This is a genomic window from Chryseobacterium sp. FR048, assembly GCF_056844665.1.
This window is the reverse complement of record NZ_JBXDSE010000003.1, coordinates 288358-346028: the sequence shown is the minus strand read 5'-3', so window position 1 is coordinate 346028 and position 57671 is coordinate 288358. Positions and strand designations below refer to the sequence as shown.

54 protein-coding genes (2 of these 54 only partly in view) are annotated in these 57671 nt (G+C 37.5%); 16 read left to right on the top strand and 38 right to left on the bottom strand.

The features are described 5' to 3' along the window. From AC106K_RS10905 to ppk1, 12 genes are all read right to left on the bottom strand, one after another. Positions 1 to 2550: the 5' portion of an efflux RND transporter permease subunit gene (locus tag AC106K_RS10905; protein WP_482445272.1), read on the bottom strand. The gene continues 606 nt to the left of window position 1, outside the view; only the first 2550 of its 3156 coding nucleotides appear in the window; the start codon lies at positions 2548 to 2550; its stop codon lies off the left edge, out of view. Between the two features lie 14 nt (positions 2551 to 2564). Beyond that, the gene (locus tag AC106K_RS10900; RefSeq protein ID WP_482445271.1) at positions 2565 to 3950 is read right to left on the bottom strand and encodes a TolC family protein; all 1386 of its coding nucleotides are present in this window, start codon (positions 3948 to 3950) and stop codon (positions 2565 to 2567) included. A gap of 70 nt (positions 3951 to 4020) precedes the next feature. Continuing rightward, positions 4021 to 4428, bottom strand: a complete 408-nt coding sequence (locus AC106K_RS10895) for an HYC_CC_PP family protein (RefSeq protein ID WP_482445269.1) — start codon at positions 4426 to 4428, stop codon at positions 4021 to 4023. 194 nt (positions 4429 to 4622) lie between these two features. Further along, positions 4623 to 5006 (bottom strand): barstar family protein, encoded by a 384-nt coding sequence (locus tag AC106K_RS10890; protein ID WP_482445268.1) that lies wholly within the window; start codon positions 5004 to 5006, stop codon positions 4623 to 4625. A gap of 345 nt (positions 5007 to 5351) precedes the next feature. Next, a complete protein-coding gene (locus AC106K_RS10885) occupies positions 5352 to 5741 on the bottom strand; it encodes a DUF3060 domain-containing protein (protein ID WP_482445266.1) in 390 nt (129 codons plus the stop codon). Between the two features lie 228 nt (positions 5742 to 5969). Further along, positions 5970 to 9008 (bottom strand): choice-of-anchor I family protein, encoded by a 3039-nt coding sequence (locus AC106K_RS10880; protein WP_482445264.1) that lies wholly within the window; start codon positions 9006 to 9008, stop codon positions 5970 to 5972. Positions 9009 to 9150: 142 nt separating this feature from the next. Continuing rightward, positions 9151 to 9300 (bottom strand): hypothetical protein, encoded by a 150-nt coding sequence (locus tag AC106K_RS10875; protein ID WP_482445262.1) that lies wholly within the window; start codon positions 9298 to 9300, stop codon positions 9151 to 9153. Next, positions 9297 to 9950 carry an NAD-dependent epimerase/dehydratase family protein gene (locus tag AC106K_RS10870; RefSeq protein WP_482445259.1) on the bottom strand — a complete coding sequence of 218 codons (654 nt, stop codon included), beginning with the start codon at positions 9948 to 9950 and terminating at the stop codon, positions 9297 to 9299. The genes AC106K_RS10875 and AC106K_RS10870 overlap by 4 nt, the downstream gene beginning before the upstream one ends. A 439-nt stretch (positions 9951 to 10389) precedes the next feature. Beyond that, the gene (locus tag AC106K_RS10865) at positions 10390 to 11274 is read right to left on the bottom strand and encodes a Ppx/GppA phosphatase family protein (protein ID WP_482445258.1); all 885 of its coding nucleotides are present in this window, start codon (positions 11272 to 11274) and stop codon (positions 10390 to 10392) included. Positions 11275 to 11277: 3 nt separating this feature from the next. Beyond that, entirely contained in the window at positions 11278 to 13098 is a 1821-nt protein-coding gene (locus AC106K_RS10860; protein ID WP_482445256.1) for a hypothetical protein, read from the bottom strand. Positions 13099 to 13106: 8 nt separating this feature from the next. Continuing rightward, complete coding sequence (locus tag AC106K_RS10855) at positions 13107 to 13949, bottom strand: hypothetical protein (protein WP_482445254.1); 843 nt, start codon at positions 13947 to 13949, stop codon at positions 13107 to 13109. 14 nt (positions 13950 to 13963) lie between these two features. Then, positions 13964 to 16036 (bottom strand): polyphosphate kinase 1, encoded by a 2073-nt coding sequence (gene ppk1 / locus AC106K_RS10850; RefSeq protein ID WP_482445252.1) that lies wholly within the window; start codon positions 16034 to 16036, stop codon positions 13964 to 13966. 176 nt (positions 16037 to 16212) lie between these two features. Here ppk1 and AC106K_RS10845 point away from each other — a divergent pair, with 176 nt between their 5' ends. The 3 genes from AC106K_RS10845 to AC106K_RS10835 all read left to right on the top strand — a co-directional run bounded on the left by AC106K_RS10845 (position 16213) and on the right by AC106K_RS10835 (position 19897). Further along, positions 16213 to 16404, top strand: a complete 192-nt coding sequence (locus AC106K_RS10845; RefSeq protein WP_482445250.1) for a hypothetical protein — start codon at positions 16213 to 16215, stop codon at positions 16402 to 16404. Positions 16405 to 16536: 132 nt separating this feature from the next. Beyond that, positions 16537 to 18435, top strand: a complete 1899-nt coding sequence (gene dnaK, locus AC106K_RS10840; protein ID WP_482445248.1) for a molecular chaperone DnaK — start codon at positions 16537 to 16539, stop codon at positions 18433 to 18435. Between the two features lie 226 nt (positions 18436 to 18661). Next, entirely contained in the window at positions 18662 to 19897 is a 1236-nt protein-coding gene (locus AC106K_RS10835) for an erythromycin esterase family protein (protein ID WP_482445247.1), read from the top strand. A gap of 116 nt (positions 19898 to 20013) precedes the next feature. On the opposite strand, the gene AC106K_RS10830 is transcribed toward AC106K_RS10835, so the two are convergent. Continuing rightward, a complete protein-coding gene (locus AC106K_RS10830; protein ID WP_482445245.1) occupies positions 20014 to 20808 on the bottom strand; it encodes a hypothetical protein in 795 nt (264 codons plus the stop codon). Positions 20809 to 21096: 288 nt separating this feature from the next. Here AC106K_RS10830 and AC106K_RS10825 point away from each other — a divergent pair, with 288 nt between their 5' ends. The 4 genes from AC106K_RS10825 (at position 21097) to AC106K_RS10810 (ending at position 24319) form a co-directional block, all read left to right on the top strand. Further along, positions 21097 to 21549, top strand: coding sequence for a DUF1569 domain-containing protein (locus AC106K_RS10825; protein ID WP_482445243.1), 453 nt, complete (start codon positions 21097 to 21099; stop codon positions 21547 to 21549). Positions 21550 to 21833: 284 nt separating this feature from the next. Then, a complete protein-coding gene (locus tag AC106K_RS10820) occupies positions 21834 to 22385 on the top strand; it encodes a hypothetical protein (protein WP_482445241.1) in 552 nt (183 codons plus the stop codon). Positions 22386 to 22619: 234 nt separating this feature from the next. Further along, positions 22620 to 23087, top strand: a complete 468-nt coding sequence (locus AC106K_RS10815; protein ID WP_482445239.1) for a hypothetical protein — start codon at positions 22620 to 22622, stop codon at positions 23085 to 23087. A gap of 74 nt (positions 23088 to 23161) precedes the next feature. After that, positions 23162 to 24319: a cytochrome-c peroxidase gene (locus tag AC106K_RS10810; RefSeq protein WP_482445237.1), complete on the top strand. Its 1158-nt coding sequence runs from the start codon at positions 23162 to 23164 to the stop codon at positions 24317 to 24319. Between the two features lie 70 nt (positions 24320 to 24389). On the opposite strand, the gene AC106K_RS10805 is transcribed toward AC106K_RS10810, so the two are convergent. The 3 genes from AC106K_RS10805 to AC106K_RS10795 all read right to left on the bottom strand — a co-directional run bounded on the left by AC106K_RS10805 (position 24390) and on the right by AC106K_RS10795 (position 26157). Beyond that, entirely contained in the window at positions 24390 to 24743 is a 354-nt protein-coding gene (locus AC106K_RS10805) for a dimethylsulfonioproprionate lyase family protein (protein ID WP_482445235.1), read from the bottom strand. Between the two features lie 10 nt (positions 24744 to 24753). After that, the gene (locus AC106K_RS10800; protein WP_482445233.1) at positions 24754 to 25179 is read right to left on the bottom strand and encodes a MauE/DoxX family redox-associated membrane protein; all 426 of its coding nucleotides are present in this window, start codon (positions 25177 to 25179) and stop codon (positions 24754 to 24756) included. A 189-nt stretch (positions 25180 to 25368) separates the two neighbouring features. Continuing rightward, positions 25369 to 26157, bottom strand: a complete 789-nt coding sequence (locus AC106K_RS10795; RefSeq protein ID WP_482445232.1) for a helix-turn-helix domain-containing protein — start codon at positions 26155 to 26157, stop codon at positions 25369 to 25371. A gap of 111 nt (positions 26158 to 26268) precedes the next feature. Between AC106K_RS10795 and AC106K_RS10790 the strand changes: the two genes are divergently transcribed. Beyond that, on the top strand, positions 26269 to 26781 hold the full coding sequence (locus tag AC106K_RS10790) for a thioredoxin family protein (protein ID WP_047097297.1): 513 nt from the start codon (positions 26269 to 26271) through the stop codon (positions 26779 to 26781). 477 nt (positions 26782 to 27258) lie between these two features. Here the strand turns inward: AC106K_RS10790 and AC106K_RS10785 are convergent, their stop codons facing one another. The 4 genes from AC106K_RS10785 to AC106K_RS10770 all read right to left on the bottom strand — a co-directional run bounded on the left by AC106K_RS10785 (position 27259) and on the right by AC106K_RS10770 (position 28452). Then, positions 27259 to 27654 (bottom strand): DUF7674 family protein, encoded by a 396-nt coding sequence (locus AC106K_RS10785; protein WP_482445230.1) that lies wholly within the window; start codon positions 27652 to 27654, stop codon positions 27259 to 27261. A gap of 51 nt (positions 27655 to 27705) precedes the next feature. Continuing rightward, positions 27706 to 27837, bottom strand: coding sequence for a hypothetical protein (locus tag AC106K_RS10780; protein ID WP_260446644.1), 132 nt, complete (start codon positions 27835 to 27837; stop codon positions 27706 to 27708). 82 nt (positions 27838 to 27919) lie between these two features. After that, a complete protein-coding gene (locus tag AC106K_RS10775) occupies positions 27920 to 28276 on the bottom strand; it encodes a DUF7674 family protein (protein ID WP_482445228.1) in 357 nt (118 codons plus the stop codon). An 11-nt stretch (positions 28277 to 28287) separates the two neighbouring features. Next, positions 28288 to 28452 carry a hypothetical protein gene (locus tag AC106K_RS10770; protein WP_482445226.1) on the bottom strand — a complete coding sequence of 55 codons (165 nt, stop codon included), beginning with the start codon at positions 28450 to 28452 and terminating at the stop codon, positions 28288 to 28290. A 353-nt stretch (positions 28453 to 28805) separates the two neighbouring features. Here AC106K_RS10770 and AC106K_RS10765 point away from each other — a divergent pair, with 353 nt between their 5' ends. From AC106K_RS10765 to AC106K_RS10755, 3 genes are all read left to right on the top strand, one after another. Continuing rightward, positions 28806 to 29819 carry a nucleoid-associated protein gene (locus tag AC106K_RS10765; RefSeq protein WP_482445224.1) on the top strand — a complete coding sequence of 338 codons (1014 nt, stop codon included), beginning with the start codon at positions 28806 to 28808 and terminating at the stop codon, positions 29817 to 29819. Between the two features lie 62 nt (positions 29820 to 29881). Beyond that, positions 29882 to 30844, top strand: coding sequence for a hypothetical protein (locus tag AC106K_RS10760; RefSeq protein ID WP_482445222.1), 963 nt, complete (start codon positions 29882 to 29884; stop codon positions 30842 to 30844). 99 nt (positions 30845 to 30943) lie between these two features. After that, entirely contained in the window at positions 30944 to 31717 is a 774-nt protein-coding gene (locus tag AC106K_RS10755) for a cyclase family protein (RefSeq protein WP_482445221.1), read from the top strand. Positions 31718 to 32038: 321 nt separating this feature from the next. Here AC106K_RS10755 and AC106K_RS10750 read toward each other — a convergent pair whose 3' ends face one another. The 6 genes from AC106K_RS10750 to AC106K_RS10725 form a co-directional block, all read right to left on the bottom strand. Then, positions 32039 to 32788, bottom strand: a complete 750-nt coding sequence (locus tag AC106K_RS10750) for a succinate dehydrogenase/fumarate reductase iron-sulfur subunit (RefSeq protein ID WP_482445219.1) — start codon at positions 32786 to 32788, stop codon at positions 32039 to 32041. Positions 32789 to 32802: 14 nt separating this feature from the next. Continuing rightward, on the bottom strand, positions 32803 to 34719 hold the full coding sequence (locus tag AC106K_RS10745) for a fumarate reductase/succinate dehydrogenase flavoprotein subunit (RefSeq protein ID WP_482445218.1): 1917 nt from the start codon (positions 34717 to 34719) through the stop codon (positions 32803 to 32805). Between the two features lie 12 nt (positions 34720 to 34731). Then, on the bottom strand, positions 34732 to 35388 hold the full coding sequence (locus AC106K_RS10740; protein WP_482445216.1) for a succinate dehydrogenase cytochrome b subunit: 657 nt from the start codon (positions 35386 to 35388) through the stop codon (positions 34732 to 34734). 16 nt (positions 35389 to 35404) lie between these two features. Next, complete coding sequence (locus tag AC106K_RS10735) at positions 35405 to 36835, bottom strand: anion permease (RefSeq protein ID WP_047097305.1); 1431 nt, start codon at positions 36833 to 36835, stop codon at positions 35405 to 35407. A 19-nt stretch (positions 36836 to 36854) separates the two neighbouring features. Continuing rightward, on the bottom strand, positions 36855 to 38021 hold the full coding sequence (locus AC106K_RS10730; protein ID WP_482445214.1) for a porin: 1167 nt from the start codon (positions 38019 to 38021) through the stop codon (positions 36855 to 36857). A 204-nt stretch (positions 38022 to 38225) separates the two neighbouring features. Then, the gene (locus AC106K_RS10725; RefSeq protein ID WP_482445212.1) at positions 38226 to 39275 is read right to left on the bottom strand and encodes a linear amide C-N hydrolase; all 1050 of its coding nucleotides are present in this window, start codon (positions 39273 to 39275) and stop codon (positions 38226 to 38228) included. A 380-nt stretch (positions 39276 to 39655) separates the two neighbouring features. Here AC106K_RS10725 and AC106K_RS10720 point away from each other — a divergent pair, with 380 nt between their 5' ends. The 3 genes from AC106K_RS10720 (at position 39656) to AC106K_RS10710 (ending at position 43471) form a co-directional block, all read left to right on the top strand. Next, positions 39656 to 41854 carry an ATP-binding protein gene (locus AC106K_RS10720; protein WP_482445210.1) on the top strand — a complete coding sequence of 733 codons (2199 nt, stop codon included), beginning with the start codon at positions 39656 to 39658 and terminating at the stop codon, positions 41852 to 41854. Positions 41855 to 41874: 20 nt separating this feature from the next. Further along, positions 41875 to 42426, top strand: coding sequence for a biliverdin-producing heme oxygenase (locus AC106K_RS10715; RefSeq protein ID WP_482445209.1), 552 nt, complete (start codon positions 41875 to 41877; stop codon positions 42424 to 42426). A gap of 118 nt (positions 42427 to 42544) precedes the next feature. Beyond that, on the top strand, positions 42545 to 43471 hold the full coding sequence (locus AC106K_RS10710; protein ID WP_047097309.1) for a malate dehydrogenase: 927 nt from the start codon (positions 42545 to 42547) through the stop codon (positions 43469 to 43471). Positions 43472 to 43592: 121 nt separating this feature from the next. On the opposite strand, the gene AC106K_RS10705 is transcribed toward AC106K_RS10710, so the two are convergent. The 3 genes from AC106K_RS10705 to AC106K_RS10695 all read right to left on the bottom strand — a co-directional run bounded on the left by AC106K_RS10705 (position 43593) and on the right by AC106K_RS10695 (position 47453). Beyond that, positions 43593 to 45479: a S8 family peptidase gene (locus AC106K_RS10705; protein WP_482445207.1), complete on the bottom strand. Its 1887-nt coding sequence runs from the start codon at positions 45477 to 45479 to the stop codon at positions 43593 to 43595. Beyond that, positions 45479 to 46276 carry a hypothetical protein gene (locus AC106K_RS10700; RefSeq protein ID WP_482445205.1) on the bottom strand — a complete coding sequence of 266 codons (798 nt, stop codon included), beginning with the start codon at positions 46274 to 46276 and terminating at the stop codon, positions 45479 to 45481. Before AC106K_RS10700 ends, AC106K_RS10705 begins: the two co-directional genes overlap by 1 nt. Before the next feature lie 259 nt (positions 46277 to 46535). Next, on the bottom strand, positions 46536 to 47453 hold the full coding sequence (locus tag AC106K_RS10695) for an alpha/beta fold hydrolase (protein ID WP_482445203.1): 918 nt from the start codon (positions 47451 to 47453) through the stop codon (positions 46536 to 46538). Between the two features lie 563 nt (positions 47454 to 48016). Between AC106K_RS10695 and AC106K_RS10690 the strand changes: the two genes are divergently transcribed. Beyond that, positions 48017 to 48292, top strand: a complete 276-nt coding sequence (locus AC106K_RS10690) for a hypothetical protein (RefSeq protein WP_482445202.1) — start codon at positions 48017 to 48019, stop codon at positions 48290 to 48292. A gap of 359 nt (positions 48293 to 48651) precedes the next feature. Here the strand turns inward: AC106K_RS10690 and AC106K_RS10685 are convergent, their stop codons facing one another. The 7 genes from AC106K_RS10685 to AC106K_RS10655 all read right to left on the bottom strand — a co-directional run bounded on the left by AC106K_RS10685 (position 48652) and on the right by AC106K_RS10655 (position 53789). After that, positions 48652 to 49374 carry a YwqG family protein gene (locus AC106K_RS10685; protein WP_482445201.1) on the bottom strand — a complete coding sequence of 241 codons (723 nt, stop codon included), beginning with the start codon at positions 49372 to 49374 and terminating at the stop codon, positions 48652 to 48654. A 75-nt stretch (positions 49375 to 49449) separates the two neighbouring features. Next, entirely contained in the window at positions 49450 to 49995 is a 546-nt protein-coding gene (locus AC106K_RS10680; protein ID WP_482445199.1) for a putative glycolipid-binding domain-containing protein, read from the bottom strand. Between the two features lie 35 nt (positions 49996 to 50030). Continuing rightward, complete coding sequence (locus AC106K_RS10675) at positions 50031 to 50603, bottom strand: Crp/Fnr family transcriptional regulator (protein WP_482445197.1); 573 nt, start codon at positions 50601 to 50603, stop codon at positions 50031 to 50033. A gap of 524 nt (positions 50604 to 51127) precedes the next feature. Further along, positions 51128 to 51922: a GLPGLI family protein gene (locus AC106K_RS10670; protein WP_482445195.1), complete on the bottom strand. Its 795-nt coding sequence runs from the start codon at positions 51920 to 51922 to the stop codon at positions 51128 to 51130. A gap of 115 nt (positions 51923 to 52037) precedes the next feature. Beyond that, a complete protein-coding gene (locus tag AC106K_RS10665; protein WP_482445193.1) occupies positions 52038 to 52574 on the bottom strand; it encodes a GNAT family N-acetyltransferase in 537 nt (178 codons plus the stop codon). Positions 52575 to 52591: 17 nt separating this feature from the next. Beyond that, entirely contained in the window at positions 52592 to 52984 is a 393-nt protein-coding gene (locus AC106K_RS10660) for a VOC family protein (RefSeq protein WP_482445191.1), read from the bottom strand. A 16-nt stretch (positions 52985 to 53000) separates the two neighbouring features. Next, complete coding sequence (locus AC106K_RS10655; protein ID WP_482445189.1) at positions 53001 to 53789, bottom strand: hypothetical protein; 789 nt, start codon at positions 53787 to 53789, stop codon at positions 53001 to 53003. A gap of 105 nt (positions 53790 to 53894) precedes the next feature. On the opposite strand from AC106K_RS10655, the gene pafA reads away from it, so the two are divergent. Beyond that, positions 53895 to 55541, top strand: a complete 1647-nt coding sequence (pafA, locus tag AC106K_RS10650) for an alkaline phosphatase PafA (protein WP_482445187.1) — start codon at positions 53895 to 53897, stop codon at positions 55539 to 55541. A gap of 63 nt (positions 55542 to 55604) precedes the next feature. Here the strand turns inward: pafA and AC106K_RS10645 are convergent, their stop codons facing one another. After that, on the bottom strand, positions 55605 to 56738 hold the full coding sequence (locus tag AC106K_RS10645) for a tetratricopeptide repeat protein (RefSeq protein WP_482445185.1): 1134 nt from the start codon (positions 56736 to 56738) through the stop codon (positions 55605 to 55607). Beyond that, positions 56735 to 57671, bottom strand: the 3' portion of a protein-coding gene (locus tag AC106K_RS10640) for a helix-turn-helix domain-containing protein (RefSeq protein ID WP_482445183.1). The gene runs 671 nt beyond the window's last position; only the last 937 of its 1608 coding nucleotides appear in the window; the start codon falls outside the window, past its right edge; the stop codon is at positions 56735 to 56737. Before AC106K_RS10640 ends, AC106K_RS10645 begins: the two co-directional genes overlap by 4 nt.

Here is a 57671-nt window from a genome sequence, read left to right as displayed (position 1 = left end):
TCCTTTGGGAAGTTCACCCAGTGATTCGATTGCTTTTTTTACATCTTTTGAAGCCTGTTCCAGATCGGTTTTATGGATATTTGCTGTTACAGTTGTATAGCCCATTGTTCCCAGATTGTAGCTTTCTCCCAATTCCTTTGTGGGAGTAATGGTAGCAACATCTCCTAAAACAGGTCGGTCAGAATTTTTAGATAACGGAAGATTGGCCAGTTCCTCTTTAGTGTTCAGAATGTTTTGCGGGGTCTGAACCTGTACATCGTAAGCAATTCCCATCATTCCTCCTACCCAGAAGTTTTTATTGGTATATCGGGTAGAAGCGGTAGCGGTTACCAGGGATTTTGCAATATCCTGTGCATCCAGACCTAATTGAGCGGCACGGGTTCTGTCTATATTAATCTGCAGGGCAGGATAGTTCATCGACTGAGGAATCTGCTGATCACGCATATATTCTATTTCTTTCAGCTGGGTCAGAAGTTTCTCAGCATACATACGGTTCATTTTTTTCATCATTCCGGAGATTCTGATCTCTACAGGGTTGTTGGCTCCTTGGCTTAGGATTTTTTCCGTCAGTTCAATAGGTTCAAAAGAAATCTGAAGATCCGGCATTTTTTCTTTGTAATACTTTCGCAGCTCATCTTTGAACTCGTCAGAGTTTCCGTTAAATTCTTTTAATGCAACCTGCATCAGTGCTTCATGTGGCCCTGCATTATACAGATAAATAGGGCTTACTGCAAAGGTGGACGGATGCTGCCCGATAAATACAGAAGAAATGGCGATGTTGTCTTTACCAACCTTATGCTTCAGATGCTCCAGGAATTTTTTCACTTTGATCTCCGTAACTTCAATCCGGGTTCCTTCAGCAGCTTTTATACGTACCTGAAACTGACGTGAGTTGGAAGAAGGAAGTACATCTTTTCCGGTGAACTGATACAATCCGGCTCCAACGCATATAATAGCAGCAAGGCTTAGACTCACGATTATTTTCCTACGCTTCATCAACGAGGATAAGAAAGCCGTAAAACGGTCCCGGAATCCCGAAAACCAGTCTGGTTTATGATTCTCACAGGTTTTAGGATCATGTTTCATCATCCAGTTGGCCATCACCGGAACAAAAGTCTGGGACAGGATAAAAGAGACAATCATTGAGAAACCGATGGCCATAGCCAACGGCATAAATAATGATCCCGGAATTCCACTCATCATAAAAGCCGGAGCAAATACCGCCAGAATACAAAGCATGATCAATAGTTTAGGAAAAGCAATTTCCTGACAGGCATCCCAGATGGCTTGTGCACGGGTTTTGCCCATTGCAAAATGCTGGTGTATATTTTCGATGGTCACTGTACTTTCATCAACAAGGATTCCAATGGCTAAGGCAAGCCCTGATAAAGACATAATATTGATTGACTGTCCGAATAATTTCAGGAATAATACGCCGGAAATAATGGAAATGGGGATCGTCATGATAACGATCAGCGCAGCACGGCGGTCATTTAAAAATAACATCACCATCAATCCGGTAAGAAGAGCACCGAGAATACCTTCTATGACTAAGCTTTTTAAAGCATTTGAGATATAAACTGACTGGTCAAATTCATAGGAAATCTTTACATCATCAGGCATATTTCTCTGGATTTTCGGTAAAGATTCTTTCAGTTTATTCACAACTTCCAGGGTAGATGCATTGCTGGCTTTGGCGATGTTGATATAAACAGATCGTTTCCCGTCTATCAGGGCATATCCTGTGGCAATATCGGCTCCATCCTTTACCGTGGCTACATCCCGGATGTAAACATTATCTGCCGTTCCTTTAAAAAGAGGAATATCCCCCAGTTCTTCTATCTTTTTTACCGTATTGTTGGTGGGGGTAAGATAATTGGTCTCTCCAATATACACATTTCCTGAAGGTGAAGTGATATTGTTACGGCTTATAGCTTCTACAACCTGCTCCGGAGACAAATGATGTGCACGGAGTTTCAGAGGATCTACATTCACTTCAATGGTACGGGGACTTCCTCCGAATGGTGGAGCAGTGGTAAGCCCGGGAATAGCGATCAAAAAAGGACGTGCATTGAAATTGGCAATATCCTGAAGTTCATTATTGGTTTTGGTATTACTGCGGAAAACTAACTGCCCAACCGGTTGTGAAGAAGAATCAAATCTGATAATAAACGGTGGTGGAGCTCCCGGCGGTAAAAAGACCTGTGAACGGGTAGAAAGAGCATTGATCTGGGCAATGGCTTCCCCCATATTGGTGCCTTCATAGAAATTCACTTTCATCAGGGTCAGTCCCTGGGTATTTTTAGACTCAATACTTTTGATTCCGTTGGTAAATAAAAGCATATTCACGTACATTTTCGTAAAATATCCTTCCATCTGCTGGGGTGTATAACCATTGAAAGAGTGGGCGACATAGACTACCGGAAGATTCATTTCCGGAAGAATATCTACTTTGACGTCCTTCGCTGCCTTGATTCCAAAGAACAGCAGACCCAATACCAATACCATTACAGATATTGGTCTGCGCAGTGCAAACTTTATAATATTCATATTTTAATTTTGGGTTAGTGGGTAATGGCTTTGGTGATCACTGAGATGTCGCCTTTTGAAGCAGCGATAAGTATAACGGCCTGCCAGGAATTGTTCTGGGCAATTTCATAATTGATTTCCGCACGGTTCAGGAGATAAAGAGCCTGAGTGAAGTCTACAATAGTGGTCAATCCGTTTTCATACAATGCTTTTTGCTGATGAAAGGCATCCGTGGCGGCCTGCATCTGTATTTTAGATTCAGTTACTTTGGCCAGAGCATTTTTGTATTTTGATTCGGAAAGACTTTGCTGATTGCTCAGTTCCTTTTGCAGCTGTTGATAATCGAAATCTAAAGCTTTTGTGATCAGTTTCTGTTCATTCACCTTAAAGCCGGTTCTGTAAAAATCAGTGAGGTTCCAGCTGATATTGAGCCCAACGATATAATTCATTCTGTCAACACCCACGCCCTTCAGATAAGACTGTGAAAAGGCAGTGTTATCCTGAACGTAATTCCAGTCAAAACCGGATCCACGTCCCTGAAATACCCCAAAAAGAGAAACTGATGGCAGCTTCAATGTATTAAGATGGATTTCCTGCTTTCTGCTTTTATTCATTTTCTGTGCAATAAAAACGGTGCTTGGATGATGGTCAATAGATGAGGTTTCCTGTACCAGATAAGGACTGTTCTTACTGAAATAATGATCGAGTTCATAGTCTGTAAAGTCTTCTACCAGGAGATCTGCTAGCTTTTTATTATATTCCAGTACATGATCATTGGCATTGATGGTTGCCGTCTGTGCACTGGACATTTCAGCCTTGGCAAGAGAGGCGTCTACTTCGGGAATTAATCCGCTTGTTGCTCTTGCATTGGCAATGGTGTATATAACTTCTGAACGTTTGTAATTTTCGCGCTGAACGCTTTCCAGACGCTGGCTTACAAGAAGATTGAAATAGGCTGCCGCAGTCTTTATCTGGTGCTGAAAAATCTCCTGATAAAGATCTGCTTTCTGAACCTCCATATCGGCAACCTCTATATTCTCTTTGGAGGTAAGCTTTCCGAAGGTGTAGACATTCCAGTTAATATTGGCAAGGTACAGACTTCCGAATGCTGCATTCCAGTTCTGTTCTGCCAGAGGCATTGAGGTAGAAGCCACTCCTAAACCTCCTTGGCTGTACATAGGACCATTCTGTGCATTGATGGTTCCGAAACTCTGCTGAGCCATTAAGGTAACTTCCGGAAGATAATATGTTTTTTGATGCTGAAGCCTTTCCTGTGAGGCTTTGATGTAAATTTCCTTTTTTTTGATGGACTGGTAGTTTTTTTCTGCTCTCAGTAATACGTCCTCTAAGCTGGTCAATTGAGCAAAGGACAGGGCAGGGCACCCCAGCCATAAGATGAGTGCTCTGAATGATAAATTCATAGAATATATTTAGAATTAATATTGAAAAATAGTGGTCCCAAAAGGGATCATGATTTGATTCAACAAAATTCTAAATTCTATAAACGCAGTGAAGGATAAAAAGGGAAGGATAGTTGAGATGGTATTTTGAAGGATCAAAATAAAAAGAGTGATTTTCAGAAGCAAATTCAGGAGCGTTGTCGAATACCGTTCCCAGATTATAATACGGAATGGAAGCTGACAGAAATTTTACCGGAGAAATTTTGTAGGAATGAGGAAGATTGTCTTCTTTACAGATCTTTTTGATCTCAAGTTTGCAACAGCCTTTGTGGTTTTTCTCTTTATTGGCACTGCATTTTGGGCAGTCCAGCTCTGAAAGATTTTTCAGTCCTACATGAATCTCACTTGCATTTCCTTTACAGACGTGTTTACTGGTAGTGAATCCTGAGGAAACTACTATATAAAGGAGAAGAAACAGTATGTGAAAAACCCTTTTCATTTCGTGGGATAAAATTAGATTGAATCTCGCTCACGGTGTTATAGAATTATGGCAGAAGTTTATATTTAAAAGGATTCTTTGGTTTAAGTTAAAAGAGAAAGCCGGAAGAGAGATGTTATTATTGATGGGGCTGATCATATTACTGAGTTTTGCAAAACATTATAAAGCGTCTTTAATACAATGAAAAATACAGATCAGTTTAAAATAACTTTGACCTTGCAATCTTCAAATATTTCAATAATTTCTTTGAATTTAGATTTGAATAGTTTTTTACTTCTCTGATGGTTAATCCAGGTAAATTCAGAAATAGATTTCACGCCAAATTCTCCTCTTAGACAATCATACAATGCATATAAATTACGTCCGAAATATCCTCCCGGACCATGAATTTCTTCACCCAGGGTGCAGAGAAAACCATCCAGATTATGAAATTCATTTCCATCAATCTGAATCTTGATATTTTCCTTTACAGGTTCAGTTCTTCCGGGATGTAAGGCATTTACAAGCCATCCCTGCAATTCATCTTTTCTGAAGTTTTTCCAGATATTCTTTTCGGTAATTTCATTGTTGGCTTTCATATTCAAAGCCTTTTGATACCCTTTCGGATGAGTCCATACAAAACCAGTCAGAATGATATTCTTTTTGGACTTGTTTATTTTAATGTTCTGATGAAAGTGCTGCCAATAATGGTGTTTTGCTGATCAAGTTGATAAATGAAACCGTTGTTTTCATACATTTTAGTTGAACTTTCTATAGCAGAAATCAGGCTGGGAATGTTATGAACATTCGCCAGCCTGAGTTTTTTATAGGCAATAGGATAGGACCCTTCAATGTTGTTTACCTGATCTATTAAAGTGATAATTTCAGGCTCATTACCTGTATCCAGTCCAAATCCGAACAGAGAATCTATGGTTAATTTTAAATTATTGTTTCACTACTTTATTTCCTACTCCGGTAAGAGAAGCGTTTGGTTTTCCGGATTTTGTTCCTGAAGTTCTGTAGTATACGGTGTTGCCGCCTCCTTCTATGGTAACGTTGTCTACTTTATCAATGTATACTTTGTTGCCAGTGCCTGATACGGCGATTTTTCTTGCACTTCCTTTTACTGTTACGGTGTTATCACCTCCCGAAACTTCTAATGTTCCGCCGTTAAGGGTATAATTGAGTTTGTGCCCAATACCGTCTACCTGTATTGTTTTTCCGTCAGTTTGCTCTACACCTTTTGTAGATTCTGTCTTTCTGGATTGAGAAAATGCAGTGCCTGTTCCGGCTAACAGAAGGGCAAGAATGCCTATCGTCTTAATATTTTTCATTGTGAATTTGGTTTTTGTTGGGGTAAATATAGAGATAAAATAAATTAAGTTTGGTAAACGAAAAGTTAAATCATCTTAAATGTTGAGTTTTACACCCTAATATTTTCAATAATCTCCCGGATGATTGGTGCTTTCTTTTTATTTCTAATAAGATGGGTGAAGTTATTTTTATAACAAAAAAGCCCCGGATATTTTCCGGAGCTAAAAAAATTAAATGATAAAATAATCTTACTTTACAATCACCCTCTTGATGTGTCCTTCTGAGGTTTTTACAAGATAAACTCCTGCAGAAAGATTAGAAGTATTGATTGTTAAAGCATTTTTCTCTTTTCCAATCAGCTTTCCGGACATGTCATACAATTCATAATCCTGCTTTCTGTTGAAATAAAGCGTATTTCCTTTATGAACAGGATTTGGGAATACATTGAAGGTTGCTGTTTCAGATTTTGTTTCAACAGTCCCCAACGTAGCCGGCATTGCCACTTCATACATAGAAAGAGTTCCGCTGATCTCATTGGCGATGATGACATAGCCTTTATTGGTCGTTGTATTTTCAGGAGCAATGTAGATGATTCCTTCAGGGCCATTGTCTCCGCCATATGCTGAAGTAGAACGGGAATGTTTGTAATCGGTGAAAGTAGGATTATTAGGATCTGTGATATTATACACCATAACCCCTCCGGTTCTTTCCAATGTAATGAAAGCGTACGTCTGTCCGTTGATGCTTCCCAGAGCTACCCCTTCAGGTTCCGGGCCTTTTGCACGGCTTCTGTTTTTAACGGTATTGGATTCGTTATCAACGTTGAATAATAAAGGATGATTCGCTGCAATATACCTTTCAAACTGATCTCCACTGTCATAGACGATTTGTTGGGTATCTGCATTGAAAATGGAGAAAGAGCGGGCGCCTAACGCTGCCATTTCCTCAAAATCTGAATCACCGTCTGTATTTCCTGTCGCGGTTGATACTCTGAATCTTCCCAGGTTGTGAGAAGCCTTTAGAACAGCCGAATTAGGGAAAATAGCCGGATCTAAAATATAAGTATTGGCTCCTACAGTCGTTCTTTCGCTATATCCTGAAAGATCTTTTTCATCACCTTCATTAGCGGTGACAATATATTGGGTGTTTCCGACTTTGTAATTCTGTACAGCATCCGGAACATAATAAGCTTTTACCGGCCAGTTGGCAATTAAAACTTCGCCGTTATTGTCTGAAGCATCAAATCCATTCCCTGGAAGACTCATGTCTTTTTTACCCAATCCCCAGATGCCTGTAATAGTTTTGGTAGCAAGATTAACCTCAGCGATTGCGTTATTTTCCTGAAGCGTTACCCATGCTTTCTGGCTGTCGGCACTGATGGTCACATATTCTGGTTCCAGATCTTGAGAAAGTGTGTTATTGGTTCTTACCTTTCGTAATCCTGTCGCAGTTAATGCAGCAACCTGATTATCAAAATTATTGAAATTAAGAGTTGTAACATTGGTCTGTGTAAGATTTCCAATTCCTCCTGATATATCGATGATACTGATGGTCCCTTCAGGATCTATGGTATAGGCATCATTAGGCTCACCTTCATTGGCGGTAACCACTTTTGTTCCGTCAGGAGAGAAGGTGATCATATCCGGTAAAGCTCCCACGGTGACTTGTTTCAGGAAATTTCCGTTGATGTCGAAGAATACTACAGATCCATTTTGCTGAGGGTTGGTGTTTGGAGAGGCTGCTGCAATGATTCCATTTTTCACAGCAATGCTCGTAATCCCTCCATAAGGGGCCATATCTACTGTTTTGACAACAGAAGGGGTGGTAGGTGTACTAAAATCAATAATATCAAAAACATCCGTAATGGAACTGATCGTGAATAAACGCTGTGTTGAAGGATCGTGAACTACAATTTCGGTAGAGCTGTTATTCGTTCCCGAAGGATCAAAACTTCCGATGTAATTCAGCTGAATCTGTTGGGAAGGAACAGGAGCCTGTTTATCATTGTCTACAATATAAACCGTTGCCGAATTGTCCCCGGAAACCGTTGCTCCGGATGGATTTTCAAGGCTCACCACGAAATATTCAGCCTGTTGTTCTTCCAGGGTGTCATCAATAATAGGAATGTTCACCGTGTAGCTGGTCGTGGAAGGGGTAATATTGATGGTCTGATTGGCCAATGTAAAGTCGCTGCTGTTTGCTGTACTGAATGGAGCAGGTTTTACAACAAGATCAACTGTGGCTGTTGAAGGATTGGTGATATTGATTTTCAATGCCAGGGTCCCTGCATTTTCATTGACCTTTATAAAGTTTTTCTCTAAAGCGATGGTGGTTCCTACGGTAGTGAAAGTTGTGGATGTAATGGCAGATACTCCATTATCACTGAAGTCTTCTACGGTATTGGGCTTAAGTGCCACATAATACATCTGACCAGGAATTAAACTGGAAGATGGGATTACCGTAATCGTATTATTGCTGAAAGTCGTGGTGAAGGGAACCGGAGTCCCTGTAGCATTTCCAAGGCGGAATTCTATAAGGTTCTGTGCATTAGAATCGTTGATTGCAGAATTGTCTGTCAGTCTTACGTTTTCGTTAAAGGCTATGGTAGGCTTTACAGAAGTTAAGGTATTACTGGTGTTGTTGACAGGCTGGTAAGTGACCGTCGGTGGAGTAGTATCTGCTCCTCCCGAAGGTGTGGCATCTACCGTGAAATTATCAAAGCGGTTATTACCTCCTGTTCCTCCTCCGGTAGCAGTGAACTCAACTTTTAATTTAAAATTCGGATTATTGGAAGCCCCCTGAACAGCCGAAAAATCAAAAGTAATTAGCTGTGGATTAGTATCTTGAGGATTCACTGTCTGATACTGCACAAAAGTGGTTCCGTCTGTTGAGTAGGACCATATCTGGGTTCCGGCACCCTGTGCGGATCTTCGGGTAGAAAACTTTACCATGACATTCTGGTATCCGGTTGTAGGAAGATTGAATTGTAAGCTGCCTCCAATCGGGTTGTTGAACCTCAGGTGAGTGCCGGATGGATCACTATTTCTGGCGTTAAGATTATCAATATTAAAGTTCTGTCCGGTACCGTTGGCAAAGTCAATCACACTTGTACCTCCGGCTATCGAGGCAAGAGAGCCATTGACCAGGGTAGAAGAAGGTGTGGTGATAGAAGTTTCGGAAGTATTGTTGTTAAAATTCCAGTAATGAATAAGTGTCTGCCCGAAAAGCCCGCTCTGAAAAAAGAATGCGGCAATGACAGACCCTTTTAATAGGTAGTTGTTGATCATTTTGTATTTCAATTAGATAAATACAAAAATGAACTTTATGTTTTGCAACTATTTTAATGGAATTTTAAGAAATGTTTAAAAAATAGGTTTGTTTCTGATAAAAGATGAAATAATTGTTGAGCAAAATGATGTTTAGAGTTCTTTATTTTCCAGACTTGCCGGAAAAGTTTAAGATGATATTGTCTGATTTCCCTTCTATCGGATGTTTCTGCATATAAAAATATCCTGAAATGGCCGTCAGAAGCAAGAGTACAAAAATAACCAAAACTATCCTTTTTAACATGTCTCTCATATCGCTAAATTTTTAATATCTCTGATTTCTAAAGTTGCTGTAGGATATCCTTTGTGTGTGACATTGATCATTGCTCTTCCTACTTCGTGTAAAGTTAATGATTTTGTCGGTAAAAAAACAGGAAAAAACCAAATAAAAGGTTTGAAAAACCATTTTACATTCAATTGGCCGTCAACAGGTTTCATAAATCCGGGTCTGAAATTGTAGGCTCCTTTGAAGTTCATCTTTTTCAATGTATTTTCTGTTCTGCCTTTTACTCTTGCCCACATCAGCTTCCCGCTCTCTGTACTGTCTGTACTTGCTCCTGAAACATAATTGAAAACCATTTCCGGATTTTGATGAAGAACAGCTTCTGCAAAATGGATCGTGGTATCGTAGGTAATTTTGGTATAATCTTCTTCGTTCATCCCTACACTACTGATTCCGGCGCAGAAAAAGCAGGCATCATATCCTTTCAGATTTTCATCATTACGATCGATTGACAAAAAGTCAGACACCAGATATTCTTTCAGCTTTGGATGCTTTTTTCCTGACGGTTTTCTGCTTATACTAAGGATTTCTGAAACATTGGGATTTTCAAGGCATTCCATTAAAACACCTTCGCCTACCATCCCTGTAGCGCCTGTAAGAATTATTTTGATTGGGTTCATTGTTTTGCTATTGATAGTTGCATGACGGATGAAGTAGGGGAATTACTTTAAAAAAGATACAAGATACAAGATACAAGATACAAGATCTTGTTGCTAAATTTCAATATTGGCTTGGCTGGATCAATAGGGGCGGGCTTTAGCCCGCCTGCCAAAAAAATAAAAAAACTTCCATTGGCTTTAGCCGAAACTTAGCAGCGAAAAAATTGAAAACTCCGGAGATTTTAGATATATCCCAGGATTTCCTGTTTGAGTTACAGTATTTGCAATGGCAAATAGTAATAAAGGGGGAATATACTAGCCCTGATTGCAGCGGCATCCTTTTTCTGTTTGGGATTTTAAACGATGAAGGCGAAAAAGATACAGCGGAAAGCAGGTAATAGCTCCTAAAAAAGAAAACCGGACAAAAGCTGTCCGGTTTCCTGAATATTGTCTTTTACAACTATTTTTTGTGTTGTAACTGGCTGTAAATATTTTGAATCAATCCGTCTGCCACGGAGATCTTCGGCACAAAGATGCGGTTAATATCCGACCATGACATGATGTTGTTGAAAATATTAAGGGCATGTACCAATACGTCGGCTCTATCTTCTCTGAGGCTGTATTTCGTCATTCTCTCTTCTACAGAAAGGTCATTGAATTCTTTATAGACTTTCTTAAGGTGAGACAGGGACATAGGTTTGCCGTCTTTGGTTTTGCTCATTGAGAATACCTTGTTGATGTTTCCTCCGGAGCCGATGGCTACAATTGGCTTTTTGCTGTTAATATTTTTTCTGATCTCTTCTTTCATTTCCTTCCAGTTGTCCGTAGTCACCAGATTGTTGAGAAGACGGATGGTCCCGATATTGAATGATCTTTCGTATATCATTTTACCGTTTTCGTAGAAGGTAAGCTCGGTAGAACCTCCTCCCACATCGATGTACAGATAGGCAAAATCTTTGTCGAGTCCTTCTGCTACATGGTTTTCATAGATCAGGGTTGCTTCTTCGTCTCCTGAAATGATTTCGATATTGATTCCAGATGTTTCTTTTACCTGGCTGATGATCTCATTTCCATTGGCTGCATCACGCATAGCACTGGTGGCACAGGCTCTGTAATGGTCTACGTTATAGATCTTCATCAGGTCGCTGAAAATCTTCATAGAATCGATGACCATTTTTTCTCTTTCCAGACCTATTTTCCCGATGGTGAATACATCCATTCCTAATCTCAGAGGGATTCTCAGGAGGTTCAGTTTGATGAATTCCGGTTTTTTATTGTTGATCTTTACTTCATTGATAAGAAGTCTCGCGGCATTACTTCCTATGTCTATTGCTGCTATCTTCATATTTTAACGCTCTTTTATAGGTTGTTTGTATAAAGGTAAATCTTTACCTAAAAAATTTCCAAAATTATCAAAAAAATAGAAATCAGCAGCTCGGTCTCTGAGATTTACCATAATATAAAAATAATTTTTCCTTCTGAAAATTCTGCTGTTTTTCTGATTTTCTCCGTAATCATAGAATGGTTTCCCATCCTTATCTACAAATGTATTATTAAGGCGATAAAGATAATCATTTATGCGTTTAATTATTGTATTGTTCTTATCTAAAATGACCTCACCTTTGTAGTTGATGAGGAATTCATGAGCAGGGTTTTTGGGATTTTGAAAGACTAAGTTTCCGTTTGAATCTATTTCTCTTCTGTCATCTGTAAATCTCAGATTGGGAAGCTTTTTCATCACTTTCAGTTTTTCATTGATGATCAGAATTTCTCCAGGTTTTTGTGATGCAAAAGCATAGCCTTTGTAGAAATTGCTGAGCTGTTGGAACTGAGTTTGTTTTATTTTTCCCTGATTGTCTGCCGTAAAAAATAAATTACTGGCTGTGAATGTATATGTTTTTGATTCAAAAGGTGTCCCGACAAATTTTAATGGTACTGGAACACCCTTAAGAATTATTTCGCCGTCTTTAGAAATGATTTTGTATTGATTTTGGCTTTTGTCGAATACCAACATCTGGTTTCCATGGAAATCTATTGCTCTGGCATCTGTTTTTAAGATTTCTGCACCATTTTCTATGATCCCACTGATGGTTTTTCCATCTTCTTTTTTTTCGAAGTAAAAAGTGTCTTCGTTGTTGGCAAAGGAGGGTGTCAAAAGCGAATAAGATGTACTGATTATATTACCTTTTGTGTTGGCAAAAGCGTACTCCTTATTTTTTTGTATGATATTTACTGGTGGGACATTTTCAGGGTCATAATTGCTTTCCGGATAATTGATATTAATGTTGTAGTAATCACCGTTTACACGATAAATTTCTCCCAAACCATTCAAAATATCAAAAATGGTATAATCTATTTTTCTGTCGCAGGTATGGTTATCACCACTTCTTTGGGTATGCTGGCAGATCTCAAAGAATTCTCCGTTTGTTGTTTTAATATTATCAAAGCTGGCAAACATTTTACCCTGTAAGTTTTTGAAAAAAATTCTTGGATGCTGATAGGCAATATAGACGTCGTCAGCAAAAAAATTGTCGTCATACCTATAATAAATATCATCAGATGACAGGATTAATTCTCCATTGAGCCTGTGAAATGAGCTCTTATTTCCGGCACTGGTATAATATATATTTTTTCCCTCAAGTATTTTGGCATAATAAAAAGGACCATCCAGTTTCCCGGATCTTAAATTCTTTACATAATGATGATTCTGTTTTTGTTCCAAAATGAGCAAAGAATCTCTGTAATATTTTACATGGCCCTCAAAAGCCTCTGTCTTTTTATTGTTCTGATAATCGATAATATATGTTTTGTTATCTGCAGAAACTGCACATGTCCCTTTCTGACAGATCAGATAATCATACATAGCAGGAACTAGAATTTTTCCCTGGCTGGATTTAAGCCCGTATTTACTGCCAAGAAAAATATTTGAGTTTTTGTAAACTTTACTTTGGCGAAAGACAGAAATGCTATCTTTAAGGTTAAGTTCATAATCAAAAATCTTTTCGATATGGTCAGGGTTCAAAACCCAATGTCCGGAAGCGTCCACTGTGCCATATTTTTTACTTATAGCCGTACGGTTCACAAAGAATTTTTCTTCTTCCATATGCTTCTCACTCTGTGCAGAAAACATAGTGGAAAAAATAATCCCCCAAAAGATATATATTTTCATGTAAACTTTCATCCGCCTGGTAATTCTTGTCTTATTTGTATGAGTTTCCCTGTTTTAGCATCTATGACACCTTTTACAGATCTGTATTCAAAGGACCATGCAGGCTGTTTCCAGTAATACAAAATCTTGCTGACCCTTATATCTGTTTTTATAAATAAGCTGATCAATTCAGGATTATCTTTATAGGTATTGGATAAAAAGCTCAGAGCTTCTTTTTGGGCAATACTTTCAATTTGTTTTTGTGGAATTGGAAAGTCTTTTATCCAATCGACCTTGTTTGTCAGTTTTCCTAAACTGTCATATTCCAGAACGACCCCAATATTCCGAACATTATCAAATACAGTACTGGTTTTTTTCAGCTGATGATTTAGGTAGTAATAATTTTCAGTTCTCAGTTTTGAATGATGATCCTGAATACGTTCCGTATAATCGCTGTCACCAAAGATGAATTGAATTGATTTTCTATCTTTGGTTTCAATAAAAAGCTGAGGTGGTTCATTATCAATTAGATAAAATATATTACCATTATTTTTTATTTTTAAAATTGATTGAGGTAAGAGAAATTCATCATTGAGCATCTGAAGATTTTCTTTGGTAATTTCTTCAGCTTTTTTACCATTATCGATCCAGTATTGTCTTTTTATCTGATCTTTGATCACTAAAAGGCTATCTAGTTTTTGTGTAGAATAATAGGTGTTTTTTAAATAAAGCAACTGATCCTTTTTCTCTGCAGCAGTTTTCAAATACTCATTCTTCATGTTTTTATAGTCCTCAATAGAAAAAGGAGAAACAGCTTTTTGCTGAGCAGTGACAAAAACAGTCGGAATCAGAAAAAGGAACAGAGTTTTCATGATTTAAAAAAACATCATTTTTTATTGGTTTTAGCTTTTAAATATTTATAGGTTTCTATCTGTGAGCGGCATTCTTTTTTGTCATTCTTTATATATTCATTGCTCAGTCTTTTGTCTAATATCCTTGCTTTTACATTATCTCTGAGCTGAATGTCAAGAATGTCTTTCAGTTCTTTTTTAAGGTTCTTATCGGTAATTTTAGCTGCGGCTTCTATTCTGTAATCAAGGTTTCTCGTCATCCAGTCGGCGGAAGAAATATATAGGTCTTCTGCTCCTTTATTGTAAAAATACATGACTCTGGCATGTTCCAGATATTCGTCTACAATACTGATGGCCTTAATTTTCTCTTTGAATTCTTTTTGATTGACAGCACAATAGATTCCTCTTACAATCAGTCTGATGGTTACGCCTGCTGTAGCAGCACTATATAATTTTTCAATTAATAATCTGTCACTTAATGAATTCACTTTAACGATGATTTCAGCTTTTCTTCCAGCCTTAGCTTCTTCGATTTCTTTATCGATATGGTGAACGATTTTTTCACGCATAAACTGAGGACAAACTAATAAATTTTTACAGGTTTTCAAAACCGGAAGATAATCATCCTTCGGCTTCTTCAGGACATTGAATACTTTATTAATATCTGCCATAATGCCACGGTCAGAAGTCAGAAGCAAATGATCTCCATAAATTCTTGCCGTCTTTTCATTAAAATTCCCGGTACTCACAAAACCATACTGAATTGTCTTGTTATGGGCTCTTTTTTTGATTACACAAAGCTTGGCGTGTACTTTTTTGTTGGGAAGGCCTACAAGTACCGTGATTCCTTCCGGTTCAAGCATATTTTTCCATTCCAGGTTAGATTCTTCATCAAATCTTGCCTGAAGTTCCAGCATGACGGTGACTTCTTTTCCGTTTCTGGCTGCATAGATCAGTGCATTGATGATCTTTGAGTTGCTTGCCATACGGTAAGCAGTGATTTGTATCGACTTTACATCCGGATCCATAGCTGCTTCACGCAGAAGGTCAATCACCGGATTGTACTTATGATAAGGGAAGGTAAGGAGTACGTCTTCCTTCATAATCACATCGGTAACTCTTTCTCCATGTTCAAAAGCCTGATGGGTAAATGAGGTTCTTTCTACAGGTCTGTCATACGTTTCAAAAACATCAGGAAAGTCCATAAAGTGCTTGAAATTATGAATTTTTCCTCCCGGGATGATGCTGTCTTTTTTGGTTAAATTCAGCTTTCTGATAAGAAGTTCCAGAAGAGCCTTATCCATATCTTTATCAAATACGAAACGGGTGGGCTTTCCTTTTCTTCTGTTTTTAAGCCCTTTTTCTATCTTTTCTGCGAAGTTGGTTCTGATGTCATTATCCAGATCCAGTTCGGCATCTTTGGTTACTTTAAAAGCATTGGCCGCAAATTCGTCATACCCGAAGTAAGAGAAAATATGCGGAAGGTTGAAGGTAATCACATCTTCCAGCAGCATTACATTTTTTTCTTCCGGATCTTCTGTAGGCAGCAATACAAATCTTCCTACAAATCGGGATGGAATTTCAATAATGGCATAATTGCTGGAATACTGCCAGTCTTTCTTTCTCATAGCCACTCCCAGATAGAGACTTTTATCTCTCAGGTAAGGCATCGGAGTATTTTCATGAAGAAGGATCGGGATCACGTTAGATTCCACAACCTCGTCAAAATATTGTCTTACAAATTCTTTCTGTTTTGCGGTCAGGTTTTTTGAATTTTTGATGAAAACCTTGTGGTCAGCCATTTCCGCCTGTATTTTTTTCCAGGTTTTATCAAAGTTCAGCTGCTGTCTCATCACAACTTCATTGATTCGCTGAAGAATCTTGGAAGGTGGTTGGTAAAAAGATTCCGCAATGACTTTTTCTTTAAAGTCCATGGCACGTTTTAATCCGGCAACACGTACTCTGAAAAATTCATCCAGATTGTTGGAGAAAATTCCGAGGAAACGTATTCTTAAATGTAAAGGAACTTTTTCGTCCATAGCCTCCTGTAAAACTCTTTCATTAAAGGCAAGCCATGTAATATCTCGTGGATTAAAGTGTAATGACATTCTAAATGTGTATATTTTATCAAAAATAATAATTCGTACTGTTTCCGGCTCTATTTCTTAGATTAAACTTTAATTAATTTTTAAAAGATAGTGAATTAAATCAATTTAAGTATATTAATTGCGTTGATAATCAGTGGTTTTTTGCATGTTTGATACAGCCAAAATCCTTTCACAGCATGGAGAATACTTTACGTAATACATCATTGATGATGATCTGTAAAAGTGGTGTGGTCACGCAGGAGTCTGTAATCATACTGGAAGCACGACAAAGCAGATTGGGAGATAGATATAATTTTTCCGATACCCGTCAAAAGTATGATCATACGGTATATTCTGATAAAGCAGGTATGAAAAAATTTCCATATTAATACTGCAAAACTCCGAGTAAATCGAGGTTTTTATTTTTATTGTGTCATTTTGTCATAATTTGTTGAATGGTACAGATATTGAGAAATTGAGAGTGTAAATTAAATTAAAAATTAGAAAAAATATAAAATATTATGAGTAAAATAATTGGAATTGACTTAGGAACAACCAACTCTTGTGTTGCTGTGATGGAGGGTAAAGACCCTGTTGTAATTCCTAACGCAGAAGGTAAAAGAACGACTCCTTCTATTGTAGCATTTACAGAAGACGGAGAGAGAAAAGTAGGTGATCCTGCAAAAAGACAGGCTGTAACGAATCCAACAAAAACGGTTTACTCTATCAAAAGATTTATCGGAACTCACTTTAAAGATGATGCTTCTGAAATCACAAGAGTACCTTATAAAGTAGTTGCTGGACCAAACGATACAGTAAAAGTAAAAATCGACGATAGAGAATATACGCCACAGGAAATTTCTGCAATGACTCTTCAGAAAATGAAGAAAACTGCTGAAGATTATCTTGGACAGGAAGTAACAAGAGCGGTAATCACTGTTCCTGCATACTTCAACGATGCACAAAGACAAGCTACTAAAGAAGCTGGTGAAATTGCTGGTCTTAAAGTAGAAAGAATTATCAACGAGCCTACAGCTGCAGCGTTAGCTTACGGTCTTGATAAGAACCATAAAGATCAGAAAATTGCAGTATATGACCTTGGTGGTGGTACTTTCGATATTTCTATCCTTGATTTAGGAGATGGTGTATTCGAAGTATTATCTACAAACGGTGATACTCACTTAGGAGGTGATGACTTCGATGATGTGATCATCAACTGGATGGCTGACGAATTCAAAGCTGAAGAAGGTGTAGATTTAAAATCAGATGCTATCGCTCTTCAGAGATTGAAAGAAGCTGCTGAAAAAGCAAAAATCGAGTTATCTTCTTCTCCACAGACTGAGATCAACTTACCTTATATCACAGCTACAGCTACAGGTCCTAAGCACTTAGTGAAGACTTTAACTAAAGCTAAATTCGAGCAATTATCTGCTGATCTTGTAAGAAGATCTATGGAGCCGGTTGCTAAAGCATTAAAAGATGCTGGTTTATCAACTTCTGATATTGACGAAGTAATCTTGGTAGGTGGTTCTACAAGAATCCCGATCATCCAGGAAGAAGTAGAAAAATTCTTCGGTAAAAAACCATCTAAAGGAGTAAACCCGGATGAGGTTGTAGCTATTGGTGCAGCAATCCAGGGAGGTGTATTAACAGGAGACGTAAAAGACGTATTACTTCTTGACGTTACCCCACTTTCTTTAGGTATCGAAACGATGGGTTCTGTATTCACTAAATTGATTGAAGCGAACACTACGATCCCAACTAAAAAATCTGAAGTATTCTCTACAGCTTCTGACAACCAGCCAGCGGTAAGCATCAGAGTAGGACAAGGTGAAAGATCTATGTTCAACGATAACAAAGAAATCGGTAGATTCGACCTTACAGATATTCCACCAGCGCCAAGAGGAGTTCCTCAGATCGAAGTAACTTTCGACATCGACGCAAACGGTATCTTAAGTGTATCTGCTAAAGATAAAGGAACTGGTAAAGAGCAGTCTATCAAAATCCAGGCTTCTTCAGGTCTTTCTGACGAAGAAATCGAAAGAATGAAGAAAGAAGCTCAGGAAAACTCTGCAGCTGATGCTAAGAGAAAAGAAGAAGTTGAAATCTTCAACAAAGCTGACGGATTGATCTTCCAGACTGAAAAGCAATTGAAAGAATTCGGTGAGAAACTTTCTGCTGACAAAAAAGCAGCGATTGAAGCAGCTCACGCAGAATTAAAAACTGCTTTCGAAGCTAAAAATGCTGATGATGTAAAAGCTAAAACTGAAGCTTTAGATGCAGCATGGATGGCAGCTTCTGAAGAATTGTATGCAGCAGGTCAACAGCCAGGTGCTGATGCAAGTGCAGGTGCTCAGAATCCTGGTGGAAACGCTGGAGCTGAAGATGTACAGGATGCAGACTTCGAAGAAGTAAAATAATTATTGATTAATAATCATTAATACAATATAGAAAACCGCCTTAGATAGCTATCTAGGGCGGTTTTTGTTTTTTGATATTCGCAGATTCTAGTTTTTGCTGTTTTTAATTTGCTGTTTGCATCGGCATAATGAGCAAGCTAAGAGAGTATGCGGATTGATATGATCAAAAAAGTTATCTACATTTGTACTATAAACAACAAATCAAATATTTAATTATAAGCTGCAGATGAAATTAAAATTATCTTTTATTTTGATTGTATTTTTTATAACGATCAATGCGCAATCAAAACATGACTTAAATTCTGAAGAGAAAGAATATATTTCAAAATTTATATATCCAATAAAAACTCTCAATCCTGAAGAAAAAGATAATAGTGATTTACAAATCTTAAACAAACTCATCGGAAATTCTTCAATAGTAGGATTAGGGGAGGCTACTCACGGTTCTAGTGAAGTGTATCAAATGAAATATAGAATAAGTGAGTATTTGATAGCTAACAAACAATTCAATGTCTTTTCTTTAGAAGCCAATATGCCGGAAAGCTTTTTAATGAATCAATATATTCAGGAAGGAAAAGGAGCTCCTAAAGACATTCTGAAGGGAATGTATTTTTGGCTGTGGCAAACCGAAGAAACTTTAATGTTTGTTGAATGGTTAAAAAAATACAATGAAGAGCATCAATCAAAAGTTTTTTTTGAAGGTTTCGATATGCAATATGCAAAAGGCGCAATAGAGCAAATAAGAAAAAAATATCAAGAAAATAACTGGCCAGAGCAAGATATTAATGATCTGGAAAGCGCTTTAAAAGAAAATAACAGAGGATTTAGAACCTATTCTCAAAAAGGTCAGAAAATTGTATCTGAGTATCTGTTTTTAATAAAACAAAAATGTGACTCCATAAAAAATCCGGAAGAAAAATCGCGCTTCCTACGAAATGTAGATATTATCAGACAATATATCCAACTCAGTTTTATTAGGAGAGACAAATTCATGGCAGAGAATGTTAAATGGTTAAAAGAAAACTATTTGAATTCTAAAGTAATTGTCTCGGCTCATAATTATCACATTGCAAAATTAAATTCTGATAGAATGGGATATTGGATCAATGAAATGGATAATAAAGACTATGTAAATTTTGGATTTGCCTTTTACGAGGGTACTTATTCTGCAAGTATTGATGGAAAACTCGGTACCTATAATTCAGAAAAAGCAGGCCCAGGAACATTAGAATATAAACTTAACTCACTCAAAATTCCAATTTTTATTTTAGATCTAAAAGCAATCAGAAAGGATGGCAACAAACTTGGGAATTGGATATTGAAAGATATTTTATTTCGCAAAACAGGATCAGGGACAAATAAAAAAGAATTTATAAAAACTAATGTTGTGAACTCTTTCGATTATTTGATATTCATCAATAAATCAACAAATTCAAAACTATTGAATGGTAACTCAAAATAAAGAAATTACCATACTATAAAACTAACATTTCGTTTATAAACAAATCCGGCGGTAAACAAAGTTTACCGCCGGATTTGTTTTTAGGAACGTATACTTTTTCTGCAAAAATTGTAAACTTAATTGGAAACCTGTTGGTATACTGCTTCTACTTTATAAAAATCAGTTCTGCCGGCACACCCATTACATACCTGTAATAAAAAATACATTTTATCTCCTGCATTAGCCCGAAGAATTGCATTACCGGCAAGGTAGACCATCTGAGAAACAGAACCGTTATATGAATATTTAGCAATGTTATTAAGGATGATACTCTCTACCACAGTACCTGAAGAATCTTCCCTCGTTGCAAATAGTGTTAAACCATTATTAGAACTGTTATTAACGAGTTGGTAGCCGGTGGTAATAGACAGTTGATAGGTTCCCGTACTCGCTACACTGTATTTATCAGTAGTAAGATTATAATTTCCATCGTTGAAATTAGCTACGTTGGTCGGGGCAACAAATGCTGGTGTAGCATCATTAACCAATACTGCCGGAGCTGATCCAAATGAAGCAGAGGCAACCACTTTGGGAATGAAGCTGTTGTTGGAAATATAGGTGTTAAATTTTATCCAGGCAGTACCGTTAAAATAATAATAGCCTACATCGTCTACATTTATAGTGCTTCCTGTCAGAGTTCCTGTAGTAATATTATTAATATAAATCATTGTAGATATGGGAATAGAGGTCATACTCTGAGCTCTTTGCCTATCGACTCTGGGGATTAATAATCCGTCAACATTATCAGTGGTTCCTGTTGGGGCTTTAGCCATAATGTCTAGTGTGGAAGCCGGATTATTTGTATTGATACCGGTCTGTGCAACTAAGAAAACTGGAAGCATACACATTCCCAATAATAGATTGCTTTTCATGAGTTATCTTTTTATCCAAAACTAGCTGTTTTATGGAACCGATAGACAAAAATGAATTGAAACTTGGCCTAGCAAAATGTAGAAAAAGTTGTAGTCTATTTTCTAATTTATTTATGTTTTACATTACCTGTAGCCACTTTTTCCAATGACAATATTCTCTTTAAGAGACTCAATCTCTTGAAAATTAATACGTAATTAAAAAAGAAATAACAGAAAAATAAACATCCCATAATATCTTTGCAGACGAAGGGAGTGCAGATTGATTTTTAGTATTGTAACCATATCATCATGAAAAAAAATCTTTTAAACCGGGAAACTGCAGATTTCATTATTGCAAGAGTTCAGAATTTATCAGAGATCCATCAGCCTCAATGGGGAACGATGACGGCCAGCGAAATGCTTCTTCACTGCAATTCATGCAACAGACAAATTTTGGAAGAAAGCAGAGGGCAGGAAAAAACAAGCATAAAGCAATATGCATTGAGGATCCTGGCTCTTTACATTGCTTCCGATTTTAAAAAGAATATTCAGGGAGAACCGAGACACGAAACAAAGGGCAAAACAGAGGACTCAGATTTTGAAAAATATAGAAAAGAATTCATTCGTTTGATTGATCAATTTCCTTCTAATCCCCGCATTTTAACCCTTTCACATCCTGCTTTTGGAAATATTTCAACCCAAGAATGGGGAATAGCCGCATACAAACATATGGATCATCACCTGCGACAGTTTGGGGTATAAGCTCTAGACTTTGTCAGCCTTGGGATGATATTGAATGATATAAAATAGTTTCGGCGGTAAACGAAGTTTACCGCCGAAACTATTTTCCAACCTACCTTAGAGTGGGTAATAATTCGTTCAGATTTAAATTTTCTTTAACGCCCATGAAAACTGTCTTCCGTTTCCAATAAAGTCCGAAATGAAATTCTGCTCTAAATTCTGAATCCAATAGCAGGATTGTATCATTTTGCTGTATATTTATGCCTCAATTTTATCACGGGAACCCCATAATCATTACAAAATATATGAAAAAGATCATCGGTATACTATGCTTGGCAGGAGTGTTGACAGGGTGTAACAAGTCAGAAGATAAAGCACATGCAAAAGATGAACAGAAAAATGAGACGTCTTTATCTAAAGAAAATAAATCCGGATCTCAGGAATCAGCATCCTCCAAAGACAGGATTTCAAAGGAAGAAGCCGTAAAATTGGCCATGAAACAATTTGATGATTACTTACCTAAAATCCTCAAGACCTACGATGGAGTGATTGACCTTCAGGACCCTCATGTAGGAGACTTTACAGGAGATGGAATAGAAGATGTGGCGATATATTGGGATATTGCACCCGAAGGAGGAAATGCAATCATAGGGCAGGGGTTGTCGCTGTACAAAAATGACGGACATAAAGTAAAGGTGATTGCAGGCTATGAACCGGATTATCTGTTTGCTTTTGATACCATCAAAAATGGAAAAATCATTGTTGAAAAACTGGAATATACTGAAGAGGATGGAAGATGTTGCCCTTCGATAAAGACTAAACATGCTTTAACCATCAAAGGAAACAAAGCTTATTAGCCGATGAGAAAAGAATCTGTACATTTCAAATCAGCCGCTTAGAGGAGAGAAAAATTTATTTTAGCCAGGTAGGCTCATTGATAAGATCAGTACGATAAAACTACCTTCCGGAAAAGGTGACCGTCTAAAAATTAAAATAAATAATAAAAAGGAATTTTGTATCTTTCTTATTGATTATCAATAAGAAAATTTAATGTAATGTTTTCTTTTCAATACTAAAAACCATCCTATTAAATGAAACACCTGTCGCTATTATTTACGTTATGTATTCACTTTGCTCTGTATGGACAAAAAACACCTGAATCGAAAGAGGAAATAAAAATGCAGTCCGAAGAATTTACCCGGAACCTGATCACACTCATTGAGAAAAGAGATGTTGAAGCTTTGAAAAAGCTGACCACTCCAAAATTATACTGCTATGTGTGTTTTGATGCCGCACCGGAAAAACCACCGATTGTTGATCAAAAGACTTTTTATGCCAGATATTTAATCCCTGTTTTTAATAAAGATCTCTTGGAAAGACTGAAACGGAACGAAATAAAATTTTCCGTTGATAAAGCAGGGGGCAGGGATTATATTGTACTCTACACCATTGAGAGGCCTAATGAGCTTGGGGATGGACATGAAGGAGTGCAGTTTATCTTCTGGCTGAAAGAAGAAAAAGAGGGTCTGAAACTTTCAGGTATTGAAACAGTACCTTAGTGACAGCCCTGATAAAAGTCGGTTTTACATTTCAATCACTTTTATCTTTCAAATACTTATGACCTAAAAAATAAATGAAAGACAGATATATTGCTATACTGGCAATGGCCGGGATAATATGTTTACTGAGCTATACTTCTAATGATCCTAGAGGATATACTGTAGAAGAATTGCGCACCTTATATAGCAGTGGAGACCAATCAAAGTGGCCGGCACCTCATTTATTCGATGAAGCAAAAGAAGGTTTTCAGGATATTGGAGTTTTGCCTGAAATGAAGTTCCCTGAAGATAATCCCTATTCCGAAGATAAAATGGAGCTGGGAAAAATGCTGTTTTTTGATCCCAGACTTTCCAAAAGCGGCCAGATTTCATGTGCCAGCTGCCACAATGCTGAAGCCGGATGGTCTGACGGAAAGAGTGTTTCTTTAGGACATGATGGGCAGGCAGGAACCAGAAATGCACCTACCTTACTGAATATTGGATATGCTAAGACTTTCTTTTGGGATGGCCGTGCAGCAACACTGGAAGAGCAGGTAAAAATTCCAATAGAAAATCCGGTGGAAATGAACCTTCATATGTCACTCGCAGCAAAGAACATTAGAGCAATCAAAGAATATAAACCATTTTTTGTGAAAGCTTTCGGAAACGGAGAGGTCACAGAAGATCAGATTTCGAAAGCCATTGCAGTATTCGAACGTTCCCTGATAAGTCCACCATCGAAATTTGACCAATTTATTTCAGGAAATAAAAATGCATTATCAGATGCTGAAGTCAACGGACTTCACCTGTTCCGAACCAGAGCGAATTGTATCAATTGTCATAATACAGCCTATTTTTCTGATCAGAAATTTCATAATCTGGGAATCACTTACTATGGAACAAAATATGAAGACTTGGGCAGATACCTGGTAACCCATAAAAATGAAGATGTAGGGAAATTCAAAACGCCAACACTGCGGGAGGTTGCTCAGAATAAACCTTATATGCACAATGGGCTTTTTCCTGAACTGACCAATGTTGTCATGATGTACAATGCCGGAATGATGAATGAAACCCCAAAAGGAGATCAGCTCAATGATCCTAAATTCCCCCATAAATCAGGAATGATTACTAAGCTTAACCTGACTGATGACGAAGTTTTTGATATTGTAGCTTTCCTAAAAAGCCTGAACACCGATACTCACAAAATGCGCCCGCCGGAATTACCGGGATACCCAAGCCAGGCTAAATGATCAGCTTTTGGAATAAAACCGCAGTAAGAATCGATCAGACTGCGGCTTAAAAATATTGACTAAGTTATTTCTAAAGAATCTCCACCTCTTCCGGGATAACGAATAGAATCAGACAGCCGCTCTCAGACTTTACAGCATGTTTAAAGCCTGGTGGAGTGTACAAATAATCTCCTTTCTCCAAATGGGCTCCTGCAATAGTCGCCTTTCCTTCCATGATAAACAGTTCTTCACCTGCAGGATGATTATGATAAGGATAACTTGCACCAGGTTCAAATTTTAAAAGAATTGTGGTGGAACGCTTTTGTTCAGGATCAAATTTTAATGATTTTACAAAAATACCTTCATAGTGAATTCCTTTCTCAATTAAAGGCTGCCATTCTTTTTGCTCTGTTTTTACGATATAATCGTGGATGTTGGTGTTCATGATAAATATTTTAATTGTTTGTATGTAAAAGTTGTTCTAAAGTCCATCGGTAATCAGAAAAAGTACTCAATAAAAATGCTCCCGCGCTGAATACGAAAACCGAATAATCCAACGGTTCTTTAATTCCAAAAGAAATACTCATGGCAATGGCAAATAAAAACGTGAGTACCGAGGAACACCATGCCGTTCTTCTCACCTGGTATCCTATAAGAAGTAAAATTCCGGCAGAACATTCGGCAAAGGTTGATGCCACCGCAATAGAAGAAGCCCATGAATGGGGTAAGAACGAATTGGTTTCTGACGTATACCGCACAAAGTTTTTCCAGCCGGAAGAATGGGTGCCCCAAAGATTCAGCCTGCTGGCTACTGCAGATAAAAATCCGGCTGCTAATGCTATTCTTAATACAAAAACAGCTATATCCTGTTGAACTTTCATACCGATCATTTTTTAGATTGATTGACAGGACAAAGTTCAGCGAAAGCAGGCTCTTAAAGAATAGACAATTTCAGGAAAAGCATGTAATATTGACTCTGTGGAAAGTTTAAATTCTGATTAGCTAATAAAATTAAAATCGGAGATCTGTTTGCTTTTGGTGGAAGTAAGTTATTCGGGACTAATTTATAATCAGATTTTCACCGTTTTCTGGTAATCTTTCGGAGACTGAGCCGTATGTTTTTTAAAGAAATTGGAAAAATAAAAAGGATCATTGAAGCCCAGTCGGTAGGCAATTTCTTTTACCGTCAGTTTCTCATAAAGCAAGAGCCTTTTTGCTTCCGAAACGGTAAGGCTGTAGATCACATTCTGAGCTGTTTTATTCGTATGCAGTTTCGAAACTTCATTCAGTTTAGCTTCAGTAGTCCCAAGAAGATCCGCAAACTGGGAGACCTGATAGGTTTTGTCAAAATGATCCCGCACACTTTCAAGGAATCTTAAAAATAAAGCATCAGGTTTCCAGATTTCATCACCGTTTGCAATTTTGCTGCGGTTGATTTCTACTAACAGAAGCTCAACAAGAGAATGAGTAGAGATCAGATATTGGTAAGGTTTTTCCTGAATTTCCTTTTCAATCCGGTTCAGGGTCTGTGTAAAAAAATCAGGATGCTGAACCGTAATCATTTCGTTCATTCCGAAATGGCAAAATAATCCGTTATGGAAGATCAGCTCAATATCACTGTCACTTTTACAGAAAAAATCGAGCGTAAAATCAAGAGCGGTAAGTTTTCCTTCAACAGATCTTAACTGATGAAACTGTCCTGAAGTAATCGTCACAGTCTGTCCGGCTTTCAGGCTGAAAATATTTTCATCGATCAGAATTTCAGCACTTCCGCTGCTGCACCAGAATAAAGTGTATCTGATAATCCGTCTGGGAGCAGAATGAAGGGGCAGATCAGAATATTGTGTTATTTCAATCATTTCTTTTGATTATGAAAAGTTGAGGATATTCAATATTTAAAAGTAATTAAAATTAATGAATGATTTTAGGGTAAAATACCTACATTCGTATAAAATTAAAGTAAAATTTAAATGAAATATTCTAAAATTATTGTCGTTGTTGCCCTGTTGCTGTTTCAGCTAAGCATAGCACAGGAAAAAGCAGATGTTGTATTAAATAAAGCCTTTACAGAAGCTAAAACAGGGAAGAAAAATGTTTTGCTCGTATTTCATGCATCATGGTGCAAATGGTGTAAAATGATGGAGAAAAATATGGATCTCCCTGAAACCAAACCTATTTTTAATAAAAGATTCGTCACAGCGTATATCGACGTTCAGGAGAGAGGAGAAAAGAAAAGCCTTGAAAACCCTGGGGGACAGGAGTTGATGAATAAATATAAAGGAGAGAACGCCGGACTTCCTTTCTGGTTGGTTTTAAATCCAAAAGGAGAGGTCATTGCTGATTCTTTTGATGATCAGGGACAAAACCTTGGTTCACCGGCTACCCAGGAAGAAGTCACCGCTTTTATCGCCAAATTGGGCAAATCTTCAAAACTGAGTAAAGAAGAAAGCGAAACCATTCAGAAAGTATTTATGAAAAAGTAATTTTTTATAACGATCCAATACAAAATCTCAAAAGTGAATTCATTTTTGAGATTTTTTTATAAATATAGCAAAGACTATGATCTTAAAATTTTGGAAAAATAATTGAATACCAGTTTGATTATTCTGATTTTTATAAAAACAAAAGAAGGAATCAATGAGTTCTTTCTAAACCATAGCATATAATCATAAAGCTTCATAGCGACAAAGTCGCCCTTCTTAGCTCACTAAAATAAGACACTGTTTTAATATAAACTTTGCGTTGAAAAATCATCCTCATAGCTTTTACTTCTAATTTCAGAAAACCTGCTTGTTACAACGTGAGGAAGCCAAAAAAAGGCAAATTAGCTTATTTGCCAATTTGCCCTTTTACTTTTTAATAGTTTTCCGGCTTTTTCAGCCTTACAATATTCAATGATTTTTCCAAGGCTGACATTGTGAGTGAGCCTTTTTTGCTTTTTGGAAAGTTTATACGATAAACTATTTTCCAAAATACATCTGATCCTGCTTCTGCTGCTCATTATAAATGATCTGGAAGCTTACAGGCATATATTGGTAAAGGAGTTTCCAATGTTGAATCTTCGCATGCTTTTTAAAGCTTTCGAAAGATCTTACAAAAATGTTTTCAATCATGGTTCTTACATAGGAATTCCCTTTTTTATAGATCAGATCCATCAGTTTGATGTGATGGGCAATAATACTGATCTTCGATTCCTGAAGCAGATTCTTCAGATAATTGACCGTAGCCTGCATGATCCCGGCGAAATTGTCCTGTACAGACAACTGTGTGATCTCATGGCGAAGTGGCGGATAGAAAAATTTCAAATATTCAACAGCTATTTTTTGATTAATAGTTTGCATTTGGACTTTCTTCATAATTAAGAATTTTTCAAACACTTAGTATCGCAGCGAAATGTATACCAAAATTTAAAGACAGGCCGCAAAAATAAATACCCCTACGATCACAGCGATGTGAGTGAGTAATATCTCTGTATTGTGTCTGTTAGTCGTGGTTTTCCAGGTTTTCCAGTCTGAAATTTTTCTGATTTTATTTTTCATAATCTATTGATTGTGAGTTATTTTAATTTTTGTTTAATTTAAACACTTTGTAATGAAACACATAAAAAATGTAACAAAAGCTTTATAAGCCATGGCTGTAAATTTGTCTTGAATACACCTTCTGAAGGTCTGGTGAAATGTGACTGAAGATCATTTTTCTGTCATCCGTGCTGCAAAAAGCTGTAAAATTGTCCAGAGAATAGATAAAAGTAGTCTCAATTGCATTTTTTAAGACAGAATCTCCGTCATTGTAAATTTTGTCCATCTTCTGTAAACTTCTGAACAACAGATTTCTGTCATTCTGTCTGATCATATTTTTGATGCGTTCTGTGAATGTCCGGATAATGCTGTATGAGTTTTGAATTTTGATTTCTTTTACTTCATTTCCAAAATCGGGAACCACTTCTGTGATTTCCTGTACGGCTTGCAAATAGTTCATATTATTTCGGTTTAATTGGGATTGTGCTCAAGGAGTTTTATAATGGCTCCAAAGATGAAAACGGTTAAAAAGGCGATGAAAAGCATGTGATAAGGTTTCAGCCAGGTAGGCGTTTTAGGGCCTCTGCTTTTTAGTCGTCGCAACTTATCAATTCTGTTTAATGTTTTTAAGTCCATATTTCTATGTTTTCAAATGATGATGCCAATGATGTTCCGTTGAATATGGAATTTGTTTAATATGTTGAAATATAGATTGTTGTTGTTTTTGTGCCTGGTTTTTAAAACAAAAAAGCATGTCAAAATGATAAGGTTTTTATCACTTTGGAAATGAAAGGCAAAAATTCTTACCATCACTCTATCACAAAAGAACGAAGAATTCGCTTCCCTTGGAGGAGTGGCAAAAATTCTTTGAATTTTTGACGGGGTGGTAAAAACTTTGCCTTTATAAAATCTATCTCACTTCATGACATTTTTTAAGTTTCGCAGAAAGAATAAGAATGAATATCTTTGCAGTCCAAATATTCAGAAAGATGTTTTCAAAAATAATAGTACACAGAGTCGGAAATAAAATCAACGGAGATTCCTTAACGCTTTCCCAGGAGGAACTGAAGCTGGAAGAAGGAATGGCAGAATTGCTTGAGGATTACTTCTTAGGATCATTCAAATCAGAAGAAACCTTTCATTTTTACAGTGATACCTATCTGGTGAACAATCCGGTTTACAGTGCGGTATCTGAAATTTTTGATGATAAATCCAAATTCATCTGGGAATCTGAAAATATCGCCAAGCATCTTTTCGAAGCGGCTGAAAACCCTAGAGTTCAGAGTGGGGAATTGTTTATAGTCCTTTTCGAAGATGAAAGTGACCGCCCTGATAGAGTAGACAAGATCGGGATCTTTAAAACTGAAAAAAGAGAATCTTTCCTGAAAATAAACCCTACGGAAGAGACATTTGATATTGAAAAAGATCAGGGGATCGGATTATCTAAAATTGATAAGGCTGCTTTGATCTACAATAATAATAAAGAAACAGGATACGTACTTTCCGTAGTGGATAATAACAAGAACGGAGACATGTATTACTGGTTTGAAGATTTCTTAAAAGTAAAGCAGCGTGATGACGAATATTTTCACACTCAGGAAGCTTTGATGGTATACAAAGACTATATCACGAAGCAGCTTCCACAGGAATTTGAGGTATCCAAAGCTGACCAGGCGGATTTCCTTAATAAATCGATCAACTTCTTCAAGGAAAAAGAAGAATTCAAACTGGATGAATTTGCGAATGAAGTATTGGGAGACGAGCATGTAATCGAAAGTTTTGTGAACTTTAAAACCGATTACGAACAGGACATGCAGGTGAATATTGCAGAAGAATTCCCGATCAATGAAGCGGCAGTAAAAAAGACCCAGAGACACTTTAAAAGCATCATCAAACTCGATAAAAACTTCCATATCTACATCCACGGAGACAGACAGAAACTGGAAATGGGAGAGGATGATAAAGGAAAATATTACAGATTATATTTTGATAAAGAGGTATAAAAAATAACATCCGGATTACCTCATAATGTCATAACTTTATTGCAGATTACAAAATAGAAGCTATGAAATTTATGATCATTTTCTGGGGAATCTTCATCTTTTTTTTCTGCATACCTTTTCCGATTTTTATTTATTTGATAAGTGAGGAAACAGCCACAGAACCGAGAAATTCATTAGCCGTAAGCTATGGGTATCTCGGTTTTTCATTGTTGATATGGCTGTACATCATAGCTTTCTTTGCGGACAGGCTTTTTATCAAGACTTTTAAAGAAAAAAGGACTATTCACGCTATACTCAGAAACGGCATTCCAAGGGAAGCAAAGATCATTCGCTACCAGTTTCTGAAATACATTCCGAAAACCAATATGAACATCATTCAGATTGTTCTTTCGTTTCCTAATCTTAAGAATACTCTGATTGAGCATGAAATGATGTTCCATGACTCCAAACCACTGGAAAAGAGGTTTGATGTTGGAAACAATGTAAAAGTCCTGTTGAACCCTAAAGCATCACAGGAACCTTACTTTATTCTGAGCGATCAGAAAGTAGGATTCAATGCTTCAGGAATGGTTTTAAGAATTATATTTATGGTCTTACTGATTGTTTATATCATTGGGCTGTATGTTTATTTTTATAGGCGGGAATCCTTTGATTTTGGCTGGAGGTTTATGACATTTATGCATCCGATTATTTTCAGCGGAGTGATGATGCTGATTTATATGCTGGTATTTCACCTGATCGTAGGAAAGTTTTTTAAAAACAAAAAGGAAGATCGCATTCTGTTTGCCGGAAGAAGAGCTGAGGCTAATATTCTCAGTGTAAGGGAGACTGGAGTCATCGTTAATGATCAGCCGGAAATCATGTTTCAGATCAGTTTCAAAGACTTCAAAGGAAACGAGCATATTGCAGTCTATAAGAAAATTGTAAGTCTTTTAAACCTATCTTCAGTACCTAAGCAAGGGAGTATAGAAATCATGTATGATGACAACGACCCGAAGAATATTATCATTCTGAAAGCATTTTAAAATAAAAAAGACAGAACTATAGATCAACGAATGAACCGTTTTGTCCATCTCTCCTCGGTCTTTTCACTATCTTTACTTCCGTAGTCCAATTCTGATATTATGAAAACAACAATTATTGACCTGTCCAAACCCATTCAATACAATGCAGGAGATCCGTGGTTCATGAGGGTGAAGATCAAACATAAATCCCATAAAAAATCCCATTGGCTGATTCGTCTGGCATTGAACCTTCCGTTCAGACTTTTTCCTAAAAACTGGACCGGATGGGCAGATGATACCATAAAAAACATGGGACTTCACGCAACCACACACATTGATGCACCATGGCATTATGGCCCCGTTGTAGAAGGGAAACCTGCCAAAACGATTGATCAGATCCCGCTGGAATGGTGCTATGGAGACGGTATTGTGATAGACTGCAGCCATAAAGAGGATTTTGTAGCAATTACTGTAGATGATCTGAAAAAAGATCTCGATAAAAACGGAATTACAATCCGGGAAGGAAATATTGTTTTAATCAGAACTGATCGTGATAAACTGATGGGAACTGCAGACTTTGTAGAAAAAGGAACCGGAATGAGCAAAGAAGCAACCGAATGGCTGATTGATCAGGGCGTAAAAGTAATGGGAATAGACCAATGGGGCTGGGATCTTCCTTTAAAATATATGGCGAAAAAAGCCAAAGAACTGAATGATCCCGAATATTTCTGGGAAGGTCACCGCGTAGAAATAGAAAAAGAATATTTACATATCGAGCAGCTTACCAATCTCCAGGCATTGCCACCTTCAGGTTTTAAAGTCTGTGTATTTCCGTTAAAGATCGTTGGTGGTTCTGCAGCCCCGGCCAGGGTGGTGGCGATGATGGGGGAGTAGAGAGGGGAAAGGCGAAAGGGTAAAAGGGCAAAATTGCGGAAAGGTAAAAAGGCTAAGGAAGCAGAGAGAGCAAAGAAGGCAAAGAAAGCGAAGAGGGCTGAGTAGTAAATTAGGCTAAAGAAGCGAATGTTTGAAGGTAGCAGGGAAAGTGGAAAGCTCAAATTTTGTATTGATGATCTAAAAAATGTGAAGTTTTTATTTATATTATCTTCTTAAAAAAGAGCGGACTTGTAAGTAGACAAGCCCGCTCTTTTTATACACGATCATTCTTTGCTTTCTAGGCTTCCTCAGCCTTCTTAGCTCTCTCTGCTTCCTCAGCAATTATTTCTTCCTAAAAAACAACGCTCTATTATATTCAAAATTCATTCTTGCAATATTCAGGACAGAAATTCCTTGCGGACATTCTACCTCGCAGGCTTCCGTATTGGAGCAGTGGCCGAACAATTCGGTGTCCATTTGATAAACCATATCGAGAACACGTTTGCTTCTTTCTTCCTTACCTTGCGGAAGTAATGCCATGTGTGCAATTTTTGCAGAGGTAAATAAAGCCGCACTCCCGTTTTTACAGGTGGCAACGCAAGCACCACATCCAATGCAGGCTGCAGAATCAAAAGCTTCCTCAGCAGTCTGATGGGTAACTGGAATAGCCGTAGCATCAGGAGCCTGGCCCGTATTGACCGAAACAAAACCTCCTGAAGAGATAATTCTGTCAAAGGCGGAACGGTCTACTTTTAAGTCCTTTTTAACGGGAAAAGCTTCTGCCCGGAAGGGTTCTATGAGAATTGTTTCTCCATCTTTAAAAGATCTTAAGTGAAGCTGGCAGGTTGTCGTATTTTTTAAAGGACCATGTGCAATACCGTTGATCATCATTCCACATTGTCCGCAGATCCCTTCACGACAGTCGTGATCGAATTCTACAGGTTCATCGCCTTCGGTGATCAGCTTTTCATTTAAAGTATCCAGCATTTCTAAGAAAGACATATGGGAATTCAGTTCTTTCAGGTCGTAGCTGACCAGCTTCCCTTCGCTGTCTTTATCTTTCTGTCTCCATATCTTAAGGTGTAAATCCATAATTTTTCTGTTTTTTATTTGTAACTTCTTACCGTTGGCTGAATTTCTTCAAAGATCAGAGGTTCCCTGATCAGTTCAGGTTCTCCATTTTCACCGGTCCATGCCCATGCGGAGATGAATTGGTATTCAGCATCATTTCTCATTGCTTCTCCATCCGGAGTCTGGAATTCTTCCCGGAAGTGAGCACCACAGGATTCGTTACGGGTTAAGGCATCATAGCACATCAGTTCCCCGATTTCGAAATAATCGGCAACACGGCCTGCTTTTTCCAGTTCAGCATTCATTTTATCTCCCTGCCCGGAAACCCTTACGTCTCTGTAGAACTCCTCTTTCAGCTTCCTGATTTCCTGGATCGCATACTTTAATCCTTCTTCATTTCTTGCAAGGCCGCAATAGTCATAAAGCAGTTTTCCCAATGTCTTATGAAAATGATCTACGGTTTTGGTTCCTTTGATATTCATTAAATCCTGAATCTGTTTTTTAACAGCATTTTCCGCCTGTTCAAATTCGGGAGTATCCGATGAAATTTTTCCGGTATGAATTTCATCTGCGAGATAATTGGCAATGGTATAAGGCGCAATGAAATATCCGTCTACAGAAGCTTGTAAAAGAGAGTTGGCTCCCAATCTGTTGGCTCCATGATCTGCAAAATTAGCTTCACCCAAAGCAAATAGCCCCGGAACGGTAGTCATCAGTTCATAATCCACCCAAAGTCCACCCATCGAGAAGTGGGCAGAAGGCGAGATCATCATCGGTTCTTTATACGCATCATAGCCGGTAATCTTGAGATACATATCGAATAGGTTTCCATACTTCTCTTTGATCTTTTCTTTTCCCTGTTCTTTTATCGCTTTGGAAAAATCAAGATAGACAGCATTTTTCAAAGGCCCGATTCCGAATCCGGCATCAATTCTTTCCTTTGCGGCGCGGGAAGAAATATCTCTTGGTGCGAGGTTTCCGAAAGCAGGGTATCTTCTTTCCAGATAATAATCTCTTTCATTTTCCGGAATATCATTCGGTGCCCGGTTTTCATTCTGTTGTAAAGGAACCCAGATTCGTCCGTCATTACGCAACGATTCAGACATCAAAGTAAGTTTAGACTGATAATCTCCGGATTGTGGGAGAGAAGTAGGGTGTACCTGAATCCAGCTTGGAGAAGCCATTAAAGCTCCTTTTTTATGGGCTCTCCAGATTGCAGAGCCATTACATCCCATGGCCAACGTGGAAAGATAATAGATTTTTCCATAGCCACCTGTTGCCAGTATGACAGCATGTGCTGCATGTCTTTCAATTTCTCCTGTGTCTAAATTCCTTACGATAATTCCTCTGGCTTTGCCATCAACAGTGACCAAATCAAGCATTTCATGTTTTGAAAACAATTGTACAGAACCCTTTCCGACCTGTCTCATTAAAGCCTGGTAAGCACCAAGAAGCAACTGTTGTCCTGTCTGTCCTCTGGCATAAAACGTCCGGCTCACCTGAACACCTCCGAATGAACGGTTATTAAGATACCCTCCATATTCACGTCCAAACGGAACTCCCTGTGCCACGGCCTGATCGATGAGGTTCAGAGAACATTCTGCCATACGGTAAACATTGGCTTCACGAGCTCTGAAGTCACCACCTTTTAAGGTATCTACAAACATTCTGTAAACGCTGTCACCATCATTTTTATAATTTTTCGCAGCATTTACTCCTCCCTGTGCTGCAACGGAGTGTGCTCTTCTCGGACTGTCCTGGAAGCAAAACGCCTTTACATTATAACCCATTTCTCCTAGAGAGGCCGCAATAGAGCTTCCTGCCAGACCCGTTCCTACAACGATCACATCCAGCTTTTTGCGGTTGGCCGGATTGACGAGTTTAGCTTTCTTTTTATATTGAGCCCATTTGTGTTCCAATGGACCTTGTGGTATTTTTGAATCTAAAATCATGATAGTTCTGTTTTAATGATAGGTGAAGAATACATAAATCGGCATCAGGGCAAAGCCTAAACTGATAATGATGGAATAGGCAGTTCCGATGATTTTAAACCATTTAACGAACTTAGGATGGTATAGACCAAGTGTTCTTACTGCACTGTACAGTCCGTGGATCAGGTGATAGCATAATGCAATCATAGAAAGTACATAGATCACAACGTACCACCATTCTTTGAATACCGTTACCACCAGAATGTACAGGTCTTTATTTCCGTTTTCATCCAACGGTGGATTCCCGAATTTGTAGATATACCAGAAATTTTGAAAATGAATCACCAGAAAGATCAGAACCAGTGTTCCGAGGATTCCCATATTTCTTGAAGCCCATTTGCTGGCTCTTCCACGTCCGTCAGACTGGTAGCCGCCACCTGATTTTTTATTTTTTAAAGTAATGATAAGCCCATCTACAGCATGCAGAATGATACTTGCGTACAGAACATAAGAAACTATTTTGATGATGATATTTCCTGATAAAAAATGCGAGTAGGCATTAAACTGCAGGTGAGCCTGCTCCTGGGGAAGAAAAAGCTGAAGATTTCCGAGAAAATGAATCAACAGGAAGAATCCTAAAAAGAGTCCTGTGAGACACATCAGCATTTTTCTTGACAATGTTGACAACATATATTTGATTTAATAATTAATAATATCCTAAAACTTTCATCCACAATCCTCCTACGACCATGTAGATGATCAGCAGAACAATTCCTATTTCAAGACCTCTTAGCCACCAGACCTTCAGGTCTACATAACCACTTCCGAAGAATACCGGAGCCGGACCGTGCCCGTAATGAGTAAGTACTCCATAAATGGAACCCATGAAACCTAGCATCATTGCCAATAGCATTGGAGGAATTCCTAAAGAAACCCCAACACCCAGAAGAGCTGCATACATAGCCGCAACGTGAGCCGTAGCACTGGCAAAAATATAGTGGCTGAAGAAATAGACTACAATGATAACCGGAAAGGCTACCTGCCAGCTAAGACCTCCTATCTGTACTTTGATAAGATTACTGAACCAGCCAATGAAACCTAATTCATTCAAAGAACTTGCCATCATGACCAACACAGCAAACCAAACAATGGTATCCCATGCTCCTTTTTCACCTTTTACATCTTCCCAGGTTAATACTGAGGTGAGTAGCAATAATGTTAATCCGATAAATGCAGTAGTTGTAGCATCAATAGAAAGTGCTCCACCAAAGATCCAAAGGAATAAAAGAATGAAGAAAGCTAAAAGCATCAGCCATTCGTTTCTGGAAATGGGTCCCATTTCTTTTAATTTCTGAGCTGCCATTTTCGGAGCATCACCGGTTTTTTTCAGTTCAGGCGGATAAAGTTTGTACAATACCAATGGGACAATAAAGAAAGCTACAACACCAGGTAAAAATCCGGCAGCTGCCCATGACATCCAGGTAATATCAATTCCAAGATTGGCAGCGAATTTCTGACACATCGGGTTACTCGCAGTCCCGGTAAGGAACATGGAAGAAGCGATAAGGTTCATATAATAACTGTTCAATGTTAGGAATGAACCTAGTTTTCTATGGGTTTCAGGTTTCTCAGGAACAGAATCGAAACTGATGGCCATAGATTTCATGATAGGGTAGATAATCCCACCACCTCTTGCAGTATTACTCGGAATAGCCGGGGCCAGACACACATCGGCAAGTCCCAGTCCATAGGCAAGTCCTAGTGAACTTTTACCAAAAACTCTGATGAATAAAAAAGCAATACGGTTTCCCAATCCTGTTTTGATAAATCCTCTGGCAATAAAGAAGGAAATCCCGATCAGCCAGATTACTTTATCTCCAAAACCGGAAAGAGCTTTGGTTATTGATTTTCCGGCATCACCGGGAGCAACTACCTGTGTAAGCGCTGTAAAACCAATAGCCATCATACACATGGTCCCCATGGGTGCCGCTTTAAGAATAATTCCTAAAATAGTTGCCGCAAAAATGGCAAACAGATGCCAGGCATTCTCGGCTACTCCCTCCGGAGCAGGAATGAACCATATGATCAACGCAACAACAAAGGTGATCGCTACGTTTTTAATATTTATTTCTTTCATGATAATAACTATTTAAAGGTTAGAACCTACTCTGTACCTGGACAATGAATAGATTGTTGTTGTATTGTGATGTGTTTTCTACCTGATGTTTGTAGCGGTCAAACTGTACACCCAGCTGAATTCTCGCTCCGTAATTTTTCAGAAACTCCAGTCCGAACATCGGAGTGATCGTCTGTCTTGGGTTAGATGCCATTCTGAAATTGGTATCGAGATATTCATATCGGCAGGATAGTTCGAAGGCGCTGAGGTTTTTGTGGTTGATCTCATATCTTACGTTTGGAAGAAAATAAACGCCACGTACCAGGTATTGGTCAGGATTATCCGGTCGTAATTCAGGAGCAATAGAGTTGTAAAGTACATGGTTGGTCGCCTGTTTGGCTTCCAGTTGCATATCGAGACTCCATCTTGGATCAAATTTGATCAGTGAGCTGAGGTCTACTCCCAAGGCATATACTTTTTTGCTGAATACTTCCCCGATTCCCCCGTTTAAACCGACATTGAAATTGTATTTTTTAGATAATCCGAAAACAAGGCGGGTAGAATACTGTTTTCCGTTGTCGTTATCATTGATCTGATTTTTCCCGTTTCCGTTCACTAACGAAACTGCATATTGAAAAGGAATTTCGCCAAGCTGAAGTTGCCCTGTGGCAGACATTCCGATCTGGAAGCTTGTCCAGCCCAGTTTCCCGAATTCTGTATACTGATTGGACCAGTCTAAAGATTTAATAATATCAATAGGGTAAGTCTCTTCAATACCGAACCATGGTCTGAACTGTCCTACGGTAATGGCTAATTTTGGATTGAAAGTATACTTCAGATAAGCATTTTCAAGAACTCTGCTTTTCGGGTCGTTTTTAAAATCGGCAAGGTTGGCCAAAACAACAACTTCTGTACGTTTACTGATCTGTGCCCGTACCTGAACCCTCATGTACTTGAGCATGAAATTATTATCTGTGCCGGAGCCATCAGTATGATGAAGCCCGTTGACATCTACATCTTTGGACATCCCTACCAGGTAACGTGCCTGAAAAAGGCCTTTAATCTGCAGTTGCGGATACTTTACATTGTCTTCCTGCTGTTGAGGGGGTTGGGCTTTGAGAGAATCCTGGATCTGTGCATTGGCTGATAACCCGCAGGCCAGCATACAGAGGACCAGGCTTTTCTTTTTGATTGAAAAAAAGGCCATATCTTTTTGTTTGTTTTTTGTTTTTGAATTACTTAAGGTATTGAGACTTTTAACCATCCGTCAAATTTTTGATTTGACATCCCTCCGGAAGAGGGGAATGTTTATGTATTCAATTTCAATGATCATTCAGTGTACTCAATCTGTTCATGTGCAGAATGCAGATGATATGAATTAAGTTGTACGGTCTGTATCGTTGAAAAATATTTAGTTCAATCCTAAGAATGTGAACGGTGCGGATTCTTTAAAATCTGCGTTTGATTTACCGTTATAGGTGCGGTTGTTACTCAGATCCAGTTTCATGACCTTTCCTTTAGGGCTCAGATCAAAATCTTTAAGATCAACCCAGAATGTATTGGGGGTAAAAACTGTTTCAAAATAATAAACAAGGTTTTTCTGGTCTGAAACAGAACGCCATCTTGTGGAAGAAATATTAGGTTCTGTTGCCGAAGAGATGCCATAAGGTACAGAGCAGTTTCTGATCACGCTGAACACACTGGCTACAGCAGTACGGGTATCGGCAGTCTGAGGAATCGCATTGATATAGTAGGATGCTCTTACAAAACGGTCTGCAGCGCGGTTGGTTCCCGGAAGCATAACAGTTCCCGGAATACCTTTCCAGTAATTGTTAAGGGCGAGCTGTTCTTCGAAGATAGGAGAGTTGGTCATCACTGTATAAGAAGGGTCGTGGTGGATCACCAGTTTGCCATTGATATATTCAAATACGGCATTATCTCCTGAAGCATCAGAAATAGAAAGGTGAATGGTGGTGAATCTCTCTGTTCCCGGAATATAATCGCTTACCACAACGAAAGGTTCTTTTCTGGAAAACTCCACAGCTTCTTTTACTGTTGCAAAATTATCAAGATAATACTGTGCCCATAACGAGATGGCAAGTCCTTTTTTACTTCCTTTAGGGTCGAATTTCGGATATTGAGATTCGCCCAGCCAAAGCAGATTGGCAACCAGTCCTTTTTCGTTCATTCCATCTGCTGAAGCAATGTCCCATGAAGAGCTGATAAGGCTGCCATACTTAGAGGTCCATTTTACAGATTTTGGTCCGGTTTGGCCGGTCCGGTCTATTCCTTTCGGGAATACCCAGAGGTTGGCGGGGATTTCATCACGCCAGTCCATAGAACGGGCTGTGAGGATATTATTCTGTGGACCTTTGTACACGACTCTTGTACATGCTTCTGACGGATTCCATAATCCTACGGATAGAATCAAAGAAAATAAAATTAATGGGAACTTTTTCATAATAGTATTATTTGAATTTAAAATTTGTATTGAAATTATTGTGAATAATTCAATGGAATTCTTCTCATATTCATTATTTGGTGATATAAATTTAGCGAAATTTGTTTAGATAACATAATTATTTTAACTGATAATATGCAATTCATGTTATGAATCATGGTTGAAGTAGGAAGTATTTGATTATCGGATTTTTTTTTGTAAATTTTAGAAATATCCTATCAAAAAGAGCTAAAAAAAGAAAATTATTTAATACGATTTTCTGCTCACCAGTCTTTATAGCATTCAGTTCGTACCCCGTGATAACAGTTTTAAAATAAGTACCATAAAATAGAATGCTGTTCAAAAAAACGTTATCTTTGGTTAATAGACTGAAGAGATATATGAATTTTGTAGAATGTCATGAAGAACCTATCCATATTCCAGGCTCTATACAAAGTTTTGGTTATTTGATTGGCATAGATGAGGAGTCTCGCACCATTACTTTTTTTAGCAGGAATATTTCGGATATATTTAAAATTGAAAGTTCAGATGAATTGTTCGGGAAGAAACTTACCGACTTTCCACAGAGTTTTCAAAGTATTATCGATTCGGAGATCTACACTTCTCTGGACCGGTTTACCAGACGTAAAAACGAAACGTATTTTGATAAAATCTTTATTGATAATAAAGAGTATCATTTTTCTGTGTTCAGCAGCGAATCCTATATTTTCCTGGAATTTGAAGCCGTGGTGATCAATCCGGACAAAAGGATTTCTAACAAATATGATAATTTTTATATCATTGATAACGGGCAGGAACTTTGGAATCATCTTCTGGAAACGCTTTCGAAGGTGGTGAACTACGACCGGATGATGGTGTATAAATTTATGATGGATGGTTCCGGAAAAGTTATTGCTGAACGCAAAAATGAGGATATGGAAAGTTTCCTGGGCCTTCACTATCCTGAATCTGATATTCCGAAACAGGCCCGCGAGCTTTATCTTAAAAAAAGAAAAAGAATCTTCAGTAATGTTTATGCCGATGATGTACCGATTATAAGTAAAAAGAAGGAAAATATTGATCTTACCTTCTCCGCATCCAGAGGAATGTCACCTATTCATGGGCAGTATCTTAAAAATTCAGGAGTTGCTTCAAGTTTCAGTGTTTCTATTATTATTGATGATCATCTTTGGGGGCTGGTTACCTGCCAGAATGTAGAACCCAAGCATATTGACCTTGAGGACAGGGTACAGGCAGGAATTTTTACCACCCTGGCTGCGAATGCTTATTCTTCATTTAAATCAAAAAGTGAACTGAATTATCGTCTGGAACTTAATGAGAAATTATCTCAACTGAAAACAGAGTTTTTAAAACACAATCATTTATTTGATTCTCTTATTGAAAGTAAAACGGAAATTAAAAATTTACCGGAAGCTGACGGTTTGGCTATTGTTTCTGATGAAGGGATTGTAACCGCCGAAAACACCCCTGATTCTGAAAGTATTAGCCGAATTGCTGCATGGGCCCTGAATAATACAAAAGATCCTGTGTATGTCAGCCGGAGTTTTCTGAAGGATTATGGAGAAGTGCTGAATCTGTCTGATAAAGCAGCCGGAATCATGATTTACTTTATTGAAAGGGATAAAAATGAAATGCTGATCTGGTTCCGGAAGGAATTTGATGAACATATCAACTGGGCGGGTAATCCGGAAAAAAAAGTGGGGATATTTTCTCAAAACGGAGAAGAAAAGCAGATCGTCTCCCCAAGAACTTCCTTCCATATTTTTACAGAAAACATTAAAGGACATTCTAAAAGATGGAATTCCAGAAACATCAGCGCTGTGCATGCTGTACGGGATCTGATTTTAGAAACTTCACATAAAAATTACAATGCAATCAAAGGGCTTAATGATGAGCTTAAAAAAGTAAACGAAGAACTGGACAGTTTTTCTTACACTATTTCACATGACCTGGGAACTCCTTTGACGGTGATGAAACTGAATGCACAAATGCTTTTGGGGAATCTTAACGGTGACTCCGAGAAAAGTAAAACCAAGATTAAGACCATCATTGAAGAAATTGATAATATGGCTGAAATGATGCAGGATGTATTGCAGCTCAGCCGCGCCAAACATAGTGAAGTACAGCTTGAAAGCCTGAAAACGGCGCATACCATTCAGAAAATCTCTGAAAATGCAAGAATGACCTATGGTAGCCCGGCCAGTGAAATCATCATCAGGGAATGTCCGGATGTACTGGCAGACAAAACAATGCTGCATCAGGTATTTTTAAATATCATTAATAATGCTGTGAAATATTCTTCTCACAAGGATCTTCCAAAAGTGGAAATTGAAGGAACAGAAGACGGACAAACTATTATTTACCGTATCTCAGATAACGGCATCGGTATTCCGGAAGAGGAGAAGCATAAGATGTTTAAGATCTTCAACAGGATGGATAATGCCAAGAAATTCAAAGGGAATGGAGTGGGATTGTCTATTGTGCACCGTATCATGAAAAGGATAGGTGGAAATGTAGATTATGAGAGCAATAAAGATGGTACTTCTTTCATTTTAACGTTCAAAAAGCCTTACATTTGAGAAACTTTTAAAACGTTATTATGGTATCAGAATATCTTAAGCAAAACACGGCAGACTATCACGATGCAGCAGAAAAACTTTTTAATTCTGAAAAGATTTTCAATAAAACTTTCACTTTAGAAGATTATAAAAAAATCATTCATACCAATTATCTGATGCTTCTTCACAGTGAAGATCAAATTTTCAGCAGCCTTTCTGAGAAGTATGCAGAAAAACTTCAGCTTGATGAGAGAAAGAAACTTTCCCTTATTGAAAAGGACCTGAAAAGTCTTTCTATAGAAAACCAGACTGCTTCTCATCATCTTGAGTTTGACAACGAACATGAAGCATTGGGAGCAATGTACGTGATCGAAGGATCTACCCTTGGTGGAAATGTCATTGCGAAACAGCTTTCCAAAACGGAGGGATTTGATGAGGTAACCTTTAATTTTTTCGGATGTTATCAGGAGAATACGGGACCAATGTGGAAGAACTTTAAGGAGGTTCTGGATACTGAAGTATCTGAAGAAAACTACAACGAGGTGCTTTCCGGAGCGAAAAAACTGTATACGTTTTTACTGAACGTCAACTAATTTCTTTTAATCCTAATTAAATTTCTGAAAAATTGCGCATTTTTTCAGGAATTGTTAAATTTGGGGAGTTTCAAATTTAAACTTAACTAACAAAAATAATTTTAAAAAAAGTAACAATATGAAAGTAACTGTAGTAGGTGCAGGCGCTGTAGGAGCAAGCTGTGCAGAATACATCGCAATGAAGAACTTCTGTTCAGAAGTAGTTTTGGTAGACATTAAAGAAGGGTTTGCTGAAGGAAAAGCAATGGATTTGATGCAGACGGCATCTCTTAACGGATTTGATACAAAAATTACCGGAACAACAGGAGATTACAGCAAAACTGCAGGTTCTCATGTAGCCGTAATCACTTCAGGAATTCCAAGAAAACCTGGAATGACAAGAGAAGAATTGATCGGTATCAACGCTGGTATTGTAAAAGAAGTTACTGAAAACTTAGTAAAACATTCTCCAGAAGTAATCATCATCGTGGTTTCTAACCCAATGGATACTATGGCTTACCTGGTACACAAAACTTCAGGTCTTCCTAAGCACAAGATCATCGGAATGGGTGGTGCACTAGACTCTGCAAGATTCAAATACAGATTGGCTGAAGCATTAGAAGCTCCAATTTCTGATGTTGACGGTATGGTAATCGCTGCTCACAGTGATACAGGTATGCTTCCATTATTGAGCAAAGCGACAAGAAACGGTGTTCCTGTAACTGAATTCTTAAGCGATGAGCAACAGAAATATGTAATCGAAGAAACTAAAGTAGGAGGGGCTACCCTTACAAAATTATTAGGAACTTCAGCTTGGTATGCTCCAGGTGCTGCTGTTTCTGTAATGGTTCAGGCAATTGCATGCGACCAGAAGAAAATGATCCCTTGTTCTCTGATGCTTGAAGGTGAGTACGGTCAGAACGACATCTGCCTAGGGGTTCCTGCAATCATTGGAGCTAACGGAGTAGAGCAGATCGTAAACGTAACATTAACAGCTGAAGAGCAATTGAAATTCGCTGAAGCTGCTAATGCAGTAAGAGAGGTGAATGGAGATTTGAAATTCTAATTCATTGAATTTATATAAGTAAAAACAGCATCCTGAGGATGCTGTTTTTTTGTTGGTTTCGGGGGCGGCCGAAGGCCGCCCCCGAAACTGTTTTAATTATAAAAATTATCACTACATAATTTTACTCCTTCACAATTTTCTTATTATAGTGGGAGTTGTCAAGGGTAATATCAATAAAATAGACTCCTTTCACTAGCGATGAAACATCTACGGAAATCGGGGTATTCGAAGAGGTAACATTCGTTTGAAGAATCTGTCTTTGATTCAGGTCTAAAATTTTAATAATTCCCTTTTTAAATTCTTTATCTGTTTTAATGAATACAACATCCTTGGCTGGTACAGGATAAACATTTATATCATTATTTACAGATTGAGAAATTTTTGAAGTCTCATTATTGGCCTTTGACACTTTATCATTGACAGACTTGGATACTGGAGAGAATGTAGAACAGGTATTTGTATTTTCTACATGCAGAAAATGACTTTTTCCTGTTCCGGGTTCTAATACTGTTCCGGCATCCAAAGTAATTCCTTTTTTAGCTTTAAAATTGACATTAGCATTTTGGGTAAAACTCTCATTTCTGATCTTGATGAATTCAGGAGCGTTGAGAAGTTCAAAATCCCAGCGATTAAATTTTTTGTCCTCAATGATGATTTCACCACCATTTTGAGAATTCATTTGCCATGCCATCTTATTGGCTTTTCCAGCATCTAATCTGCCGGCTCCTAATAGACCTGCAAAAATTTGATTAGGAGGAAGATGATCAATATTAGCAGAAGTCAGTTTTATAATGGTTTCAGCCTCTGCAGGAGATAAGCAGTTATTGGATGAAAATAATAAAGACAGAGTTCCTGAAACTAACGGAGCAGCAAGGGAGGTTCCAATCCATGCCATTCCTATACAATCATCACAATCGGGATAAGGGAGTCCAAGCATATCATAAGCAGGAGCTACAATATCAACATCTTCATTATTTTGAAGACGATTTTTCTGAATGGCATAGTCAGTATAATGAACATCTTTAACGTTGGTTGTGGTAGCTGAATTGAGATCATTAAGGTGACCTACACCACTCACAGCGATAACGTTTTTGTATGATGCAGGAAATACCTGAGCATAAGTATTTCCACAGGTACTATTTCCGGCTGCTGCAACGAGAACGGTTCCGCTATTGTATATTTCATTGACTGCATCCTGTTCCGATTGCGTAAAGCTGCATGTAGAGTACCAGCTCATATTGATAATTCTGGCTCCGTTTTGAGACAGTTGTTTCAGCCAGTTCCAGCTGCCATAGCCCATACGGTCGGTTACTAATAATTTATTATTGAAACCTATAGAAGACGATCCAAAATTATTATCCGTATTGGAACCTGCCAGACCTGAAACGGCAGTACCATGCAAATTATTACCTACAGTTTGTCCGGGGAGTGTTGAGATTTTGTTTTGAAATTCTCTATGTGTTAATCTGAATCCATCATCTGAAATTCCCACGATGATTCCGTCACCTTTGGAATAGTCCCATGCCTCCCGGGCATTGATCAGATCCAAATGGGTATGTCCGATAGGGTCTGGTACTAAATAATAGTCATTCGGGGTATAGGTATATACAAGAGGAGAAGCCTTTTTAAACTGCGGGAAAATTTTACTTTCTGCGCCAGGTTGATTCAATAAAAAGTCTCCATCACGGATATCTATTTTCTCAGATTTTACAATACCTCTTTGGTGAGTAGACATAAAATCATTATAATCTTTTTCCGTTTTAAATTCTATTAACGATGTGTTTTTTAGCTTTTGAGAAGTAAATTCAGAAAAAGCTTCTTCATATTGTACAACTTCTAATTTACGATCGTTAAAAGATAAAACCTTTGCCCGTTTATTCTCTTCAACAGCCACTTGAGGCTTATTGGAAGGATCTTTAAATTCTACATAATATAAAAACCTGGTTTGTTGTGAAAAACAAAATGTATTCAAAAATAAAAATCCCAAAAAGTAACTTTTTGTTTTCATTATTTTGAATTTTGCAGGGTTTCTACTTTTTTGTTGAGATCAATAACATGAAGGGTAAGTTCTTCTATTTTTTTCAGTAAAAGAATATTCATTTCTTTCAATTCGATGCCTTCTTTAATGGCTTCTGCAGTTGTGGGAACTTCCGGAAGATGTTTATTTTCTTTAATATAATTTTCCAGGGTCTTCAGGTCCATAAGTTTATAATTGTCCTCAAAAACATAATCTGCCCAGCCATTTTCAGCAGCCACTTCTACTTTTACTTTTTCTGTTTTTATCCCCTGTCGAACAAATAGTTTATAATTGCTGCAGTCTGCACATCCTGTTTGTTCAAGATTATTCCAGTTTACCCCAATTAAAACCTTACCATTAGCTCTCACGGAAAAAACAGGATGTGACCAGTTTCCTGGATTGGGTGGTGCAGATAACGTTAGAATACCCACATCATTAGGCTGATAGTTATTATAACTTAGCCACATTAAGTCGGTATCTTTGTTGTTATTTTGGCCGGCACTGAAAAAATGATACCCGTCCAATGCCGACTCATTGGAAACAAATGTAGCATTTCCTAAAAAATTAAGGTTTCGTTTCGGATCAGGAGCTGTTCCTATTCCGATCCTTCCCAGAGAATTGATCTGAATTCTTTCTTTATTTGCTGTTTTTATTACCAGATCCTTGTCGTCTGAAGTACCTAGAAAATTCACAGTGGGATCAGTCCCTGCATTTCCTGCCAGATTCCATGTTTGTGCGTTTGAAAAAGCCGCTATGACAATAGCCGCCAGAGTGATTGTTTTTTTCATGTTGAAATTAGTTTTTGTTTCGCAATAAATATACAGAATATATCATTGAGTGGTGAGTACTTCTTGAAATATATTTAAAGTTTTCAAACCTTTAATACTTTATAAATACTATTGGTGTTTTAATAGTAAATTAAATAAGCATAATTGTCTTTTTGACTATTATTCTTAATGTGTTTGAGCTGTATTTATTACGAAATTTGGATGTTTCTATCGAATTGATGAAAAAACTAGCTGTCCGGGGAGAACTTTTTAGGGGATTCTATTTTATTTTGCTCACAAAATTGTCGATTGCACTTACAAATTCTTTATTCTTTTCATAATACAAAAGATGTCCGCCATCAATGGAGATAACTTTCTGGTTGGGAAATCTGAAGGTTTTATAATGTTGGGTTCCCACGGCTTTATCCATTGTTCCGGTGATGATTAATACCGGAAGATGAATTTCTTTTGTCATAGGGGCATAATCGGCGTAATATTCCAAGAAATCTTTAGGCTTTGAAATCACTGCCATTCCAAAATCGATAATTCTTGGGTGAAGAGAATCTACTTGATCCATTGCTTTGATGGTTTCAATATCTTCAGTAAGAAATTTATATCCGATCCTTTTCTTTCTTAGAGCACTACTGATTTTTGAAAGCTCAGTAGAAAGACTGTCTCTTGGAATGGTTTTATTTTCTTTCTGCAGAAGGCTGTTTCCATATTCTATCTGTTCTTTTATAGATTCATCGTTCAGAAAATGCAGTGTTATATTGGTGAGAATGAGTCCTTTCGTATGCTGAGGATACTTTTTTGCATAATTGACAGCAATTATCCCTCCAAAAGAATGAGCAAGCAGAAATACCTTTTTCAATTTCAAATGCTGTCTTAGCTCTTCAATATCCTGAACCATTTTTTCAAGATGATAATTTTCTGATTTTCCTGATGCTCCGGAACCCCGCTGGTCCATATAGATCATCTGCATATTTTTTTCAAGATTGCTTCCACCCATCAATTCAAATGAAGAATACCCTTGCCCGGGCCCTCCCGGAACATAAATACAGGCTTCTCCTTTTCCGGAAACCTTATATTTTATTGTGACATGATCCGAGGTTTCGAAGAATCTTTCGGAACGATTAGCCTGCCCTGAAACAAAAGTCAGAGAGGTGAATAAAAGAAGAACTAAAGTGGTGGCTTTCATATAATAATAACAGCTGAGGAGTCGGTTTTATTACTTATATCCGACGGTGAAATATTTAGCTTTAAAATAAGACAACACTTTTTGTCCCACCTGCAGGTGCGAGCGTCACGCTCGTACCCGATAAAATAACAACAAACCCTTACTATTTATAAGGGTTTGTTGTTTTATGAGAATAAATATATTAACAGCTATTGTACTTTTTTGAAGTACGGGAAATTAGTGTAATTTTAAAATTAATTATTATTTGGTACGATCAAGATGCTCGCACCAGCTTAGGGAATAACAAATAATCAATAAATGAAAATTATACTTGGCATTCTGCAGTTTATCTGTACCATTTCTTTTTTAATTTTTGTCTTCTATTTATATATGGTATTAGGAAGCAGTCACAAAATTCCTGTTCAAACCTATCTTAAAATAATAATTGCAATTTTAATCTCCATATTTTTATTTTTCTACATTAGGCATATTAGACGGAAAAAATAGTCTAGTAATATATCTTTGCCCTCGCACGAATCCTTTCGTGTAGCAATTCTTAAAGTAACAATTAAGCATATAAAATATTGGAAAATAAAGAGACTGAAATAAACGAATTGTTTGCTAGGCTAAGTAAAGAATTACCACATTACTATGAAATTGCTGATTTTTGGGATGGAGATCTTACAGCCATAGGTATTCGTATGGGAAATAATTTAATATATATATCAACTTTTGATTATAATAAAACTCAGAGATATGATGTTATCATTGAAGATTATGGTACAGGAAAAATAATTGAGGAAGAGAAAAAATATACCTATAATGAATTGAAAGAAATCATTAAGAGAATGAAAAAATGAAGTTGTAAGCTGCCAAATCTGTGGCTTTGTTAGTAGAAGTATTTCCCCCCTGCTGGTGCGAGCGTCACGCTCGTACCTATAAAATAACAACAAGCCTTTACTATTTGTAAGGGGTTATTGCTTTTATCAGAATAAATATATTAACAGTTATTATACTTTTTTGAAGTATGAGAAATTAGTGTAATTTTAAAATTAATTATTACTTGGTACGAGGCTCCCGCACGAATCCTTTCGTATGGCATTTTTATTAATAATACCATATTTACCATACAAAGATCACTTTGAAAATATCCCTAACCTCATACAATTATATTAAGACAAATAATAACGAGATTTCGTAATTTTCTAAGGGTCAGTGTTTAATAAAAATCATAATACAAGCTCCATTCCCCGGTTTCTTTGTTTTTTGCAAACATAAAACTGCCACTATCGATTACATTTAAATGAGCTTTATTATCCGAAGATACCTGGAAAACAAATTCAAAGCCTTTTCCAAAACCGTCTTTGAATCCGATGCCCGGTTGGCAGAATGATGGATAGCCCCCTAATTTTGTGCTGTAGCAGTGGTCGATAATTTTGAAATAACTGTCGAAAAGTCCTTCTCTTTCAAGTTGGAGAATTTCGGAAACTATTTGATAATCGATGTCTTCAATACCTCCACCATCCCATAGCGGTGCGTCGTTAGGGTACAATTGAGAACGTAATGGAAATGGTTTTAAATAGGAAACGGAACTTTTCAGATCCTTGATGACAATTTCTTCCAAAAGATCATATTCTCTGATGACCCAGTATTCGCCCATTTTCTCAAACGTTTCGGGGAAGTCCTGGGAAATAAATACGGTAATCAGCTTTTGATTTTTGATCAGTTCCGGTACGAAAGGTTGGTTGGGAAGATAAATTTGTAAAAGAGGCATCATCTGATCACCATTTTTATCCAAAGGAATTTCCTCATGTTCCGCGTAGGCAAATACATGTCCGATCCATGATTCTTCCAGGATATTGAGAGGTCTGAATCCGCCGGTAATAAATTCCGTAGCAGGTTTTTCTATTTTATCTTTGATTTCTTGAATTCTGTTGTCCATTTTTTATGATGAAAGGTGTTAGTTTTCTTTATCATCTTTCAAGATCAAATCTCTTGATAATAAAGTTTAATAAAATTAAGTAATCTTTTCAAATAATTCAGGGTAACTGATCACCAGACCGTCTTCATCCACTACAATATCAGCTTTAAAATCAGTCTGAAGATTATCATAATGATAGATGTCGGAAGTCATTCTCGTATATTGTTGCGATACAGGTTTTATGACATTGTTCAGGACATCAATATAAATAACTTTTATTTCCTCTGAACCGTTTTCAGGAAGTTTCAAATTATTGATAGGTAACGTATTGGTAAATGGAGTCAATGAAATATCGATGAAGTTAAAGTCTTTAAAATCAGGATTGATGTGGTCGTTGATTTCCCATTCATTCTGTATTCTTTTTCCTTTAAGCGTATGTTTTTCCATATTGACCTCGGATTCAATGAGAAAACTCAGCGTGTTCCAGTCTTTATCAATGCTAATGTGATAGTCTGTAGTGTACATGGAATCATTATAATAGCCTATGATTCTTGAAGCTGCAATATAGTTTTCGTTTTTCTTTTCTAGCTTGAAATATTCAAGAGACTGGAAGGCAATTCCCTGCCAAATCAATGTTTTCATGTGTTTTAATTAATTTATAGGTTAAAAGATCTCCATTAATGAGAAATTCTTCGTTTTCTGATTCTGCTTAAGGTTTCTCTGGCTACTCCAAGGAATGAAGCCAATTGGGAGAGTGGAATACGCTGGATCATTTCCGGATGTTTGTTTTCAAGATATTCGAGTCTTTCCTGTGCGGTGTATAATTTAAATAGGTTAGAAAACTCTTCCTGTTTGGTGGCAAACTGACGAAGACAGTGACGACCCAAAGCTTCTATTTCCGGTGATTGCCGGGCTGCTGCAAATAATTTTTCTTTGTCAAAAATAAGCGTATGTATTTCCTCACAGGCAGCTATATTGAATTCAGAAGGTTGTCCGCTTCCAAAGCTGCTGATATTGGTTGCCACTTCATTTTCAAAGAAAAAACCTGTGTTTTTTATCACTCCATCCACTTCGTAATAACTTTTACAAAACCCTTTATCAATGTAAAACAGAGAATGGCAGATCTCACCTTCTTTCAGCATCAGCTCATTTTTCCTGTAAATTCTTTTTGAAAGAACCGTTTGGAGTAAAGCCCAGCTTTCATCAGAAAATGGAGTAAGAGAGCGGATGTATTCTAAAAGCGATGTCATGATATGGATGTTTCTTGTTGTTTGAATGGATCAATCTGATTAAGCCCCTTCAAAGATGGGTATTAAATTGCCTTACTCCAAGGATAATTATTTCTTTGCGGTACAGGCGGTCAATGCATCAGGAAATGAAAGCCTTATGGTGATTCCTAGGGTATTAAAATAAGAAATCAGGAATAAGTATTCTTTGTTGTTTTACAAAAAAAGAGCGGTAAAAACCGCCCTTCTGTGCAATAATCTAAAATTAGATATATCGGCACCCACAACTTTTTTCTCAATCTTTACAGAAATGTTTTGTCCGAAGCAAGGTAAATTACTGTTTCCGGGACCACTACTGATTCCATTAAGGTTTCTGTAGCAGGTATCACCATTGCTGATTAATACCAATTGATTTCTCTTTGATTTCTCTGAATTTTAATGGTTATTATGTTTTAATGAGTTGAGTCACTAAAGTATATAAAAATTAAGACACTGACAAGTGTTTTAATTTTTTTTAATAAAATTTTATGAAATTCAGAGATTAAATGCTAGTCAAGAAAGACGTTGATCTTTCTGATATTTTCTTTTATGGTGTGGGTAATTTCCTTTCCTGTACCGTCAAATAGCCTGAGATCCCCATTGTATAAGGAAGGCGTATCTATGAAATTTTTCCTTGCTTCCAGATATTGTTTTTTGGTTTTTGCCTTTACTACAGACAAATAGGGAACAGAAGCAATGGTTTCATCACTTTTTTTAATACTGGTGGCAGAGATCTCGATGGTTTTAGCCTTATTATAAACTTCCAGAATCATCCCGGAAAGCCCTTTAAAACGGAATGGCCCGTCAGGAATAGACAGATCTTCCGTATACCAGGCATAAAAAATATCTCCAGTGTCGGTAACCGTTTTGGCCAGCCGGCAGTTATAATTCTGTATTTTTTTAGTATCAGTGAGGATCTCCCATTTCAGCTCAGGTTCCTCAAAACTGAAAATATATTTGCCTACCGGGAGAAAAGCGGTCGTCTTATGATCAGATCTGTAGGCGCTGTAGGTGATGTTGGGATATTTTGGAATGCCACCAAAAGAAGTTCTGATCATTTCAGCACCATTACTTTCTTTCTTACCGGATAAAGTATAATAATAAGTCTTTGCTTCATTATTAAAATAAATAGATTCATTGGCATTACAGAGCAGAATCATTTCATATTGCCTAAAGCTTTGAGGGTTCAGGCTATCCCGTATCATTTTAGTTTCGTAGCTGATTTCCATTACAGCTTTGCCGTTTTGAGAAAAAACAGCAGTTCCTGCCAATAAAAATCCAAAGGCTAAGAGTCGGTTTACCATGAAGAGCTTTATGTCTTTTTGAAGATGATTCACTGTCGTATCCGTAATTATTGTAAGCCGATAAAGACTTAGTGTATTAAGTTTTTAAATAAAAATAGCAGACCCGGATATGTTTTTATTCCAGGTCTAGTGTCATGAAAAGAGCAATTTCTTCAGGATTTTCATACAATCTTGTATTCAGTCCTGTAATATTGAAGCCCATTCTTCTGTAAAACTGTATAGCAGGGTAGTTGGTGTTCTGAGTTTCCAGTTCAATTACTCTGCAGTTTAATCTTCGGGCTTCTTTGATGGCACTTTTGATCAGCATGATACCGATTCCTTGTCTTCTGTACTTTTCATCAATCAGTATATTTTCGATGTAAAAGCTGTTATTCCATGTTCTGTGTTCACCGATGATCCATCCGGCCAGTTCATCCCCGACAAAAGCACCGAAAGAATTTCCTTTCTCAATAATATCGTTGAGGTCTTCAAGATCTTCAGTATCCGTTTCCCAGACTTTGGTGTAAGGAAAAGATTTTTCTTTCAAATTAAACTCAAAAGAACCTCCAAATTCAATAGATGAAACAGAATAGATCTTTTCCGTTGAATAGCCGTTATGTCCCCAGTTCAGACTTGGATTATAGAGTAGTTTTTGTAGTTTTTTTACGTCCACAGAATGATTTTTTTAAATTATTGAACTTCAGTACAAATCTCTACAAGGTAATGGTCTAAATCTTTGATGTAAGCTGTCTTCTGTCCCCAAGGCTTTACTGCAATGTTTTCATACAGAACAGCACCGTTTTTCAATGCTTTTTCTACCAAAGCTTCCACGTCATCCGTTACAAACCCCAGTTCTATCCCGAAAGGTTTTTCACCTGCTTTCGAAGTCAGAAATCCTTCTTTGATATTGGAGGCGGCAAGACTTATAGAAGCAAATGCCAGACTGGTTTCGCCAGTGATAAGTTCTCCATAATCCTTTTCAGGAGTAATGAACTTTATTTCAGAACCGAACGTATTTTTATAAAAGTTCATAGACTGCTCTACATCTTCAACGTATAGAATAACATATTTGAATTTGATCATTATATTGAATTGGTTTTTATTGTTTGTTTAAAATATAGTCTTCATCTGTCATCAGCTGCACATGAGGACCATTGAGCGGATAATATTTAAGACCTTCAAGGTGTCCGAAGTGAAGGAGAGGATATTTCCCGGTGAGATGCCGTACTTTACTTCCAAAAGAATTGATCTGCACCTTTTGAATTCCACCTTTTTCCTGCCTGCCATTACCAAAAAAGAGCATCAGGTTGCAATGGTCTTTAAAAAGAGCATCATTATAAAAGAATACATCGAGGTTTTCTTCCCTGCATATCTGAATCAGATCATCGATGAAACTTTTTTTATCGGTTTGGGGAAGATTGCAGTCGATTCTGATAGAATAATTTTCAGCATTATTCTTTTTAAAATCTGAACCTACCATTTGAATAAACCGGTGTTCTATGGTTTCATAGCTTTCCCTTTCCGAAAGGTAATTTTTACTGGATTGAATGTTGAAAGGAACATCTGAATTCAATAAAACGGCATTTTCACGGATCAGCAGTTCCTCTATTTCCTCTGCAAACTGAAAATGAAAATCAAAAAGCTGATGATCTCCTGTACTGATGATCAGCTGATTTCCATTCATGTTAAGGTGAAGGTACGTATTTTTGAAACGGGTTTTCAGTGCTTCCAGCTTTTCTATACAATCATTTATATCCGTAACCTGAACTCTTGCCACCAGCTCGGCAGGATTATCAGCATGACCTCCATAGCCCGGAAAAAATCTGAAAAACTTAAAGTCATATAAATGTTCAGGAAATTTGAAATACCAGTATACGCCTAAAATCATGATGGATTGGATTGATGAATTGTACAATAATCAAAATTAAATAAAATTTCACACTCCAAAACTTTCAAAACCCTTAAATTTGTGGTCAATAAAAATTTTACTTGGATGCTTAGGAACATTTCAATTGCGGCAGCTACTTTTTTGTCCGTAGTTACAATCAATGCGCAGAAGAACAGAAATACCCAACTGGAAAGACCGAAATTAGTTGTAGGTCTGGTCGTAGACCAGATGCGTTGGGACTATTTATACCGTTTTTATGGTAAGTATGGAAATGACGGTTTCAAAAGACTTTTGAATACCGGATATTCTTTAAATAACGTACACATTCCTTATGTGCCTACCATTACCGCTTTGGGACACACATGTATCTATACAGGATCTGTACCTGCGATTCACGGAATTGCCGGAAATGATTGGACAGACAAAGAAACAGGTAAAGGAGTATATTGTACAGCAGATGAAAGCGTTCAGCCGGTAGGAACCACCAATACAAAAACCGGAAGCCACTCTCCGAAAAATCTTTGGTCTACAACAGTCACTGACGAGTTGAGACTTGCGACCAACTTCCAGGGAAAAGTAGTTGGTGTTTCTCTGAAAGACCGTGCCTCTATTCTTCCTGCAGGACACAATCCGAACGGAGCGTTCTGGTTTGATGACAGTACCGGGAACTTCATTACAAGTACATGGTATATGAACGATCTTCCTCAATGGGTAAAATCTTTCAATGCTCAGAACCTTCCTGAAAAATTAGTAGCCAACGGCTGGAATACCTTACTTCCGATCAGCCAGTATACAGAAAGTGCTCCGGACAATTCTCCTTGGGAAGGATTATTGGGAAGCGCAAAAACACCTACATTCCCTTATAGCAATTTAGCTCAGGATTATCAGACAAAAAAAGATAACATCCGTTATACACCTTTCGGAAATACGTTGACATTAAAGTTGGCTGAAGCTTCTGTAGAGGGTGAAAAACTGGGGGGAGATAATATTACAGACTTCCTGGCCATCAACCTTGCTTCTACAGACTATGCGGGACATAAATTCGGACCGAATTCTATTGAAGTAGAAGATGTTTATATCAGATTAGACCAGGATCTTGCAGAGTTCTTCAAATATCTGGATTCAAAAGTAGGAAAAGGCGAGTATACAGTCTTCCTTTCTGCTGATCATGGTGGTGCACATTCTGTAGGATTCCTTAAAGAACATAAAATACCGACAGGTTTCTTCGGAGAAGGCGCTGAAAAGAACCTTAACCAAAAGCTGAAAGAGAAATTCGGAGCGGATAAACTGATCAATGCAATCGATAATTATCAGATCTATTTTGACAGAAAAGTATTGGCAGATGCTAAACTTGAACTGGATGATGTAAGAAACTTCACTGTAAAAGAACTTGAGAAAGATCCTACTGTTCTGTATGCGGTTTCAGTAGATAAAGTTCAGGAATCAAGCATCCCGGAACCTATCAAACAAAGAATCATCAACGGAATCAACAGACAGAGAAGTGGAGATATTCAGCTGATCTCTCACGATTCTATGCTTCCGCCATATTCTAAGACCGGAACAACGCACAGTGTATGGAATTCTTACGATTCACACATTCCATTGATCTTTATGGGTTGGGGAGTGAAGCAGGGAGAAAGCAACAAGGCATATCATATGACAGATATTGCCCCTACCGTTTCTTCTCTATTGAAGATCCAGTTCCCAAGTGGAAATGTAGGGAATCCGATTACGGAAGTTATGGGAAAATAAACTTATAACATTGTATACTAAAAAAGCATTTCAACCTTGAAATGCTTTTTTAGTATATATCCGTTATGAACCCCGGATAATCTGTTGTATTTCTTTTTGAAAGGTCTTATTCTGCCTTCTGACCTTTATGATAAAGTATAATAGAAGGACTATAAGAATACTTCCTGTAATGGCAGAGATGATCTTTATAGAGTTGTAATACGATTTCAGTTTTTCACTTTTGATCAAAGTTTCTTTATTATGATCATCAATCACGTGGTTGATAGAAACCAGTTCATTTTGTTTTCTCTGAAAACGCATTTCAAGAAACTTTTTATTGTACAGCTGAAAAGAATCCTGTTTTCCCATAGCCAGATAATTATCAGCCATTTCTTTGTAGATCCCTTCATTCAGTATAAGGTCTCCGGTGTTTTTAGAAAGGTCTTCGGCTTTTACCAGGAGATTCAGTGCATCCAGATTTTCATGTTTCTGTTTATATAATTCAGCCATCCCTTTCAGGGCAAATGCTTCCAGACTTTTTGCATGATTTCTCCGGGCATATTCTATAGATTGTAAAAAAGCCTGCTGGGCCTTTTCTATCTGATTAAGATTAAGGTAACAGTAGCCAATATTATAATACACCACACTCATGTTGGAATAGGTTGTTTTCTTTAAAGGGACTTTTTCAAAATTTTGTATCGAGATCAGGAATTTTTCCAGAGCAAATTCAGAATTAGACTGGCTTTTATAGATCATACCTCTTATAGCATAGCTTCGGGCTGTTTCAATATATTTTTCAGAACTATTGGCGGGTATCTTAGCCAGATACACATCCGCTTCATCCAAAGTTTCAAGACTTTTGCTGAACAGTTCCATTTGCTGATATTGGATGGCTGCTGCAATCAGAACACTTATCTGGCTTTTGGTGTCATTGCTTTTCTGTGAAAGTTCTTTGGCTTTCAAAATATACTTTAAGGACTCATCAAAGTTTCTTTTGGCAATATTGGCCGTAGAAAGCAGCATATATATATCTATAGAAGTCTTGATGTCGTAATCCTTTTTTAATAACAGCTTCCCTATCTTTATGGCATTGTCCGGGTTATCATAAATTTCGAGACGGGCTTGTCTGAGCAGGCTACTGTCTGAAATGTTCTGTGCTTTCGAAAAAATACAAAAGAATAACAAAAGCAGGGTTCTTATTTTTAATATTGCCTTCATAACGCTTTACCTTTAATGATTTCCTGAATATAAGCATTAGGGGACATTCCCGTAACGGATTTGAAAACAGTTGTAAATGCACTGTGTGATGAAAATCCTGAATACTCTGCCAGATAGCTCACTTTATAATTCAAAAAGACAGGGTCACTTTTCAACAGCTGAACAATGTGATTGATCCTAAGTTTATTAACATACCCATTGAAATTTTTTTCTCTGCTGTTAATAACCTCTGAAAGATACTTTGTATTGATTTCCAGCTGGGAAGAAAGCAGGGCCAGCGACATATTTTTATTCAGATAGCGGTCAGATAGCTCAAACTCTTCAAGTTTTTGGAGGATCTCTTCTTCTTTTTCCTTAGATATCTTATGGGTGGCTGAATCTTTTTCCGGTGTTTTTTCCGTAACCTTTTCTATAAAAGATAATCTTTGATGATTTTGGCTGCTCTGTTTTACAAAGAAATCAAATTGCTTTTTTAAATCGGTATTTTTGCCTTTAATGATGAAATAGTAAATGGATAAGCTGATGATAATCAATAACAGATATAGCAGCAAATACCATAAGGATCTGAAATAAATCTGTTTTTGAAATTCAATATTTTTATTCTGATTGGTTTCCACCAGTTTTACAATATAGCGTATTCCTTCTTTTGTACTGGACTCTGTAATTGTTTTTAAATCATTCTGCAGTTTGCTATATTGATGGTATTTTGCATCATCATGAAGGGCAAAATAAGTCCGGGATAATGATTCATAAATTTTAATTTTTAAATTGTTAAAAGGAAGATTTTCAACTAATGAAAGCGCAGTTTCCAGTTTTTGGGAAGAGGCGGCATAGTCCTGTTTTAAAAAATAATACTGGGATAGGTTTTCATAGGCAAGGCTTAAAAGAAAAGGTTGGTTTTTCTGTTTTTCAAGCTCAGCAATGATACTTTCT

Excerpts from the sequence above, each read along its gene's own strand:
- AC106K_RS10900 (WP_482445271.1), bottom strand. The coding sequence starts at position 3,950 with ATGAATTTATCATTCAGAGCACTCATCTTATGGCTGGGGTGCCCTGCC.
- AC106K_RS10895 (WP_482445269.1), bottom strand. The coding sequence starts at position 4,428 with ATGAAAAGGGTTTTTCACATACTGTTTCTTCTCCTTTATATAGTAGTT.
- AC106K_RS10890 (WP_482445268.1), bottom strand. The coding sequence starts at position 5,006 with ATGAAAGCCAACAATGAAATTACCGAAAAGAATATCTGGAAAAACTTC.
- AC106K_RS10885 (WP_482445266.1), bottom strand. The coding sequence starts at position 5,741 with ATGAAAAATATTAAGACGATAGGCATTCTTGCCCTTCTGTTAGCCGGA.
- AC106K_RS10880 (WP_482445264.1), bottom strand. The coding sequence starts at position 9,008 with ATGATCAACAACTACCTATTAAAAGGGTCTGTCATTGCCGCATTCTTT.
- AC106K_RS10875 (WP_482445262.1), bottom strand. The coding sequence starts at position 9,300 with ATGAGAGACATGTTAAAAAGGATAGTTTTGGTTATTTTTGTACTCTTG.
- AC106K_RS10870 (WP_482445259.1), bottom strand. The coding sequence starts at position 9,950 with ATGAACCCAATCAAAATAATTCTTACAGGCGCTACAGGGATGGTAGGC.
- AC106K_RS10865 (WP_482445258.1), bottom strand. The coding sequence starts at position 11,274 with ATGAAGATAGCAGCAATAGACATAGGAAGTAATGCCGCGAGACTTCTT.
- AC106K_RS10860 (WP_482445256.1), bottom strand. The coding sequence starts at position 13,098 with ATGAAAATATATATCTTTTGGGGGATTATTTTTTCCACTATGTTTTCT.
- AC106K_RS10855 (WP_482445254.1), bottom strand. The coding sequence starts at position 13,949 with ATGAAAACTCTGTTCCTTTTTCTGATTCCGACTGTTTTTGTCACTGCT.
- ppk1 (WP_482445252.1), bottom strand. The coding sequence starts at position 16,036 with ATGTCATTACACTTTAATCCACGAGATATTACATGGCTTGCCTTTAAT.
- AC106K_RS10845 (WP_482445250.1), top strand. The coding sequence starts at position 16,213 with ATGGAGAATACTTTACGTAATACATCATTGATGATGATCTGTAAAAGT.
- dnaK (WP_482445248.1), top strand. The coding sequence starts at position 16,537 with ATGAGTAAAATAATTGGAATTGACTTAGGAACAACCAACTCTTGTGTT.
- AC106K_RS10835 (WP_482445247.1), top strand. The coding sequence starts at position 18,662 with ATGAAATTAAAATTATCTTTTATTTTGATTGTATTTTTTATAACGATC.
- AC106K_RS10830 (WP_482445245.1), bottom strand. The coding sequence starts at position 20,808 with ATGAAAAGCAATCTATTATTGGGAATGTGTATGCTTCCAGTTTTCTTA.
- AC106K_RS10825 (WP_482445243.1), top strand. The coding sequence starts at position 21,097 with ATGAAAAAAAATCTTTTAAACCGGGAAACTGCAGATTTCATTATTGCA.
- AC106K_RS10820 (WP_482445241.1), top strand. The coding sequence starts at position 21,834 with ATGAAAAAGATCATCGGTATACTATGCTTGGCAGGAGTGTTGACAGGG.
- AC106K_RS10815 (WP_482445239.1), top strand. The coding sequence starts at position 22,620 with ATGAAACACCTGTCGCTATTATTTACGTTATGTATTCACTTTGCTCTG.
- AC106K_RS10810 (WP_482445237.1), top strand. The coding sequence starts at position 23,162 with ATGAAAGACAGATATATTGCTATACTGGCAATGGCCGGGATAATATGT.
- AC106K_RS10805 (WP_482445235.1), bottom strand. The coding sequence starts at position 24,743 with ATGAACACCAACATCCACGATTATATCGTAAAAACAGAGCAAAAAGAA.
- AC106K_RS10800 (WP_482445233.1), bottom strand. The coding sequence starts at position 25,179 with ATGAAAGTTCAACAGGATATAGCTGTTTTTGTATTAAGAATAGCATTA.
- AC106K_RS10795 (WP_482445232.1), bottom strand. The coding sequence starts at position 26,157 with ATGATTGAAATAACACAATATTCTGATCTGCCCCTTCATTCTGCTCCC.
- AC106K_RS10790 (WP_047097297.1), top strand. The coding sequence starts at position 26,269 with ATGAAATATTCTAAAATTATTGTCGTTGTTGCCCTGTTGCTGTTTCAG.
- AC106K_RS10785 (WP_482445230.1), bottom strand. The coding sequence starts at position 27,654 with ATGAAGAAAGTCCAAATGCAAACTATTAATCAAAAAATAGCTGTTGAA.
- AC106K_RS10780 (WP_260446644.1), bottom strand. The coding sequence starts at position 27,837 with ATGAAAAATAAAATCAGAAAAATTTCAGACTGGAAAACCTGGAAAACC.
- AC106K_RS10775 (WP_482445228.1), bottom strand. The coding sequence starts at position 28,276 with ATGAACTATTTGCAAGCCGTACAGGAAATCACAGAAGTGGTTCCCGAT.
- AC106K_RS10770 (WP_482445226.1), bottom strand. The coding sequence starts at position 28,452 with ATGGACTTAAAAACATTAAACAGAATTGATAAGTTGCGACGACTAAAA.
- AC106K_RS10765 (WP_482445224.1), top strand. The coding sequence starts at position 28,806 with ATGTTTTCAAAAATAATAGTACACAGAGTCGGAAATAAAATCAACGGA.
- AC106K_RS10760 (WP_482445222.1), top strand. The coding sequence starts at position 29,882 with ATGAAATTTATGATCATTTTCTGGGGAATCTTCATCTTTTTTTTCTGC.
- AC106K_RS10755 (WP_482445221.1), top strand. The coding sequence starts at position 30,944 with ATGAAAACAACAATTATTGACCTGTCCAAACCCATTCAATACAATGCA.
- AC106K_RS10750 (WP_482445219.1), bottom strand. The coding sequence starts at position 32,788 with ATGGATTTACACCTTAAGATATGGAGACAGAAAGATAAAGACAGCGAA.
- AC106K_RS10745 (WP_482445218.1), bottom strand. The coding sequence starts at position 34,719 with ATGATTTTAGATTCAAAAATACCACAAGGTCCATTGGAACACAAATGG.
- AC106K_RS10740 (WP_482445216.1), bottom strand. The coding sequence starts at position 35,388 with ATGTTGTCAACATTGTCAAGAAAAATGCTGATGTGTCTCACAGGACTC.
- AC106K_RS10735 (WP_047097305.1), bottom strand. The coding sequence starts at position 36,835 with ATGAAAGAAATAAATATTAAAAACGTAGCGATCACCTTTGTTGTTGCG.
- AC106K_RS10730 (WP_482445214.1), bottom strand. The coding sequence starts at position 38,021 with ATGGCCTTTTTTTCAATCAAAAAGAAAAGCCTGGTCCTCTGTATGCTG.
- AC106K_RS10725 (WP_482445212.1), bottom strand. The coding sequence starts at position 39,275 with ATGAAAAAGTTCCCATTAATTTTATTTTCTTTGATTCTATCCGTAGGA.
- AC106K_RS10720 (WP_482445210.1), top strand. The coding sequence starts at position 39,656 with ATGAATTTTGTAGAATGTCATGAAGAACCTATCCATATTCCAGGCTCT.
- AC106K_RS10715 (WP_482445209.1), top strand. The coding sequence starts at position 41,875 with ATGGTATCAGAATATCTTAAGCAAAACACGGCAGACTATCACGATGCA.
- AC106K_RS10710 (WP_047097309.1), top strand. The coding sequence starts at position 42,545 with ATGAAAGTAACTGTAGTAGGTGCAGGCGCTGTAGGAGCAAGCTGTGCA.
- AC106K_RS10705 (WP_482445207.1), bottom strand. The coding sequence starts at position 45,479 with ATGAAAACAAAAAGTTACTTTTTGGGATTTTTATTTTTGAATACATTT.
- AC106K_RS10700 (WP_482445205.1), bottom strand. The coding sequence starts at position 46,276 with ATGAAAAAAACAATCACTCTGGCGGCTATTGTCATAGCGGCTTTTTCA.
- AC106K_RS10695 (WP_482445203.1), bottom strand. The coding sequence starts at position 47,453 with ATGAAAGCCACCACTTTAGTTCTTCTTTTATTCACCTCTCTGACTTTT.
- AC106K_RS10685 (WP_482445201.1), bottom strand. The coding sequence starts at position 49,374 with ATGGACAACAGAATTCAAGAAATCAAAGATAAAATAGAAAAACCTGCT.
- AC106K_RS10680 (WP_482445199.1), bottom strand. The coding sequence starts at position 49,995 with ATGAAAACATTGATTTGGCAGGGAATTGCCTTCCAGTCTCTTGAATAT.
- AC106K_RS10675 (WP_482445197.1), bottom strand. The coding sequence starts at position 50,603 with ATGACATCGCTTTTAGAATACATCCGCTCTCTTACTCCATTTTCTGAT.
- AC106K_RS10670 (WP_482445195.1), bottom strand. The coding sequence starts at position 51,922 with ATGGTAAACCGACTCTTAGCCTTTGGATTTTTATTGGCAGGAACTGCT.
- AC106K_RS10660 (WP_482445191.1), bottom strand. The coding sequence starts at position 52,984 with ATGATCAAATTCAAATATGTTATTCTATACGTTGAAGATGTAGAGCAG.
- AC106K_RS10655 (WP_482445189.1), bottom strand. The coding sequence starts at position 53,789 with ATGATTTTAGGCGTATACTGGTATTTCAAATTTCCTGAACATTTATAT.
- pafA (WP_482445187.1), top strand. The coding sequence starts at position 53,895 with ATGCTTAGGAACATTTCAATTGCGGCAGCTACTTTTTTGTCCGTAGTT.
- AC106K_RS10645 (WP_482445185.1), bottom strand. The coding sequence starts at position 56,738 with ATGAAGGCAATATTAAAAATAAGAACCCTGCTTTTGTTATTCTTTTGT.